This is a genomic window from Agrobacterium sp. DSM 25558 (genome assembly GCF_900100825.1).
GTDB lineage: Bacteria > Pseudomonadota > Alphaproteobacteria > Rhizobiales > Rhizobiaceae > Agrobacterium.
In genome coordinates, this window is the sequence record NZ_FMUD01000019.1 from 56,976 (window position 1) to 110,586 (window position 53,611).

48 protein-coding genes and 1 riboswitch (1 of these 49 running past the window's edge) are annotated in these 53,611 nt (G+C 57.4%); of the genes, 26 read left to right on the top strand and 22 right to left on the bottom strand.

The features are described from left to right. Positions 1-169, bottom strand: the 5' portion of a protein-coding gene (locus DSM25558_RS16720) for a saccharopine dehydrogenase family protein (protein WP_077105824.1). It extends 1,070 nt beyond the left edge of the window; only the first 169 of its 1,239 coding nucleotides appear in the window; it begins with the start codon at positions 167-169; its stop codon lies beyond the left edge, outside the window. Positions 170-219: 50 nt separating this feature from the next. Then, a complete protein-coding gene (gene nspC, locus DSM25558_RS16725) occupies positions 220-1,317 on the bottom strand; it encodes a carboxynorspermidine decarboxylase (protein ID WP_077105825.1) in 1,098 nt (365 codons plus the stop codon). A gap of 224 nt (positions 1,318-1,541) precedes the next feature. Here nspC and DSM25558_RS16730 point away from each other — a divergent pair, with 224 nt between their 5' ends. From DSM25558_RS16730 to galE, 3 genes are all read left to right on the top strand, one after another. Continuing rightward, on the top strand, positions 1,542-1,883 hold the full coding sequence (locus tag DSM25558_RS16730; protein ID WP_077105826.1) for an ElaB/YgaM/YqjD family protein: 342 nt from the start codon (positions 1,542-1,544) through the stop codon (positions 1,881-1,883). Positions 1,884-1,892: 9 nt separating this feature from the next. Further along, the gene (locus DSM25558_RS16735; protein WP_077105827.1) at positions 1,893-2,312 is read left to right on the top strand and encodes a hypothetical protein; all 420 of its coding nucleotides are present in this window, start codon (positions 1,893-1,895) and stop codon (positions 2,310-2,312) included. A 128-nt stretch (positions 2,313-2,440) separates the two neighbouring features. Beyond that, entirely contained in the window at positions 2,441-3,424 is a 984-nt protein-coding gene (gene galE, locus DSM25558_RS16740; RefSeq protein ID WP_077105828.1) for a UDP-glucose 4-epimerase GalE, read from the top strand. A 78-nt stretch (positions 3,425-3,502) separates the two neighbouring features. Here the strand turns inward: galE and DSM25558_RS16745 are convergent, their stop codons facing one another. Beyond that, positions 3,503-4,051, bottom strand: a complete 549-nt coding sequence (locus DSM25558_RS16745; protein WP_077105829.1) for a PRC-barrel domain-containing protein — start codon at positions 4,049-4,051, stop codon at positions 3,503-3,505. Positions 4,052-4,300: 249 nt separating this feature from the next. Here DSM25558_RS16745 and DSM25558_RS16750 point away from each other — a divergent pair, with 249 nt between their 5' ends. Continuing rightward, positions 4,301-6,004, top strand: coding sequence for a sensor histidine kinase (locus tag DSM25558_RS16750; RefSeq protein WP_077105830.1), 1,704 nt, complete (start codon positions 4,301-4,303; stop codon positions 6,002-6,004). Positions 6,005-6,257: 253 nt separating this feature from the next. Here the strand turns inward: DSM25558_RS16750 and DSM25558_RS16755 are convergent, their stop codons facing one another. Both DSM25558_RS16755 and DSM25558_RS16760 read right to left on the bottom strand, forming a co-directional pair. Then, entirely contained in the window at positions 6,258-7,253 is a 996-nt protein-coding gene (locus DSM25558_RS16755) for a sensor histidine kinase (protein ID WP_077105831.1), read from the bottom strand. 111 nt (positions 7,254-7,364) lie between these two features. Next, positions 7,365-8,159: a response regulator gene (locus tag DSM25558_RS16760; protein WP_077105832.1), complete on the bottom strand. Its 795-nt coding sequence runs from the start codon at positions 8,157-8,159 to the stop codon at positions 7,365-7,367. A 140-nt stretch (positions 8,160-8,299) separates the two neighbouring features. Here DSM25558_RS16760 and DSM25558_RS16765 point away from each other — a divergent pair, with 140 nt between their 5' ends. Next, entirely contained in the window at positions 8,300-8,500 is a 201-nt protein-coding gene (locus DSM25558_RS16765; RefSeq protein ID WP_077105833.1) for a NepR family anti-sigma factor, read from the top strand. Then, positions 8,500-9,066, top strand: coding sequence for a sigma-70 family RNA polymerase sigma factor (locus DSM25558_RS16770; protein ID WP_077105873.1), 567 nt, complete (start codon positions 8,500-8,502; stop codon positions 9,064-9,066). Before DSM25558_RS16765 ends, DSM25558_RS16770 begins: the two co-directional genes overlap by 1 nt. A 48-nt stretch (positions 9,067-9,114) precedes the next feature. Here the strand turns inward: DSM25558_RS16770 and DSM25558_RS16775 are convergent, their stop codons facing one another. Then, on the bottom strand, positions 9,115-9,585 hold the full coding sequence (locus DSM25558_RS16775; RefSeq protein ID WP_077105834.1) for an Lrp/AsnC family transcriptional regulator: 471 nt from the start codon (positions 9,583-9,585) through the stop codon (positions 9,115-9,117). Between the two features lie 154 nt (positions 9,586-9,739). Here DSM25558_RS16775 and putA point away from each other — a divergent pair, with 154 nt between their 5' ends. Together putA and DSM25558_RS16785 are read left to right on the top strand one after the other, a co-directional pair. Next, a complete protein-coding gene (putA, locus tag DSM25558_RS16780; protein WP_077105835.1) occupies positions 9,740-13,423 on the top strand; it encodes a trifunctional transcriptional regulator/proline dehydrogenase/L-glutamate gamma-semialdehyde dehydrogenase in 3,684 nt (1,227 codons plus the stop codon). A 111-nt stretch (positions 13,424-13,534) separates the two neighbouring features. Then, positions 13,535-14,437, top strand: coding sequence for a LysR family transcriptional regulator (locus DSM25558_RS16785; protein ID WP_077105836.1), 903 nt, complete (start codon positions 13,535-13,537; stop codon positions 14,435-14,437). A 1-nt stretch (position 14,438) separates the two neighbouring features. Here the strand turns inward: DSM25558_RS16785 and DSM25558_RS16790 are convergent, their stop codons facing one another. Then, positions 14,439-15,326 carry a DMT family transporter gene (locus DSM25558_RS16790; protein ID WP_077105837.1) on the bottom strand — a complete coding sequence of 296 codons (888 nt, stop codon included), beginning with the start codon at positions 15,324-15,326 and terminating at the stop codon, positions 14,439-14,441. Between the two features lie 162 nt (positions 15,327-15,488). Then, positions 15,489-16,703 carry an adenylate/guanylate cyclase domain-containing protein gene (locus tag DSM25558_RS16795; RefSeq protein ID WP_077105838.1) on the bottom strand — a complete coding sequence of 405 codons (1,215 nt, stop codon included), beginning with the start codon at positions 16,701-16,703 and terminating at the stop codon, positions 15,489-15,491. Positions 16,704-16,938: 235 nt separating this feature from the next. Between DSM25558_RS16795 and DSM25558_RS16800 the strand changes: the two genes are divergently transcribed. Then, positions 16,939-18,246, top strand: a complete 1,308-nt coding sequence (locus DSM25558_RS16800) for a UDP-glucose dehydrogenase family protein (protein WP_077105839.1) — start codon at positions 16,939-16,941, stop codon at positions 18,244-18,246. A 13-nt stretch (positions 18,247-18,259) separates the two neighbouring features. Continuing rightward, on the top strand, positions 18,260-19,276 hold the full coding sequence (locus DSM25558_RS16805; RefSeq protein ID WP_077105840.1) for an NAD-dependent epimerase: 1,017 nt from the start codon (positions 18,260-18,262) through the stop codon (positions 19,274-19,276). A 30-nt stretch (positions 19,277-19,306) separates the two neighbouring features. Here the strand turns inward: DSM25558_RS16805 and DSM25558_RS16810 are convergent, their stop codons facing one another. From DSM25558_RS16810 to DSM25558_RS16845, 8 genes are all read right to left on the bottom strand, one after another. Continuing rightward, positions 19,307-19,666 carry a hypothetical protein gene (locus tag DSM25558_RS16810; protein WP_244554232.1) on the bottom strand — a complete coding sequence of 120 codons (360 nt, stop codon included), beginning with the start codon at positions 19,664-19,666 and terminating at the stop codon, positions 19,307-19,309. Positions 19,667-19,800: 134 nt separating this feature from the next. Beyond that, positions 19,801-20,247, bottom strand: a complete 447-nt coding sequence (locus tag DSM25558_RS16815; protein WP_077105841.1) for a pseudoazurin — start codon at positions 20,245-20,247, stop codon at positions 19,801-19,803. Beyond that, complete coding sequence (locus tag DSM25558_RS16820; RefSeq protein WP_077105842.1) at positions 20,244-21,041, bottom strand: ABC transporter ATP-binding protein; 798 nt, start codon at positions 21,039-21,041, stop codon at positions 20,244-20,246. The genes DSM25558_RS16815 and DSM25558_RS16820 overlap by 4 nt, the downstream gene beginning before the upstream one ends. Next, on the bottom strand, positions 21,038-22,057 hold the full coding sequence (locus tag DSM25558_RS16825; protein WP_077105843.1) for a FecCD family ABC transporter permease: 1,020 nt from the start codon (positions 22,055-22,057) through the stop codon (positions 21,038-21,040). The genes DSM25558_RS16820 and DSM25558_RS16825 overlap by 4 nt, the downstream gene beginning before the upstream one ends. Positions 22,058-22,059: 2 nt before the next feature. Then, complete coding sequence (locus tag DSM25558_RS16830) at positions 22,060-23,091, bottom strand: ABC transporter substrate-binding protein (RefSeq protein ID WP_083716536.1); 1,032 nt, start codon at positions 23,089-23,091, stop codon at positions 22,060-22,062. Between the two features lie 187 nt (positions 23,092-23,278). After that, a riboswitch (cobalamin riboswitch) is annotated at positions 23,279-23,505 on the bottom strand. Between the two features lie 145 nt (positions 23,506-23,650). Then, positions 23,651-25,990 carry a glucose/quinate/shikimate family membrane-bound PQQ-dependent dehydrogenase gene (locus tag DSM25558_RS16835; protein ID WP_077105844.1) on the bottom strand — a complete coding sequence of 780 codons (2,340 nt, stop codon included), beginning with the start codon at positions 25,988-25,990 and terminating at the stop codon, positions 23,651-23,653. 64 nt (positions 25,991-26,054) lie between these two features. Continuing rightward, positions 26,055-27,011, bottom strand: a complete 957-nt coding sequence (locus tag DSM25558_RS16840; protein WP_077105845.1) for an asparaginase — start codon at positions 27,009-27,011, stop codon at positions 26,055-26,057. Positions 27,012-27,013: 2 nt separating this feature from the next. After that, positions 27,014-28,489: an amino acid permease gene (locus DSM25558_RS16845; RefSeq protein WP_077105846.1), complete on the bottom strand. Its 1,476-nt coding sequence runs from the start codon at positions 28,487-28,489 to the stop codon at positions 27,014-27,016. 293 nt (positions 28,490-28,782) lie between these two features. Here DSM25558_RS16845 and DSM25558_RS16850 point away from each other — a divergent pair, with 293 nt between their 5' ends. After that, complete coding sequence (locus tag DSM25558_RS16850; protein WP_244554235.1) at positions 28,783-30,204, top strand: aspartate ammonia-lyase; 1,422 nt, start codon at positions 28,783-28,785, stop codon at positions 30,202-30,204. Here DSM25558_RS16850 and DSM25558_RS16855 read toward each other — a convergent pair. Beyond that, the gene (locus DSM25558_RS16855; protein WP_077105848.1) at positions 30,201-30,914 is read right to left on the bottom strand and encodes a FadR/GntR family transcriptional regulator; all 714 of its coding nucleotides are present in this window, start codon (positions 30,912-30,914) and stop codon (positions 30,201-30,203) included. The two genes, DSM25558_RS16850 and DSM25558_RS16855, sit on opposite strands and share 4 nt — an antisense overlap. Positions 30,915-31,065: 151 nt before the next feature. Between DSM25558_RS16855 and DSM25558_RS16860 the strand changes: the two genes are divergently transcribed. The 12 genes from DSM25558_RS16860 to DSM25558_RS16910 all read left to right on the top strand — a co-directional run bounded on the left by DSM25558_RS16860 (position 31,066) and on the right by DSM25558_RS16910 (position 47,441). Then, positions 31,066-31,653, top strand: a complete 588-nt coding sequence (locus tag DSM25558_RS16860; RefSeq protein WP_045228282.1) for an ANTAR domain-containing response regulator — start codon at positions 31,066-31,068, stop codon at positions 31,651-31,653. A 31-nt stretch (positions 31,654-31,684) separates the two neighbouring features. After that, complete coding sequence (locus DSM25558_RS16865; protein WP_077105849.1) at positions 31,685-32,971, top strand: CmpA/NrtA family ABC transporter substrate-binding protein; 1,287 nt, start codon at positions 31,685-31,687, stop codon at positions 32,969-32,971. 367 nt (positions 32,972-33,338) lie between these two features. Further along, a complete protein-coding gene (locus DSM25558_RS16870; RefSeq protein WP_077105876.1) occupies positions 33,339-34,637 on the top strand; it encodes a CmpA/NrtA family ABC transporter substrate-binding protein in 1,299 nt (432 codons plus the stop codon). 19 nt (positions 34,638-34,656) lie between these two features. Then, a complete protein-coding gene (ntrB, locus tag DSM25558_RS16875; RefSeq protein WP_077105850.1) occupies positions 34,657-35,553 on the top strand; it encodes a nitrate ABC transporter permease in 897 nt (298 codons plus the stop codon). Between the two features lie 11 nt (positions 35,554-35,564). Beyond that, complete coding sequence (locus tag DSM25558_RS16880; protein ID WP_077105851.1) at positions 35,565-36,362, top strand: ABC transporter ATP-binding protein; 798 nt, start codon at positions 35,565-35,567, stop codon at positions 36,360-36,362. Between the two features lie 5 nt (positions 36,363-36,367). Beyond that, positions 36,368-38,818: a nitrite reductase large subunit NirB gene (gene nirB, locus DSM25558_RS16885; protein ID WP_077105877.1), complete on the top strand. Its 2,451-nt coding sequence runs from the start codon at positions 36,368-36,370 to the stop codon at positions 38,816-38,818. A 103-nt stretch (positions 38,819-38,921) separates the two neighbouring features. Beyond that, complete coding sequence (gene nirD, locus DSM25558_RS16890; protein ID WP_077105852.1) at positions 38,922-39,251, top strand: nitrite reductase small subunit NirD; 330 nt, start codon at positions 38,922-38,924, stop codon at positions 39,249-39,251. A 206-nt stretch (positions 39,252-39,457) separates the two neighbouring features. Then, on the top strand, positions 39,458-42,115 hold the full coding sequence (locus DSM25558_RS16900; protein WP_077105854.1) for a nitrate reductase: 2,658 nt from the start codon (positions 39,458-39,460) through the stop codon (positions 42,113-42,115). A gap of 87 nt (positions 42,116-42,202) precedes the next feature. After that, positions 42,203-44,014: a DNA helicase RecQ gene (gene recQ / locus DSM25558_RS16905; RefSeq protein WP_077105878.1), complete on the top strand. Its 1,812-nt coding sequence runs from the start codon at positions 42,203-42,205 to the stop codon at positions 44,012-44,014. A gap of 68 nt (positions 44,015-44,082) precedes the next feature. Beyond that, positions 44,083-44,550, top strand: coding sequence for a hypothetical protein (locus tag DSM25558_RS29830; protein ID WP_371480103.1), 468 nt, complete (start codon positions 44,083-44,085; stop codon positions 44,548-44,550). Positions 44,551-44,562: 12 nt separating this feature from the next. Then, positions 44,563-45,066 carry a hypothetical protein gene (locus DSM25558_RS29835; RefSeq protein ID WP_371480105.1) on the top strand — a complete coding sequence of 168 codons (504 nt, stop codon included), beginning with the start codon at positions 44,563-44,565 and terminating at the stop codon, positions 45,064-45,066. Beyond that, positions 45,063-47,441: a DEAD/DEAH box helicase gene (locus tag DSM25558_RS16910; protein ID WP_371480107.1), complete on the top strand. Its 2,379-nt coding sequence runs from the start codon at positions 45,063-45,065 to the stop codon at positions 47,439-47,441. The genes DSM25558_RS29835 and DSM25558_RS16910 overlap by 4 nt, the downstream gene beginning before the upstream one ends. Before the next feature lie 95 nt (positions 47,442-47,536). Here the strand turns inward: DSM25558_RS16910 and DSM25558_RS16915 are convergent, their stop codons facing one another. Continuing rightward, on the bottom strand, positions 47,537-48,439 hold the full coding sequence (locus tag DSM25558_RS16915) for an AraC family transcriptional regulator (RefSeq protein WP_077105855.1): 903 nt from the start codon (positions 48,437-48,439) through the stop codon (positions 47,537-47,539). A 61-nt stretch (positions 48,440-48,500) separates the two neighbouring features. Here DSM25558_RS16915 and DSM25558_RS16920 point away from each other — a divergent pair, with 61 nt between their 5' ends. Further along, positions 48,501-49,235 carry an SDR family oxidoreductase gene (locus tag DSM25558_RS16920; RefSeq protein ID WP_077105856.1) on the top strand — a complete coding sequence of 245 codons (735 nt, stop codon included), beginning with the start codon at positions 48,501-48,503 and terminating at the stop codon, positions 49,233-49,235. Between the two features lie 106 nt (positions 49,236-49,341). Here DSM25558_RS16920 and DSM25558_RS16925 read toward each other — a convergent pair whose 3' ends face one another. The 4 genes from DSM25558_RS16925 to DSM25558_RS16940 are packed head-to-tail and all read right to left on the bottom strand — an operon-like array spanning position 49,342 to position 52,262. Then, complete coding sequence (locus DSM25558_RS16925; protein ID WP_244554233.1) at positions 49,342-49,956, bottom strand: NAD(P)-dependent oxidoreductase; 615 nt, start codon at positions 49,954-49,956, stop codon at positions 49,342-49,344. A 15-nt stretch (positions 49,957-49,971) separates the two neighbouring features. Further along, positions 49,972-50,385 carry a hypothetical protein gene (locus DSM25558_RS16930; protein WP_077105858.1) on the bottom strand — a complete coding sequence of 138 codons (414 nt, stop codon included), beginning with the start codon at positions 50,383-50,385 and terminating at the stop codon, positions 49,972-49,974. A gap of 2 nt (positions 50,386-50,387) precedes the next feature. Continuing rightward, positions 50,388-51,344, bottom strand: a complete 957-nt coding sequence (locus tag DSM25558_RS16935) for an alpha/beta hydrolase (RefSeq protein WP_244554234.1) — start codon at positions 51,342-51,344, stop codon at positions 50,388-50,390. Between the two features lie 39 nt (positions 51,345-51,383). Beyond that, complete coding sequence (locus tag DSM25558_RS16940) at positions 51,384-52,262, bottom strand: NmrA/HSCARG family protein (RefSeq protein WP_077105860.1); 879 nt, start codon at positions 52,260-52,262, stop codon at positions 51,384-51,386. Positions 52,263-52,379: 117 nt separating this feature from the next. Here DSM25558_RS16940 and DSM25558_RS16945 point away from each other — a divergent pair, with 117 nt between their 5' ends. Beyond that, a complete protein-coding gene (locus tag DSM25558_RS16945) occupies positions 52,380-53,279 on the top strand; it encodes a LysR family transcriptional regulator (protein ID WP_077105861.1) in 900 nt (299 codons plus the stop codon). Positions 53,280-53,425: 146 nt separating this feature from the next. After that, the coding region (locus DSM25558_RS16950; protein ID WP_143240115.1) for a transposase at positions 53,426-53,611 on the top strand (186 nt) is incomplete at its 3' end.

Genomic DNA, 53,611 nt, shown 5'->3' on the forward strand with positions numbered 1-53,611 from the left:
CTGTCTTGAGGCTCTTCTTTTCGCGTACGGACTCGACAATCTTGCGGCACTTATCAACTGTGCGTGACGCAATATGAATGTCTCCCAATACATCGCTGTTCTGGGCGCACTTATGCGCCACGACCTGTGCCACGCCACCGGCGCCGATGATGAGAACGTTCTTCTTCATTTCAGGTGATGCCCCCTTTATCCCCGCAGGGATGAGTGTGTTTGAGTGCTTTAAGAAAGGCTTTGCTCGAAATCGGCAAAGCCAAATTCACGGACGGCACGGATTGAACCGTCCAGTTCCCTGATGGCAATGGTCGGCATTTTGACGCCATTGAACCAGTTTTTCTTGACCATGGTGTAACCGGCCGTGTCCTGGAAGGAGACGCGGTCACCCACCTTCAATTCGTTTTCGAAACGAAACTCGCCAAACACGTCGCCGGCAAGGCAAGACTTGCCGCAGACCATGTAGGAATGGTCGCCCTCATTGGGCGATACCTTGGCGGTTTCGCGGTAAATCAGCAAATCCAGCAGGTGCGCCTCGATAGAGCTGTCGACAATGGCAAGGTTCTTGCCGTTGAACAGCGTGTCGAGAACCGTCGTTTCCAACGTCGTGCTCTTGGTAATCGAGGCTTCACCGGGTTCCAGATAGACCTGAACGCCGTATTTTTCCGAAAATTCCTTGAGACGATCACAGAACTGGTCGAGCGGATAATTTTCGCCTGTAAAGTGAATGCCACCACCGAGGCTGACCCAGTCCACACGCGCCAGAAGCGTGCCGAACTTGTTCTCGATCTGTGACAACATGCTGTCGAACAGATCGAAATCGCCATTTTCACAGTTGTTGTGGATCATGAAGCCGGAAATGCGGTCCATGACCTTTTCAACCTTTGCAACATCCCACTCGCCCAGACGGCTGAACGGACGCGCCGGGTCGGCGATATCGAAGGTGGAGGAGGAAACCTGCGGGTTGAGGCGCAGACCACGTGTGATGCCAGACGCCTTGTCGGCAAAACGCTCCAGCTGACCGATGGAATTGAAGATGATCTTGTCGGCGTTCGATATGACCTCGTCGATCTCGTAATCGGCATAGGCGACGCTATAGGCATGCGTTTCGCCGCCGAATTTCTCGCGACCCAAGCGCACTTCGTAGAGCGAAGACGATGTCGTGCCATCCATATATTGCGACATGAAATCGAACACAGACCATGTTGCAAAACACTTCAGCGCCAAAAGAGCCTTGGCACCGGATTTTTCGCGCACATAGGCAATCTTCTCCATATTGCGGAGAAGCTTCGTCTTGTCGATCAGGTAATATGGCGTTTGCAGCATTTGTTGGTCACATCTTATCGTGGATGGGAGAAGGTCGCGTCTTGAGACGGGCCTTATATGATGCTTGTGACAGGAAAACAAACCCGCAGCACAGATTCTGCAATGAGGCTGTTTTTTATGTCTGGCTGCTCAAAACGCGGAACCAAACCCCGTGCAGCGCGTTTTGAACTTACGCGTGAGCCGTAGACACGGCGTTTGGACATCATTTCAGCAAAGGAAACATCATGGCGACGGTTCGTAACGTGGAAGACAAAGTGCGCGAAACTCTTGAAAGCGGCGATGCGGCAGAAGTATCTGCGCAGCTTGCGCAATTGCGTGAAGACCTGGCAAATCTTGCTGGTAGCGTAAAGGCACTGGGAGCTGGCGTTTCGCATGAGGTGAAGGCCCGTGCTTCACGAGTTGCAGATGACGCTTACGCCGCTGGCGAAGAGACCGTCGAAACCGTGCGCAATGAAATTCAGTCCATCAACGACAACCTCACCTATCAGGTACAGAAGAACCCGCTTCAGTCTTTGGGCATCGCTGTAGCCGCAGGTTTCCTTCTCGCTCTCGTCACCCGTAAATAAGGCAGCAACATGCTTCAAACGCTGCTGCTTTATCTTGGTGACACCCAGCGCGAAGGCCAGTTGGTGACCCGCCGTATCAAGTCCACTCTATTATTGTGGACGCTGGCTGGCATCTTCTTTGCCATCGCTTTCATCGCAGCCATCATTGGGGGCTCGATCTATCTGGCAAAAGAACTGGGTGCCGGCCCCGCGGCTCTGGTGATTGCAGGGATCGCGTTTCTGCTCGGCGTTATCATGCTCGTTAGCCTTGCGATTGCTCGCAGACCAAGACGGTATGCAGTGAGACCTGTGTTGCCGTTGTCTGCTGCACCGATTGCCGCGCAGACCATGGCTTCGAGTGTTCTTCAAACGCGGCCATACGTGACATTGCTGTCGGCGATTGCGCTGGGGTATGTCGCCACGCGAACGACGATCCTGAAAAAGAAGTAACCCGATACCGAAAGCCGCCTCAACCAGAAGGCGGCTTTCTTTTTCATCCGCAACAAATTCCCGCTGCCCTTCTGCCGACAAAATGTTAGGCAGTTTGCCAACACGTCTTTTAACGGAGAGAATGTTGGATGCGGAAGAAAGTCCTTGTTGTCGGCGGTGCCGGATATATCGGTTCCCATACCTGCCTGTTATTGGCCGAACGCGGATATGAACCCGTCGTTTTCGACAATCTTTCCAATGGCCACGAAGAATTTGTGCGTTGGGGGCCCTTCGAGCAGGGTGACATTCGCGACCGTCAGCGGCTGGACGAAGTTTTTGCGAAACATCAGCCGGAAGCCGTCCTGCATTTTGCAGCGCTGATCGAAGTCGGCGAATCGGTCAAAAATCCCGTCGCTTTTTACGATAACAATGTCACCGGCGCGCTGACACTCTTGTCTGCGACCATGGATGCTGGCGTCAAAGCCTTTGTTTTCTCCTCCACTTGCGCAACCTACGGCCTGCCGGAACGCGTGCCTCTGGACGAAACCCACCCCCAGGCTCCCATCAATCCCTATGGCCGCACCAAATGGGTGGTGGAGCAGGCGTTGAAGGATTACAGCACCTATAAGGGTCTGAAATCCGTAATGCTGCGTTACTTCAACGCGGCCGGCGCTGACTTCGAAGGGCGCATCGGTGAGTGGCACAAGCCTGAAACCCACGCCATTCCGCTTGCGATCGAAGCGGCTCTCGGACGTCGCGAAGGCTTCAAGGTGTTCGGTACGGATTACGACACGCGAGACGGCACCTGTGTGCGTGACTACATCCACATTCTGGATCTCGCCGACGCCCATGTTCGCGCCGTCGACTATCTACTGAAGGGTGGCGAAACGGTCGAACTCAATCTTGGTACCGGCACGGGAACGACCGTCAAGGAATTGCTCGACACGATTTCCGAAGTCTCTGGCCGCCCTTTCCCTGTGGAATATGCGGACCGCCGTGAAGGCGATTCCACCACTCTCGTTGCCAACAACGACAAGGCGCGGGAAGTGCTGGGTTGGGAGCCGCAATATACGCTGACGGACATCATCCGCTCAGCCTGGCGCTGGCACTCTTCACGCAATGCCAGCATCTAGACAAAAAAACACCGGTCCAAATGGACCGGTGTTTCCGCTATGAGACCACTCTCATAGCTCCTCTCCCAGGTAACCGTATTATGGCTTGGGCGCAGTGGTCGTTGCGCCACCGGTCGTGGAATTTGTTGCTGGTGCGGCAGAACCCTCAGCAGCCTTCTTATCCTTCATCGTCACGAATTCAGGAGCGGCCTTGAGAGACTCGGCTGTCTCAGTTGTCGTCAGACGCACGGTGCCATTTGCCGCATCGCGTGTAACAGTCAGCTTATCCATGGGAACGGCCACGTCCTTGGCACCGATGCCGAGGAACCCGCCAACGCCCACAACGGCTGCGACGATGCCGCCATTTTCCTCGAGAATGAGGTTGGTCACGCTGCCGATGCTTTCATCGGTCGAGGTGTAAACGGCATTGCCGATATAATCATTGGCGCTGATCTGCGTTGCAGCCTGCTCTGTCAGATATGCACCACCCGTGGATGCAGAGGGAGCTGGCGATGCTGTCGTTGCCGGGGCAGTCGCACTTGGAGCCGCGGGTGCAGGTTGCGCTGTGGCCTGTGCCATAGCAATTGGTGCGAATGTTGTGGAACCCAAGAGAGCGGCTGTGGCGATCATGGTGAGTGTCTTTTTCATTTCGTACCTTCCTTGTGATATCAATTTTAACTGGCTCCCGACGGTAAATCCGTTTCTGTGTGAGCCTGTTGATTTGCAAACGGCGCAGGAAGGAAATTGGTTCCGATGTTTTTTTAGGCACCCGACGGCGCAAATGCCTATCAGAAGTGGCGGATAAACGGGCACATTATGGGATTGCGAAGGACCGATGCTTAAGCCATTCTGTGGTATGCCAATATGATTTGAGCACCGGTAAAAACCCGCGAGACAATGCAGAACAATATCATATCGAGACTACGACAGCGCCTTGCCGGTTTTTTTCCAACCGCGCCTATTAGTGTCTATCTCGTTGTTATGACAACGGTTATTACGCTGCCGTTGATTATATTCGTCGGCTATTTGATGCTGAAGCTGGAAGCAGACGAACGGGGAGACCTTCAAGGGGAGGCCATGGAAGATGCGCGTGCGGTCAGCCGCAACATCGACCGCCGTCTACAGGAAATGGCAACCTCCCTCAACCTGCTCTCACAGTTTCCAGAGCTGGAGGATGGAGACCTCGCAGCGTTTCACAAGCGTGTGAGTGATAGCCTCCAAAAGCAGGGTCTATACGTCATCATCGCTACCGCCGACGGCAAACAGCGATTGAACAGCCGCGTGCCGCTCGACCAGCCCCTTGGGAAGGTGCCGCCCGAAATCAAGCTTTCAGACGTCATTGGCGGACGCAGGACCGTTGTTTCCAACATCTTTTATGGCAACACCAGCAAGGAATGGGTCTTTAACGTCATGCGCCCATTGCCATCAGCACTCTCGGCTGCGGGTGACGCGCTGATCATGACGCAGAATGCTCGCGATTTGATGGGGCTGATCTCGACGGAAAGCCTCCCGCCGGGCTGGACGATAGCGATATTGGATGGAGACAATCGCGTCGTGGCATCCAGCACGCCGCAAACAATCGCAGCCGGAGCCACATTCTCCCAAACGCTGGCAAGCGATCAAATCCGAGCGTTCAGCGGCAGCTTTGAAGATGACGACGGTACTATATATGCCTACTCGCAGCTGCCCGGGTGGTCGTGGAAAGCCATCATCTGGGGACCAGCCGACAACAGCCAGTCTGCATTGGCAAGCACCTGGCGCAAGATGATAACCGGCAGCTTTGCCCTGGTTCTCATCGCTATTGCCGGCGCTTATCTGGTCGGCAGACAGATGCGCGGCTCGATACGCGAACTGGTTGAGATGGCCAAACGGATTGGTGAGGGCGAAATCGTGTCGCCAATCGACACGAAGATAAAGGAAGCCAACCAGGTCGCCATCGCGCTTTCCAACGCGTCCTTCGATCGCAGCCAGGCGGAAGACCGCACCCACCTCATCCTACACGAACTTGTCCACCGCTCCAAGAACATGCTGACGCTGGTTCAGGCGATGATGCGCCAGTTGGCGCGCGAAAACACCAGCGTTGCTGATTTTCAAAAGGAGGTGGAACACCGCCTCCGTGGCTTGGGGATGTCGATCAGCGCACTGTCAGAGGTTCAATGGCAGGGCCTGCCGATACGCAAATTGCTGGAAACGCATTTGAAGGTTTTCGGAAGCGCCATGGATCAGGTCAAGCTCGCCGGACAGGACTTCATGCTGTCGCCGGAAGCTGCACAAAATCTGGGTCTCATCATTCACGAGCTGGCGACCAACTCGATCAAATACGGCGCGCTATCAGCGGCCACGGGCACTGTTGAACTCTTCTGGGATCGTGAGATCGACGGTGATCGTGACCAGCTGACCATCGGCTGGAAAGATGTCGGCGGGCCGCCCGCCGTTCCTCCGACCAGAAGCGGTTTCGGCACCACCATTACGAAACGTCATGCAGAAAGTGCATTTTCCGCAACCATTTCAACGGATTATACGGTCCATGGATTCCGTTGGACCCTGACAGGACCGACGCATCATTTTCTTGCTCGAAAAAAATCGGCTCACCCGAATTAAAATTGAAACCACTTGGAACCAAGTTTCGAGACTTGCGTTTTTAAAACAAGCCAAGCCACTCCCCGTCCCCGCCTGAGGCTTGGCGCACGCAGGTTTTGCCCCTGAAAACCTGCCATAGATAGCACGGCTCTACGGAGCCGTGCTTTTTTGTTGGGTTTATCACGTTCTCTCATCTCAACTATGCATAAGCAGAGAAAGCCGCATGTCTATGCGGCTGCGCAATTTGCTGAACGGCTTTACGAGGTAGGGATATTCAGGTCGGCAGGGGCGCGGGAAATCTTAGAAAGTAATCGATGCTATCGGCAGAGACTTTGTATGTTGCCTCACCACCCAATGCAGCGGGCACGACCTTTTCCAAAACCACACTTCCAAAATTGCTTCTTTTGTCCGCATCCGCAGGCATCTGAGATGCACCACTTCCGCCCAGCGGTTCGGCCCACCGCACTTCGAAGAACTCACCGTCTTTGCGACAATCGAGCGTCAATGGCAGGTGCTGTGACAGATTTCCACCATGACTGATCGTATTGACGACCAGTTCGTGGAAGGCCAGCCCCACATATAAAGCACCGTTGGGATTGAGAAGAAGGTTCTCGCCCTTCATCTGGATCAGATGCGGATATTCTGGAAGATAGAGATCACCCTGCTGTTTCAGCAAATCGAAAATCTCTGCACCGCGCCAATCGGAATCCGTTATCAAATCCTGGGATTGCGCCAAGGCATGCAGCCGCCCCCTGAATTTGCGCAGAAAGTCGTCCTTCGTCAGGCTGAACCGCGCCGTTTGGGACGAGAGACTTTGGATAATGGCGAGGAGGTTTTTGGAGCGATGACTGACTTCGCGCAGCAGTGAACGAAGCAACTGCTCTCGCCGTCGCTCAACCGTTATCTCTCTGATCGTCGTTTTCAGAACGCGTTGCCCGGACATGTTGACGGTGGAGTAGACGTGAAACTGAAAGACGCGGTCCTTGCCAGCGCTCACCTCCAGCATGCCCCTGCTTCCTGCCGATGTCAGATCTTTCTTCAAATCCGACAGGCGAGTAGCGAGGTCCTTACCGAACATCGTCACATCGTTCGGTTCCTCGTCGGTCTCAGTCGGCAGACTCCATACATCTGGCAGGTTTGCGATAAAGATATATTCCTTATCGCGGTCCTGAAGCATGACCGTCTCATCAGAGTCCAACAGGGCAAGCACGAGTGAATCGTGAAGGTCGCCCTCATCTCGCCCTGCATTATGCCACGCCAGCCGATGCAATATGGTCTCCTAACGGGGAACGACGATCAAGGTCGCTGTATTCGAGCAAACATGCAGACCTGAACGCCGGGTAAGAACCCGGGTTCCAAAATCTCTTCAATTCAGAATCACTTAAGCTGCGACACGTGAACTTTCATTAAAGAACAGAGCCTGACTTATGAGGGCTTTTACCATGTCAGGGTTGAATGGTTTAGTGACGAGGAAGGTCGGCTCAGGACGCTCGCCTGTGAGAAGGCGTTCAGGGAAAGCCGTGATGAAGATGACAGGCAGCGTGGTCATCTGAAGAATTTCTTTCATTGCTTCCAGGCCAGAGCTTCCGTCTGCAAGCTGAATATCTGCAAGGATCATCTTCGGCTGTGTCCGGTGGAACAGCTCGAGCGCTTCCTTGTGGGTGCGTGCAATGCCGGTCACGTTATGGCCGAGATCGGTTACCATCTGCTCGATATCCATCGCGATCAGAGGTTCGTCCTCGATGATCATGATGTCGGTCGCAACCTGGCGGGCGATTTCAGATGCGGCCTCATCGATCAGCTTTCCGACCTGCGGTTCGGGTACACGCAGAATTTCGGCAACTTCGGCGATGGAGAATTCTTCGACGGTCGTCAGCAAAAATGCCTGACGTGGAACCGCGGGGACGGCAGAAAGATTGGCGGATGCGCGCTTTTCCCAGCCAGTCAGGTTTTCGTCGCTCTTGATGTTGATCGTTACGGAACTAAAGATCGAGACAAACAATTGGTAAAGTGAAACGCGATCGCTGCTCGTCTGCGGAAAAATGCTCACATCTGCGATCAAGGCTTCAAGGCTGGCGGCAACATATGCGTCACCTGTCGATTGTGAACCGCAAACGGCACGGGCGAACCTGCGCAGGTAAGGCAGATGCGGTGCGATGCGTGTAGAAACTGACATGGAATTCTCCCCTGTATCATGCGGCTTGCAACGCAAACCTAATGGAAAAAACGCGGCGTTCAAAAAATAGTTCCAGCGGGTTGGAACTATTTTTTTAGTCGTGCATTACTACGGGCATAACCTAACGAATACCGGAAATCATGAATATGTTTCAATCGGATCAGGATCCATCTGACAAGGGAACGTCGCCGACGGTTTCCGACTCGGGTAGAGCCGTCATCTCGCGTAAATTACGAGAACTGTATGATGCGGTTCAGGACGAGGGCATTCCAGACAAATTTCTCGATCTGCTCGAAAAGCTCGACGAAGCTGAAAATAACGCAAAAGCTTCGAGGGGATGATGGAAACAGATTCGAGCAAGAACGAACACAATTTCAAGCGCGAAATGCTGGCCGCCCTTCCCAATCTACGAGCATTCGCCATCTCCCTCATTCGCTCTCGAGACCGCGCCGATGACCTCGTACAGGATACGATCATGAAGGCTTGGGCTAAGCAGGAAAGCTACCAACCAGGCACCAATATGCGGGCATGGTTGGTTACGATCCTTCGCAATGAGTTCTACAGCCAGATCAGAAAATCCGGCCGTGAGGTTCAGGATACGGACGGTGTTTACACGTCTCGCCTGTCCGTGCCGCCGGAACAGCATGGCTCTGTCGATTTGCAGGACTTCAAGACGGCTCTTGCAAAGCTTCCGGAAGATCAGCGCGAAGCAATTCTTCTGATCGGGGCCTCCGGTTTTGCTTATGAGGAAGCTGCAGAGATTTGCGGTTGCCCAGTTGGTACGATAAAAAGCCGTGTGAGCCGTGCGCGTCTTCGTTTGCAGGAACTGCTCGGTATCCAGGACGAGAACGAGTTTGGGCCTGATGCCCAGGTTGCCGCTGTCACTGCTGCCGCCGCAATTCGCTAAACACTTTGCTCAGATTTAAAACGGCGTTGCCTCACGGCAGCGCCGTTTTCATATTCCGACATCTTTGACCGATTGCATGACGACAAACGTCGATGTGTTGGCCACGCATGGCAGGCTGGAGATTTTTTCGCCCAGCACCAGCCGGTATTTCCGAATGTCTGTCGTGCGTACCTTCAGCAGATAATCGAAAGCGCCCGCAATCATGTGGCACTCCTCCACTTCCTTGATCTTGCGTACGGCCGTATTGAAATCTTCCAGCGCCTTTTCCCGCGTGTCCGATAGTTTGACTTCCGTAAACGCAATATGCTCCAGCCCCAGCTTGGCCGGGTTCAGCATCGCGCGAAAGCCGAGAATATAGCCCTCATCCACCAAGCGTTTCAGCCGTGTCTGGCACGGCGTCTTCGATAGCCCGACTTGCCTGGAGAGTTGCAGGATGGACATACGCCCATCCTCGCTCATTGCTTGCAGTATCTTCAGATCGAAGTGATCCAGATCGCCTGATTCCGATGGTTTCACCATCCAATTGACCTTTATTGATGCTAATTATAAGTCATTTTGTCCTGATATATCGCTAAAATAGGAGCGTAGCAATTTTACCAGCAATGATATTCTGATCTGCGAAAAAGAGCGCTGAAATAGAGAGCGCTCGTGACCGATATCAGGGACCGGACCGATGGCCGAAAATCTAGCTGGGCTTGCCACGACACACGCAAACGAAACGGACGGCGTTTTCGCCCATTTCGCGCCGCCGGTGCGACCGCAAAGCGCTTTGCGTAAAGCCATAACGGCCGCCTACCGCCTTGCCGAGCCCGATTGCGTTGCGACACTGCTGGGGGCGGCAACGGTTTCCCCTGAACAAGGCGAGACAATTCGCAACACTGCCCGCAAGCTGGTCAAAGCCCTGCGCTCCAAGGCAAAAGGCACCGGCGTCGAGGGGCTGGTACAGGAATATTCGCTTTCCAGCCAGGAAGGCGTGGCGCTGATGTGCCTTGCCGAAGCATTGCTGCGTATTCCCGATGCCGCCACACGCGACGCGTTGATCCGCGACAAGATTGCCACCGGCGACTGGCGGTCCCACCTCGGCGGCGGTCGCTCGCTGTTCGTCAACGCTGCGACCTGGGGACTGGTCATCACCGGCAAGCTGACGTCTACCGTCAACGACAAGGGTCTTTCCTCCGCCCTGACAAAACTCATTTCCCGCGCCGGAGAGCCGGTCATCCGCCGCGGCGTCGATATGGCCATGCGGATGATGGGCGAACAATTCGTCACCGGCCAGACCATCGGCGAAGCCATCAGCCGCTCCAAAGCACTGGAAGCGAAGGGCTTTCAATATTCCTACGACATGCTGGGCGAAGCGGCGACCACGGCCAAGGATGCCGAGCGCTATTACCGCGACTATGAGCAGGCGATCCATGCCATCGGCAAGGCCTCCGCCGGTCGCGGCGTCTATGGCGGCCCCGGCATTTCCATCAAGCTTTCCGCCCTTCACCCTCGCTACGCCCGCGCGCAGGCACAGCGCGTGATGTATGAGCTGCTGCCGCGCGTGAAATCCCTGATGTTGCTGGCCAAAAGCTACGATATCGGCCTCAACATCGATGCCGAGGAAGCCGACCGGTTGGAGCTGTCGCTGGATCTTTTAGAAGCCATCGCGCTGGACCCGGAGCTGGGCAACTGGCAGGGCCTTGGCTTCGTCGTGCAGGCTTACAGCCGCCGCTGCCCCTTCGTGCTGGATTATATCATCGATCTCGCCCACAGATCCAACCGCCGCATCATGGTGCGCCTCGTCAAGGGTGCCTATTGGGACGCGGAAATCAAACGGGCGCAATTGGATGGCTTGGAAGACTTCCCCGTCTTCACCCGCAAGGTCCATACGGATGTCTCCTACATCGCCTGCGCCGTCAAACTTCTCGCTAATAGAGACGTCATTTTCCCGCAATTTGCGACCCACAACGCGCAATCTCTGGCAACGATCTATCATTTGGCCGGTTCAGAGTTCAAAGTCGGTGATTATGAGTTTCAGTGCCTGCATGGCATGGGCGAACCGCTCTACAGCGAGGTCGTCGGCAAACACAATCTCGACCGCCCCTGCCGCTTTTACGCGCCGGTGGGAACGCATGAAACGCTGCTGGCCTATCTTGTGCGCCGCCTGCTGGAAAACGGCGCGAACTCCTCTTTCGTCAACCGCATCGCGGACCCGAATGTTGCTATCGACTCCCTCTTGGAAGACCCGGTCGCCGTGGTGAAAGCCATGCCGGCACCGGGTGCACAGCACGACAAGATTTCCAAACCCGCCAATCTCTATGGCGCACGCGTGAATTCGTCAGGTCTCGATCTCGCCAACGAAGAGACGCTCGCCGCGCTCAGCAAGTCTCTTTCGGCAAGCGCGGAATTGGAATGGAAGGCCGCATCACCACATGCCACGGGTTCTACGCGACCCGTTCTCAACCCGGGTGACCGCAATGATGTCGTCGGCTTCGTTACCGAACCGACCGAGGACGATGTCACCAAGGCACTGGAAGCCGCCGCGGCATCCACCTGGCCACAGACCAGCGTGGACAATCGCGCCGCTTGCCTCGAAAAAGCTGCCGATCTGATGCAGGCGAAATTGCCGACTCTGCTCGGACTGATTATGCGCGAAGCCGGGAAATCCGCGCCCAACGCCATTGCCGAAGTCCGCGAAGCTATCGATTTTCTGCGCTATTATGCAGCCGAGGCACGCAATACGTTTGGCACACAGCAACAGGCCCTCGGCCCCGTCGTCTGCATCAGCCCGTGGAATTTCCCGCTGGCGATTTTCATCGGACAGGTGGCCGCAGCGCTCGTTGCCGGTAACCCGGTTCTGGCAAAGCCTGCCGAGGAAACGCCGTTGATTGCCGCAGAAGGCATTCGCCTGCTGCATGAGGCTGGCGTTCCCGCAGATGCCGTTCAGCTTCTGCCGGGCGATGGCAAAACCGGCGCGCAGATGGTGGGTGCATCACAAACCGCAGGCGTGATGTTTACCGGTTCCACCGAGGTCGCCCGCCTCATCCAGAAACAACTGACCGCGCGCGTCTCGAGCGATGGCCGTCCTATTCCGCTGATTGCCGAAACCGGTGGCCAGAACGCGATGATCGTCGATTCCTCGGCACTGGCCGAACAGGTGGTGGCTGATGTCATCGCATCGGCCTTCGACAGCGCCGGTCAGCGCTGCTCGGCACTGCGCGTTCTGTGCCTTCAGGACGATGTGGCTGAGCGAACGCTGACCATGCTGAAAGGTGCCTTGCACGAATTGCGCATCGGCAGAACGGACCAGCTATCGGTGGATGTCGGCCCGGTCATTACCCTGGAAGCCAAGGAGAACATCGAAAAGCATATCGAATCCATGCGTGCGCTGGGCAACCGCATAGAGCAGATCACGCCCTCCGGTGAGACGGACAAGGGAACCTTCGTGCCGCCGACGATCATCGAGCTGACGTCACTGTCTGATCTAAAACGCGAAGTCTTCGGTCCTGTCCTCCACGTCATCCGCTTCAGGCGCGAGAAGCTCGACCGTTTGATCGATGACATCAATGCCACGGGTTATGGTCTAACGTTCGGTCTGCATACGCGTCTCGATACGACGATTGCGCATGTGCTTTCCCGTATCAAAGCGGGCAATCTTTACGTCAACCGCAACATCATCGGCGCTGTCGTCGGCGTCCAGCCCTTTGGCGGGCGCGGCCTTTCCGGCACCGGCCCCAAGGCTGGTGGTCCGCTCTATCTTGGACGCTTGACGAAAAATGCGCCAACTGTCGAGCGCAAGGGCCAGCAGAACGACACTGCTGTCAACGACTTCGCCAACTGGCTGGAATCCAAGAGCGACAAGGCAGCGGCAGAAATGGCTCGCCTCTCGTCCCAAGTCTCCGGCCTTGGTTTCGAAACGGAACTGGCAGGCCCGGTGGGCGAGCGCAACCTTTATGCTTTGCATCCACGTGGTCACATCATCTTGGCTCCACTGACCACACAGGGATTGTTCCGTCAGCTGGCAGCAGCGCTGGCGACCGGAAATACGGTTGCGATCGACAAGCAGACAGGTCTGGAAGTGGAACTCGGCGGCCTGCCATCCAGCGTCACGGCGCACATCACGTGGTCGGACGACTGGGGCAAATCCGGTCCATATGCCGGTGCGCTGGTGGAAGGTGATGCGGAACGCGTGAAACAGGTAAACGCTGAGATCGCGCAGCTTGCCGGGCCGCTTGTCCTGGTTCAGGCCGCCTTCAGCGACGCATTGCGGGGAAGTGACCAGCCCTACAATCTGAACTGGCTGCTGGAAGAAGTCTCCGTGAGTGTCAACACGACGGCGGCTGGCGGCAATGCCAGCCTGATGTCGATCGGCTGATGGCAGCTTCCTATCCGCGTTGGAATTTCCGTTTCATTCTCTTTCCCGATCATGTACGGGTTTGAGAGCTGCTTTCAACCGAGAAAGCGCGTAGGTTGATGCGAGACGGGAATGGACACACGCAGACGGCTGGTTCCTGATATCGTGACCTTGCAGGCTTTCGAATGCGCTGCAAGGCACGGAAATTTTACGCGCGCCGCGGAAGAACTCAACCTGACACAGAGCGCCGTCAGCCGTCAGATCAGTGATCTGGAAGCGCAGACCGGCATGCTGTTGTTCGAGCGCATTCGCCGCCGTGTCGTGCTATCCGATGCGGGGCGCAAGTTCCTGCCTGACGTACAGAAGCTGCTGCATCAATCCGAACAACTGATGGTGCGAGCCGTCACCGCTGGCTCGTCGAGCGCGTTGCTGTCCGTTGCGACCCTTCCCACCTTCGGCAGCCGCTGGTTAACACCGCGGCTGCACGACTTCATGGCAAGGAACCCGAACACGGTGCTGACGGTGGGCTCTCGCGCGCAGCCTTTCGACTTCGATGAGGAAGGCTTCGATATCGCCATCCATTATGGTCAGCCAGTCTGGGCGCACGGCACCTGCACATTTCTGTGCAATGAGGTGATCGTGCCCGTGGCAAGTCCACAACTTTTGGCGTCCAAAGTCCTGGAAAAACACGCCGATATGCTGGACGGACCGCTCCTGCACCTGACCACACGCCCCAAGCTGTGGACGGAATGGTTCGAGATGAACAAGCTGACCTCGGACAGTGCCTATCGCGGCAGCAGGTTCGACCAGTTTTCCATGCTGATCGAAGCTGCCGTCAGCGGTCTTGGTTTCGCGCTTTTACCGCGTTATCTGATCGAAGCCGAACTGAAATCGGGCCTGTTGAACGTTGTCTTCGACGTGCCGTTGACCACCGAAAACAGCTATTACATCGCGTTGCCCGAGGGACGTCAGGACAATGTCCTGGCGCGAGCGTTTCAAAACTGGCTGCTGGAGCAGGTCGGCCAGACTCTGTAGCTCACAACCTGTTGCGAAAAAACGGGTTCCAGCGCACGAAGCCGAGACGGATTTTTTCGCGCATCATCGTCAGCAATCCGGCAGAGGCGATAACCACCAGACCGCAAATCGCAAGCCTATCCGGATATTCACCAAAGAAGGACGCACCGATGGCGACCGCCCATAATATCTGGGAGTAGTGAGATGGCGCGATCTGGCTCGCAGGCGCAATCTTCGTCGCCGTCAGCAGTGTGATCTGGCCGATAGCGGTGCACATTCCGATGACGATAAAGGCACCGATCTGGTTGAGCGTCGGAACCTGAAAATCCGGTATCATCAAGATGCCATTGAACGTCAGGCCATAGGTGATCAGCACGCCCATGATCGAGGTGCGTTTTTCCCGCCCCGCAAGCGACCGAAGAAGAACGATGGTAAGCCCTGCCAGAAAGGCCACGCAAAGCGCTGCGAAATGCCCGAGTTCCAGCGTTTTGAAGCCGGGTCGCACCACCAGCAACACCCCGACGATGCCTGCCATGACCGCAGACCAACGCCAAAGCCCGATATCTTCCTTCAGCACCAGCGCCGACAGGATGGTGACGAAAAGCGGTGACAGGAAAATCAGCGCATAGGCCTCGGCCAATGGCACGCTGGTAAACGCATAGATGCCAAGAATGCCGGCAAAGAGGCCTGAAATCGCGCGCCCATGCACGGCCCAAGGTCTGCTCATGCGCCAGAAATGGCGCCAGCGTTCTTCCTTCGGCTTCAGAAAGAAAATGAGAGATGCCGATGAGAGGATGCTGAAAAAGCCGATCTCGAAGACGCTGACCTGAGAGCCCAGCGACTTGATGGTGGCGTCTCCACAGGAAAAGCTGGCATAAGCGAGCAACCCCAGTAGAAAACCTTTTTGCATGGCAACCGATCCTGAACGGAGAACAGGCAACCGTCCGACATCGAAAAGATGCGTGCAAGACGGTGATGTGACGATAGCCCCCACCTTTGGCTACGCCTTACATCAAAGTGGCACAAGGTATGAAAACGGAAAAACCGTTCGATTTCGCTTCGTTGTCGACCTTCAGCACATTTCCGGGTCGATGGTGTAAAGCTCATGCGCCCTGGCAAAGCCACGCAGAGCATAACGTCCTATGGACACCATGAAGCCGCGCATGCTTTCTGGACACATAGCCATGAACTCGCGGGACATCACCGTGTCCCGATCGACCGAACTGCACAGGCTGCCGATGCGGCTAACCATGTTGACCGCAGGTCCGACCACGGTAAAATCAAGCCGGTTGCGGCTGCCGATATTGCCGTAGAAAACCTCCCCCACATGCAGGCCGAGATAGACATCCGTTGTCGGCAGCCCCTCCTGCTCTCGCCGGTTGTTCAGCACGGTCAGGTTGGTGCGCATGGTAATTTCCGACGCAAGCGCTGCGGCACATCCCGAACTCTGATCGGCATCGCGAAAGATGGCCAGCACCCCGTCACCGATCAGTTTCAGCACGCTGCCGCCATGGGCGTGGATCGCATCGATGACCAGACCGGCATAGTCGTTGAGGAACGGAATGATCTGGTCCGGTTCGGCCCGGTCGGAAATGCCGGTGAAATCCCGCAGATCGGAAAACCACAAGACAGCATCGATCCGTTCGACTTCGCCACGGGTAATCGTGCCGCTCATGACCTTGCGACCGGCGTCGCGGCCCAGATAGACATCGCTGATCGTGCCGATGATGCGCATGCAGGATGCGGCCTTGAAGGCAAGGGCAAGCGTCGGCAAAAGCAGACGCAGGGCGGCAAGCTCATCGTCATGAAAGCCTTCCGGGTGGCGGGTCAGCCAGTGCGAATAGAAAGCATTCATTTCACCGATGCTTCCGCGATCCGTAAAACGATGGATCGCCGCCAGATAATCCGTATGTCCAGCTTGCTTCAGTTCGGACAGCTTTGGAAATTTCGTGTCTTCACCGAGATAAAACCGATGCCGCGCCTCATCGGCATTCTCTTTGATGAGATGGAAAAACACCGAGCTTTCCCAAGCCTCGCGCGCCGTTCCATCGTCGGTAAAATCGTAGACGCTGGACGATTCGAAAACGTCGTGGCTGTCCCAGCGAAAAGCGTGACCCTCGAAATCCGGGTGCAGCGTATCCATCAGGATCAACGCCGAGGAAATGCTGATGCCCGCCGAATTGCAACGCTCGCAAAAACCGGACAGCAGCGTTTCTTCAGCGACACCTTCATAGCCTTGCTGCGAAAGCCAGAGCGAAATTTCCGAAAGGCTGGATTGCTGGATCATGGATGCCGATGTTCCCTGGAATAAACAGCAGAAGATATGTTGGGTGAACGCTTCACAAGCCCTGCGGTGCCTTGATATCAGCTTCATTTACAACAATTTCGTGAAATCGTCCGTTGAAAACCGGCTCTACGCTTGGCCCCGGCAGCGAAGGCGGATAAACACCTAGCCAAAATGCTGTTTGGCGCACGTGCGGTCGGCGAGTTTGTCGCCAGCTTTGATCCCGAAAGGTCTTTTGATGCGTATTGTAATGATTGGCTCTGGGTATGTAGGGCTTGTTTCCGGTGCCTGTTTTGCCGATTTCGGTCATGACGTCATTTGCGTCGACAAGATGCCTGAAAAGATCGAAGCCCTGAAAAACGGTCAGATCCCGATTTTCGAGCCGGGTCTGGATGCGATCGTTGCCAGCAATGCCAAGGCTGGCCGCCTGTGCTTCACCACCGACCTGAAAAGCGCCGTCGCAGATGCCGATGCCGTCTTCATCGCGGTCGGCACACCATCGCGCCGTGGCGATGGCCATGCCGATCTCGCTTACGTCTATGCCGCCGCCCGTGAGATTGCCGCAGCCGTCACCGGTTTTACCGTCATCGTCACCAAGTCGACAGTGCCGGTCGGCACCGGCGACGAGGTGGAGCGCATCATCCGCGAGGAAAACCCTGGCGCTGATATCGCCGTTGTTTCCAACCCGGAATTCCTGCGCGAAGGCGCTGCCATCGATGACTTCAAGCGCCCGGACCGCATCGTCGTCGGCCTGTCCGATGAGCGCGCCCGCCCCGTCATGACGGAAGTTTATCGCCCGCTGTACCTGAACCAGTCGCCGTTGCTGTTCACCACGCGCCGTACATCCGAGCTGATCAAATATGCCGCCAATGCTTTCCTGGCCATGAAGATCACGTTCATCAACGAGATGGCAGACCTTTGCGAAAAGGTCGGTGCCGACGTTCAGGACGTTTCGCGCGGCATTGGCCTCGATGGCCGCATCGGCGCGAAATTTCTGCATGCCGGTCCCGGCTATGGCGGTTCGTGTTTTCCGAAAGATACGCTGGCATTGGCCAAGACGGCACAGGATTTCGATAGCCCGGTTCGCCTGATCGAGACGACGATTGCCGTCAACGATACCCGCAAACGCGCCATGGGTCGCAAGGTCATCGCCGCCGTGGGTGGTGATATCAGAGGCAAGAAGATTGCCGTGCTGGGCCTGACCTTCAAGCCAAACACAGACGACATGCGCGACAGCCCAGCGATTGCCGTCGTCCAGACCTTGCAGGACGCAGGCGCAAAGGTAACGGGTTATGATCCGGAAGGCATGGTCAATGCGCGCCCGCTGATGGAAGGCATCGAATATGCGACCGGCCCATACGAGGCCGCGCAGGATGCCGACGCGGTGGTGATCGTGACCGAATGGAACCAGTTCCGCGCGCTCGACCTCGACCGGCTGAAATCGATCATGGCGTCACCCGTGCTGGTGGACTTACGCAATATCTATCGTCCGGACGAAGTCACGGCCCACGGCTTTACCTATGCCGGCATTGGCCGCTCATTATAAGCTAGGCGAAAACATGCGATATCTGATCACCGGCACAGCAGGTTTCATCGGCTTTCATCTGGCAAAAAGACTGCTGGATGATGGTCATTTCGTCGTCGGTTTCGACGGAATGACGCAATATTACGATATTGCGCTCAAAGAAAAACGCCACGCCATTCTAGCCCGATCCAACGGTTTCAAAGCCCAGATCGGAATGCTGGAAGATGCCGATGCGCTGAACCGCGCCGCAGACCTTGCCGAGCCGGAAGTGATCATCCATCTCGCAGCTCAGGCGGGTGTCCGCTATAGCATCGATTGCCCGAAGGACTACGTGAACTCGAACCTGATCGGCTCGTGGAACATCCTGGAACTGGCAAAGAACCTTCAACCCAAGCACCTGCTGCTCGCCTCAACCTCGTCCATCTACGGCTCCAATGAAAAAGTGCCTTTCGCGGAGAGCGACAAGGCCGACGAGCCGATGACGATCTATGCGGCGACCAAGAAGTCCATGGAGCTGATGGCGCATAGCTATGCGCATCTCCACAAGGTGCCGACAACGGCCTTCCGTTTCTTCACGGTGTATGGCCCGTGGGGACGCCCTGATATGGCGCTGTTCAAATTCGTGGATGCGATCTTGAAGGGCCAGCCCATCGACATCTACGGCGAAGGCAAGATGAGCCGTGACTTCACCTATATCGATGATCTGGTCGAAGGCATCGTGCGGCTCAGCCACATTGCGCCATCGGAAGACAACCGTGTGACCGAAGAGGGCGTGACCGACACTCTGTCGAAACACGCGCCGTTCCGCGTCGTCAATATCGGCGGTGGCCAGCCGGTGGAGCTGATGCGCTTTGTGGAAACGGTGGAAGACGTTCTTGGCCAGAAGGCCATCCGCAATATGCTGCCGATGCAGCAGGGCGATGTGCCGCGCACCTTCGCCTCGCCGGATTTGCTGCGAGCACTGACCGGCTATGCACCTGATATCACTATCGAAACCGGCGTTGCCGCCTTCGTGGAATGGTATCGCAACTGGCAATCCGGCAAGGCCTGATCTCTCAGGCTGCCGGATTTCCGATAGAACTTAGCTATTGGCCTCTTCGCCCTCACCGGCCTGCAACAGACGGGTGAGTTCGGCACAATTCGGATCACTCGTATCCAGCAATTGCACGGGTGAAGTCCAGCCGAGCGTATAGCCCGCCGCAGTCGCGATTGCCCATGACGGGTCTTCGCCAGCACGCTGAAGCAGCTTTGGCCCCTGCGCTGAAATACATTGCTGGGACTGCTGGATGGATTGGGTGGACGCATTGGCACCCTGAAGGCGGTCCTGCACCTCGGCCTGAATGGGGTTCAGGACAAAAAGCGTGATGAACCACGCGGCAATATCGGAAATCATGCGGTGACCTCTAAAAAACTCGGCGAAGATGTCGGAAAGGTCCGACATCGTGAAAGCGCCGAGACTTTCACCAGAGGGGCCCGGACCAGCGGGTTGATCCAGATGTGGGAGGCCGCCTGCTCAATTCAAGAGAAGCGCAACCGAAAACGGATGCGCCAACTCATTAAGGCCAAATCCGAGGATCAGGGCTTGCCCTCGGCCGCGGCAATCAGCGCATCGAAACGCGGTTTTGCGCGGGCGGGATGATTGACCGATTTGTAGCTTTCCGGGAGCATCGCTTCGCCGACCTTAATCAGCATCACCATGCCCATACCGTAATGCGGCGAGCATTTGATGCCATAAAAGCCGGGATGATCAAACGAGACCTCGATTTCTTCATTGATCTTGCCTTTGAAGCCGGTCGCCCCCTCCGGCACCATACCATCGATGGTCGCGGCATTGTGGCTCTTGTTGGTGGCGATGAATTTGACCGTGTCACCCGGCTTCAATGCCAGAAAATCCGGCTCGAACACCATCGAGCCTTTTTCGCCCTGATTGAGCATCTTCACCTCGAATGTTTCCGCAAGCGCCGGAGAGATGGCGAGGCAGGTGAGAAACACGGCGGCGGAAAGCGTTCGAACAAAGCTCATTTTGTCGTCCTGTATGTTGATAAGGTCTCATCACGTGGCGGCCGATAGCGGATGTGGCAGATGTCGCCATCCTCCTGCTCCACATCCACCTCGACACCGAAGACATCACCGATCAGATCGACGGTGAACACGGTGGATGGCTTGCCAAGGGCAACGAGTTTGCCGCCTTTCATGACGGCGACACGGTCGCAGAACATGGCCGCGTGGTTGAGATCGTGAAGGGCAGCGGCAACAGTCAGTCGCTGTTTGCGCACAAGGTGCAGAAGCGCGATCTGGTGGCCGATATCGAGATGGTTCGTCGGCTCGTCCAGAAGCAGAATGTCAGGCTTTTGCGCAAGCGCCCGGGCGATATGCAGGCGCTGCCGCTCCCCGCCCGACAGCGTATGCCACATGCGCTTGGCGAGATGATCGGCATCAACATCCCGCAGCGCCTGATCCACGATGGCATCGTCCTGCGCCGACCATGGCGACAAGGCCCCAAGATGCGGAGTGCGGCCAAGTTCCACAGCCTGACGCGCGTTGCTCCGCTCCTGCGTTTCCGCCTGTTGTTCCACGAATGCAATATGTCGCGCGACGTCGCGCCTGTTCAGGCTCTGCATTGCCTTGCCATCGAGACTGACTTCGCCCGAGCCCACTTTTCTGAGACCGCACAGAAGGGACATAAGGCTTGTCTTGCCGGAACCATTCGGCCCGACAATACCGAGAAACTCGCCCGGCTTGATTTCGAGGCTGACATTCTTGACGATGTCGACGCCACCGGCAGACCAGCACAGATCTTTAGCGACAAGTATCATATCGCCCTCCTGCGCTGGCTAAGAATGAGCGCAAAGGCGGGTGCGCCGAACAAGGCGGTAATGACGCCAATGGGCAGAACCTGCCCGGCGATAATGGTGCGCGACAGGATGTCGGCAGCGATCATGAACATTGCACCCGTCAGCGCAGCGACGGGCAGCAAACGACCATGGCGGATGCCCACGATCATGCGCGCCGCATGGGGAATGACGAGGCCGATAAAGCCGATCGAGCCGACGATGCTGACCATGATACCGGTCATCAGCGCGGATACGCCAGTGAGGACGACGTAAACGCGACGCACCGGTACGCCGAGAGACCCGGCTGATTGCGCGCCGAACGTGAACGCATCCAGTGCGCGCGCATGCCAGAGACAGACAGCAAAGCCGATGATGGTAACCGGCAGAGCCAGCCACACATCCGGCCAGCGCACTCCTGACAAATTGCCGAGCAGCCAGAACATGATGCCACGCGCCTGCTCTGCATTGGCCGCCTTGGTGACGATGAAAGACGTGACCGCATTGAACAACTGTGAGCCCGCGACGCCAGCCAGAATGATCGCACTGTTTCCGCGACCTGCGCGCAGGGCAAGCAGACTGACCAAGGCAAATGCCACAAGCGCACCCAGAAATGCACCGAGTGGCATGGTCAGCATGCCGGCACCGAACCCCAGAATCGCAACACTAACCGCCCCGGTGGATGCACCCGCCGAAATGCCGAGAATGTAAGGATCAGCCAATGGATTGCGCAGCAGCGCCTGAAGGACGACGCCTGACAACGCCAGTGCGGCACCGCAACAGGCAGCGACCACCGCCCGGCTGAGGCGGTAATTCCAGATGATGCCTTCATCGATGGCATCCAGCGGATAACCCGCATGGAACACACGGTTTGCCACCGTCTTGGCGACGACATCCATGGGAATGGATGTCTCGCCGATTGCCGCTCCAAACCAGAGCGCCAGGGCCAGACACCCGGCCGCCAGCAAAGCGGCACGGGTGAAAATGAAACAAGCACGCATGGCTACTTGGAAAGCCCGAGCTGGACGACGGCGTCGGCCAGAACTTCAATGCCTTCGATGGTGCGGATCGTCGGGTTCATGGCCTGCGCATCCATGGCAACGACGTGGCCCTGTTTAACAGCAGGCATGAGGCTTGTGACCGGGTCTTCCTTGAGGAACTTTTCCTTGACGACAACGTCGTCTGCCGGAAAGCGCCGACGATCCATCTTACCCGCCACAATCAAAGTCGGTTCGGACTTGGCGATGGTTTCCCAACCGACCGTTGGCCATTCCTCGTCGCTGTCGATGACATTCTTGATGCCGAGCGCCGACATGATGTAGCCGGGTGCGCCGTTCTTGCCAGCAACATAGGGATCGATATCAAGCTCTGCACTGGAGAACCAGAAGACGGCAGACAGCTTTCCATCCGCAGACGCGATCTTCTTGCGCGCCACGTCCTCACGGGTTTTGAGATCGGCAACCAGCTTTTCACCCTTGTCCTGAACGTTGAATATTTGCGCGAGTTCAGTGATTTCCTGATAGATCAGATCCATCGTGAACACGGAATGACGCACGCCATCGCCACCACCGGTATTGTCCTTGCCGGTGCAATCGGCGGGCGAGGTGTAAACGGGGATGTTCAGCTCTTCGAACTGCTCCGGCTTGGCAACGATGCCTTCGGGGCCGACATGCCACTGAAACTGCGCCGTGACGAGATCAGGCTTGGTGGCCAGAACACTTTCGAAACTGGGGTCGTTATCGGCAAGGCGCTTGACCTTGGCATTGGCGTCTTCATATCCCTTGATGACGGGGCCAATCCATACGGCGGTGCCAACAACCTTGTCGGCGAGACCAAGCAGATACAAAATTTCCGTGGTGCTCTGGCCAAGCGATGCGGTGCGCTGCGGCGCATGCGGATAGGTTACGTCCCGACCACAATTCTTGATCGTCAGAGGATAGGTTGTTTCAGCCGCTTGCGCTGAAAGCATCGATGCGCCCATTGTCGCGACAACAAAAGCCGCAGCACACATCGTCTTTTTGAAATGGAATGTCATTGTTTCGATAGTCCCCGATCGTCATGGGCGGCACAAAGGCAGCCTTGTATGAACATGTTTAGACCTTCAGTCCGCAACACGCAGCACTGGGACGATCTGAAACCGGGACATGGCAGATGGAATAAGGCGCTGAGGTGCGCAAGATGCAATCACGACGTCTCCTGCTCCGGGCATCCCCGCCCGTGAATTGGAATGAACTTATGACGGCAGGTCTCCTGGCTCACGGATTTGCGTCTTCACCCACCTTCCCGCAATATCGATTCGCAGTGGCATGACGCTTGTAAAAGCGCCAAAGGGTTGGACAATCCGTTTACAGTTGCGGGGGCAGCTGCGGCATTAAACCCGAAGGCTCGCACCGCATTCCCTATTATTCCTTGCGATCACTCGCTCGAAACCGTCACAACCAGATAGACGTATTGGAAACGAGTCGTCAAGCATTGCTTTTGTAATGTTATTACATTTTATCGCAAGCTCTAAATTGGCGTCGCTGGCAGTCACAACGAAAAATGGCCGGGAAGTTTTTCCCCGGCCATTCCGAAATCGACTTTTCGATAGATTTTTAAGGCAGCGTGTAGGCGATGACGTAATCACCAGGCTTGGTGCCGACCGAACCATGTCCGCCCGCAACCATCACCACATATTGTTTGCCATTGTCCATGGCATAGGTCATCGGCGTTGCCTGACCGCCAGCAGGAAGACGTGCTTCCCAAAGCTGTTTTCCGGATGTCAGGTCATAGGCGCGCAGATAATTATCGACCGCAGCCCCCAGGAACGCAACGCCACCCTTGGTGATCATCGGTCCGCCGATACCGGGAACACCCACTTTGAACGGCAGCGGCAGCGGCGTCATGTCATAGACGGTGCCGTTCTTGTGTTTGTAGGCGACATCACCGGTGCGCAGATCAGCACCTGCGACATAGCCCCATGGCGGAGCCTGGCAAGGAACACCCAATGGCCCCAAGAATGGCCCCATAAAGACACCATAGGGCGCACCATCATTCCGGTTCAGGCCTTGCTCGCTGCCCTTTTCATCCTGACCGCGTGGCGGAATCTGAGAGCGCGGAACGAGCTGCGACGTGAAGGCCAGATAGGTCGGCATGCCGAACATGACCTGGCGCTCTGGATCAACAGCCACGCTGCCCCAGTTGAATGTGCCGAAATTGCCGGGATAAATCAGAGACCCATTCAGCGACGGCGGCGTGTAGCGGCCCTCATAATTTAGCTGATGGAACTTGATGCGGCAGGCCAGCTGGTCGAACATGGAGACGCCCCACATGTTCTTTTCAACCAGCGGATCAGGCTTGAACGACAAAGCGGATGTCGGCTGCGTCGGCGCGCTGAAATCTTCCGGGATCGCGCCACCGGGAGCCTTTTCTTCCGTGACGGCCAGGATCGGCTCGCCACTGCGACGGTCCAGAACGTAGATATCACCCTGCTTGGTTGGCCCAACCAGTGCCGGAACCGTCTGACCGTCCTTCTTGGTAATGTCGAGCAACACAGGCTGCGCCGGAACATCCATGTCCCAGAGGTCGTGATGCACGAACTGGCGTACCCACTTGTCCTGCCCAGTGTTTACATCCAGTGCGACGATGGACGATGAATATTTCTCGACATTCTCGCTCCGACCCATACCGAGTTGGTCCGGAACCTGATTTCCCAAAGGAATGTAGACAAGCCCAAGCGCTTCATCGACGCTGAATACCGACCAGCTGTTGGGAGAGTTGGTCGTATAGGTCTGACCCGATTGAAGCGGTTGGGTCTGGGTAGGGTTTCCCGAATCCCAATTCCAGATCAAAGCACCAGTGGCAACATCAAACGCACGGATGACGCCGGACTGTTCCTGCGTCGAGTAGTTATCGTTGACGGCACCGCCGATGATGATCTTGTTGCCCGCAATGGCGGGCGGGGATGTTGAGTAGTAATAACCAGCCGGATTGTGCTCCATGCCGGTCGTCAGGCGAAGAGTGCCCTTATCGGCAAATGTCGTGCAGACCTGACCGGTCGCAGCGTCGAGTGCGATGAGACGGGCATCCGAGGTCGGCAGATAAACGCGGGCTGCACAGAAGGAACCGCTTTCAGCGGCCGGATCGGCATAATATGTCACGCCGCGGCAGGTCTGGTGCTGGCGGTCCGGGTTCATTCCGGCGTTAGGATCGTATTTCCACTTTTCCTTGCCGGTCGCAGCATCCACTGCGATGGCCCAATTGTGTGGTGTGCAGAGGTAAAGCGAATTGTCGACTTTTAAGGGAGTCACCTGATAGGTCGTCTCGCCCACGTCATCGGGCAACTTGACGTCGCCCGTTTGATAGCGCCACGCTTCTTTCAATCCGCCGACATTCGTCGCGTTGATCTGCGTCAGCGGCGAATAGCGTTGACCGTAGGATGTCCGGCCATATTGATGCCAGTCACCATCAGGAACGTCGTTTCCATAGGATGGAGCCGCCGTGACGATCTCGCTGGGAAGATTGCCTTCCATATCATGCGGATCCTGCGTCATGGCAAACGCTGCCGCACCCACGGAAACCAGCACTGCCGTCAGCAACGGAACCGCATTCGCACCGTAAGACGTGCCTGTCGGGCTGGTAAAGCCGAGCGGCTTTCTGATCCATGGCATCAAAAGCCACATGCCAATCAGGATGATGAAACCGCCACGAGGGCCGAGTTGCCACCAGTCGAAGCCGACTTCCCACAGGGCCCACAACAATGTCGCGACCACGAAAGCGGCATAAAAGTGTAGTGCCGCTTTGTTTCTCTTAAACAGAAGAACGGCAGTGATCACAAATGCGATGCCCGCCAATGCATAATAAAAGCTTCCGCCCAGCATCACGAGCTGAGATCCAAAGCCAAAAATTGCCAGTCCAATAAGCGTCAGGATGACTGCAGTTGATGTCACTGCCATAAAAAGCCCCCGGTGGTCTCCCAGCCGGTGAAACGGGATCAGATCACAATGGTTCCCAAAAAAATCACGTTTTCGCCATTTTTTGAAAATCGTTGAATGCGTCTGTCATATCGGCCCTGCTTTTCGAAGATGCCATCATCGCGGCCAAGAGAATTCTCGCCTGCCCTGCCCGCAACGTCCGGGAGTGGATAGCCCCCTCTGCCCCCATATCGTGACCGCCGCCGCCGCCGCCATAACCGGCAACGAGGTCACCAACAGACACCCGGCTGGACACGACCACCGGCACGTTGTTTTCCGTACAGCGGCGGACCGCCTCGACGATAGACGCATTGGCATTGCCTGAACCCAGTGCAGACAGGACGACCCCCCTGGCACCTGCCTTCAAGCTGGCATCGATATGAACGGCATCGCAGCCCGGATAAATGGCAACGATATCAACTCGCATGTTTTTAACGTCTGCGGTGAAACCGGGGCTCTCCGCACAGGTCGCCTGTCCGGAGAGATCGAACGCATCGGGCTCGTCGGCAGAGCGCTTATAGAGGCCCCATGCAGGCAGCAACCTGCCGCAGAAACAGAGCAAAACGCCTTTGTCCGCATTTGACGGATCGGTCGATGCGGTGATCGCCGCAGAAAGATTGCCCGGACCATCAGCTTGTGGATGGTCCGCGGTAAACTGTGCTCCGGTAAAAATGACCGGTTTGGTCAGACGATGCTGGAGATGCACCAGAAGCACGCTTTCTTCCATGGCATCCGTACCATGAAGAACGACAATGCCTGACACCGCCGGGTCGGCAAGCTCCCTGCCCACCGCATCGCTGATATTCTGCATGTCGGAAATGGTGAGACTGGACGAATCCTTCGCCATAAGCTCCACCGGCTTGACCAGAACATGGGCACCGGACAGGCCGGAAATCAGATCTTCTCCCGAAAGCGCGGGCTTGGCCGTACCGGTTTCATCACGCGTGCTGGCAATGGTGCCGCCGGTGGCAATGACCGCCACCAGCAATTTCGATTCCGTCATTCTCAATTTTTACTCCGCGCACCTGCGCTACTCGATGCATCTGCTTTCGCCAGTTCGTGAATGCGATTGCGCAACAGATACCACCCCGCCACCAGAGCTGGGACGATGATGATGAGCGAACCTACAGTCCAAGTCCCAGCCGGATAATCCATCGCCATCAGTACCAAGACACCGCAGAGGAAGACAAGCGTCAGGACGCCGGTATAAGGCGCGCCAAACATTCTGAAATCAGGACGGTTCATTTTCCCCTGCCGGGACAGATGCCACAGCTTGAGTTGGCATAACACGATGGCACCCCACGCGCAAATGATGCCCAAGGCTGCGACATTGAGCGCAATTTCGAACGCGGCAGCAGGCACGATGGCGTTGAGAATGACGCCGATGACGGTGACGACGGCGGTTACCGCAATGCCGCCATAGGGCACGCCCGCCTTGTTCATTTTCGCCAACGCCGCCGGTGCGGAGCCGGAAACCGCCATGGAATGCAGGATGCGTCCGGTGGAATAAAGTCCCGCATTGAGGGATGACAGAACAGCCGTCAGCACGACAAGGTTCATGATGATATCGGCACCTTCAATGCCGATTGAGCCGAAGAAAGTCACGAACGGGCTCTCGCCAGCCTTGTAAGCCGTATAGGGCAAAAGCAGCGACAGAAGCAGCACGGAACCGACATAAAACACCAGCAGACGGAAGACCACGGTGCGGATCGCGCCCGGAATGACCTTGCGCGGATCTTCCGTCTCACCCGCCGTCGTGCCGATCAGTTCGATGGAGGCATAGGCGAACAGCACCCCTTGGACGATGATGAAGGCCGGCAGAATACCATTGGGGAAAAAGCCGCCATTATCCGTAATCAGGCTGAAGCCGGTGACATGGCCTTCGATGGGCGTGCCGAAAATGACGAAGTAGATGCCAACCACGAGGAACGTGGCGAGGGCAATGACCTTGATGAGGCTGAACCAGAATTCCAGCTCACCGAAAACCTTGACGGACAGCATGTTCATGGCTAGCACGATGATCAACGCGCCAAGGGCAAAGACCCATTGGTCGATGCCCTGCATCCAGGGGACGTAATGCTTGAAGAAATTCATGTAGATCGCCACGGCCGTCACATCGGCGACAGAGGTCATGGCCCAGTTCAGCCAATACATCCAGCCGACCGCAAAGGCCATTTTCTCACCGTAGAACTCGCGGGCATATGAAACGAAGGAACCCGATGTCGGGCGGTGCATGATGAGTTCGCCAAGGGCGCGCAGCACTAGAAAGGCGAAGAAGCCGCAAATGGCATAGACGAATATCAGCGCCGGTCCGGCAACGGCGAGACGACCACCTGCGCCGAGAAAAAGCCCGGTCCCGATGGCACCCCCAATGGCGATCATCTGAATCTGGCGCGGTTTCAGCGCCTTGTGATAGCCCAGTTCTTCCCGGGCTTCCAATTGCGGTTCATGGTTGGCTTGGTTCAACTTGTCCACTGACATCGCCCCTCCCTGAGAGCTTTCGTCGCCAGCAAATCCCACTCCACCCGGATGGCCCATCCGGTATCGTGGGATCAGCGACTTCAATGTTGCTTAGATCACTACAAAATATGCTAAAACAACGGTTTCTGTAATGCTGTAAGACAGATTATTTTCAGATACTGACCCTTTTCTTGGGCGTCAACCCTCGATCCACCCCCGTTGACGCTGCCCTGTAGTAGGCGTACAAAACAAAAATCTGTCAAGCAGCTTTACAGATTATAATGATTTTCCATGTGGAGGAAGCCGTGGTGACAATGCGTAAGGAATACGATCTGCTCGGTCAAAAAGACATTCCGAACGAAGCCTATTGGGGTGTGCATACGGCGCGGGCTGCCGAAAATTTCCAGATTACCGGCATCTCCATCGGCCGCTATACCTATCTCATCCGTGGACTGGCCTTCGTGAAAGAAGCTGCCGCAAGGGCAAACCATGAGTTAGGCTTGTTGGACAGCGAAAAACTCGACGCTATCTCACAGGCTTGCCGCGAAATCCGTGATGGCGCGCTGCACGACCAGTTCATCATCGACGTTATCCAAGGTGGAGCCGGAACCTCCACCAACATGAATGCCAATGAGGTCATCGCCAATCGTGCGCTGGAAATTCTCGGCCACGCCAAGGGCGACTACGCGCATCTGCACCCCAACGACCACGTCAATCTCAGCCAGTCAACCAACGACGCCTACCCGACCGCCATCAATGTCGCCCTGATCGAAGCCATAGATGATCTTGCCACCTCCATGCTGATCTTGCAGGACGCTTTCGAGCGCAAGGCCAAGGAATTCGACGGCATTCTCAAGGTAGGCCGCACACAGTTGCAGGACGCCGTGCCGATGACGTTAGGTCAGGAATTTCGCACCTTTGCCGTCATGCTCGGTGAAGATCGCCTCCGCCTGATCGAATCCGCAGCCCTGCTCCATGAAATCAATCTGGGTGCGACGGCCATCGGCACGCGGCTGAACGCACCTGCTGGTTATGCCGAGGTCGCCTGCAAACATCTGATCGAACTGACGGGCCGTCCGCTAGTGACCGCCGCAGATTTGATCGAGGCCACGCAGGACCCCGGCGCATTCGTGCACCTGTCCGGCGTTTTGAAACGTGTCGCCGTCAAACTGTCGAAGACCTGCAACGACCTGCGCCTGCTGTCCTCCGGGCCCCGCGCAGGCATTGGCGAAATCAACCTGCCACCGGTCCAGGCTGGTTCCAGCATCATGCCGGGCAAGGTCAATCCGGTTATTCCGGAAGTGGTCAATCAGGTCGCCTTTGCCGTTATTGGCAACGACATCACCATCACCATGGCCGCCGAAGGCGGACAGCTTCAACTCAACGCCTTCGAGCCGATCATCATGCGCTCGCTATCCGACAGCATTTCACAGCTGAGCGCTGCCTGCCGCACACTTGCAGAGCGTTGTGTCGACGGCATTACCGCCAATGTCGAGATCATGGCACGCAGACTGGAGGAATCGCTGGGGCTTGCGACGGCACTCAACCCGCTGATCGGCTATTATGCCGCAACGCAGGTGGCGCAAGAGGCACTGGCCTCCGGGCGCACGGTTGCACAGGTGGTTCTGGAAAGAGGTTACATGACTGCCGAACAGCTGGAGCAGGCACTAAGGCCGGAATTGCTGGCGAACCTGCCATTGCTGAGCCTTCAGCCAAAGAGCAGCGACGTGCTTTAACGCAGCGCTTTTTCATCGCCCAGAATGGCGGTCACGATCTGCTTGACCTGCCCCAGATGCGTTTCCATCGCGCTTCGGGCAGTCTCATCCGACCCGGCAGCAATAGCTTCCGCAATCAGGCGATGCTCCACATTCGAAGCGATGCGGCGCGGTGCCATGATGTTGAGCAGTTCCGATTGCTGGCTCAGCGAATCGCGTGCATCTGCAACGACCTTGGCGAACACGGAGTTACCGGACGCCTCGGCGATGGTGCTGTGAAACTCCGAGTCCAGCTTGACCCATTTGTGCGGATCTTCCTGCACGTCCATCGCGTCGCACAGTTTCAAAATACGAGAAAGCTGCTCACCGGTGCGACGCACCGCGGCCCAACCTGCGGCAGGAACCTCGATGAAGGGTCTGGCCTCGATCAGATCGCGGGCGGAATAGCCACCATAGCTCAGTTCCGGGCTGGGTCTGTCGGTCAGAACGAAGGTGCCGCTGCCGGTGCGGGTCTGCGTCATGCCCAGCGTTTGCAAGGACCGCAAAGCCTCGCGAACGATAGGACGACTGACGCCATACCTGACTGCGAGATGCGTTTCGGCAGGCAACCGCGTGCCCACGGTCAAACGCCCGGAGACGATTGCCAGACGCAAATCCTCAAATACCGATTCCGCCGCGCTTTTACGGCTGATCGGGCTTGTTTCTGATAACCAGTCCACCCCTGCACTCATGCGGCTAACTTTTTATAAACATAAGATACTTGTCAAGCCGCCACCGATGAAGAGAAATGTTTTGGTACAAAAGAGATCAGACCAAACGCCTATTTTTTAATCGCGCTGAAAAAGATTGCAAATGATTGTGCGCTGCGTCATCTATGCGCACATGACGCTGCGCGACCTGACCATTCTGGTGATCGATGAAAATGCCATTCGCGCCTCCATTATCGAGGAAGGCCTGCGAGAGGCGGGGCATGACCGTGTCACCGTGATCCACGAAGTCCACGGCGTGGCGCGCATCATCGACACGCTCTGTCCAGACGTCATCGTCATCGATATCGAAAATCCCAACCGGGACATGATGGAGCATTTGTTTCAACTGACCCGCACCGTGGGACGACCCATTGCCATGTTCGTGGACCGATCGGATACGGCCTCCATCGAAGCAGCGGTCGAGGCAGGTGTCTCCGCCTATATCGTTGATGGCCTGAAGAAAGAGCGCGTCAAACCCATTCTCGATATGGCCGTCAGCCGCTTCAACGCCTTCAGCCGCCTGAAACGGGAGTTGGCCGACGCCAAATCAGCACTCGAAGACCGCAAGATCGTGGAGCGCGCAAAGGGCATTCTGATGAAGATGCGCGGCCTGTCCGAAGAGGAAGCCTTCGCACTTTTGCGCCAGACGGCGATGAATGAGAAGAAAAAACTGTCCGAGATCGCGCAAAGCGTGGTCACGGCCGCCGGTTTGCTGATGTGAGCGGCGCAAGGACAGGAGAGGAAGCACAGAGATGACGCCCATCGTCAAGGAGACAACGAAAAGCGGCAGCGCAGACAGCGCGCCAGCCCTTATCGGCAATGACCGCCAGCGCACCTTGCGAGCTGGCTTCATTCCGCTGGTCGATGCCTCCGTCCTGATCGCCGCTGCAGAATTCGGCTTTGCTGAACGGGAAGGCTTGCAACTCGACCTGGTAAAAGACGTATCCTGGGCCAATGTGCGCGACCGCTTGGCGTTCCGACAGTTCGATATCGCCCACATGCTGTCTCCCATGCCGGTCGCTTCGATGCTCGATCTCGGCTCGAACCCCTCCCCCACCATCACGCCGTTTTCGCTCGGGCGTGGCGGCAATGCGATTACGCTATCGACGCGGTTGTTTGCCCGCATGCGCGACGTGGCGGGAATTTCAGAGACCGCAAGCGCGCTCGATAATGCAAAGGCGTTGAAAACGCTTCTGGATGAGATGCGCACACGCGGCGAACCCGCACCGACCTTCGGCGTCACCTACCCTTTCTCGTCGCACAATTACGAATTCCGCTATTGGCTGGCAGCTGGCGGCATTCACCCTGACAAGGACGTCAAACTCGTCGTCGTGCCGCCACCGCTGACATCCGATGCCCTTGCCGCTGGTGCTATCGACGGATTCTGCGTGGGCGCGCCGTGGAACATGGTGGCGAGCGAACGTGGCATCGGCCGCATCGTAGCCGCCAAACAGGATATCTGGCCATCGGCACCGGAAAAGGTCGTCGGCATGCGCCCGGAATGGGCGCAGGCACAGCCAGAAGCCGTCTCCCGCCTGCTGGTAGCGCTGGATGCCGCGGCCCGGTGGTGCGACCGTCCCGAAAATCACAGCGCTCTGGCCGAGACACTGGCGGATGCGAAATACATCTCCGCACCCGTCGAAATCATTCGCCAAGTGCTGGCCGGACGCTTCAGTGTCGATGCACAGGGCAACCAGCGCGTCATCGAGCGCTATTTCACCTTCCACGATAATTTCGCCAATTATCCGCGCAAAAGTCAGGCGCTGTGGATTTACAGTCAGATGATCCGCTGGGGACAGGCGCAATTTACGCCGCAAGCCGCCGAAGCTGCGGCATCGGCCTATCGTAGCGATCTCTATCGCAACGCTCTGGGCGCAGGTAACGCACCGCAGGATGCCGATACACGGATCGAAGGTGACAGAGATGGTGATCGTTTCATGGATGGCAACGTCTTCGATCCGGGCGCGATTGTGGACTACGTGAATGGCTTTGCAGTGAGTGCGCATGCCGAAAATCACACTGGCATCGAAGAAGCCTAAGCGTCGTATCTGCACAAAAGCTGCGCATTAAACACATTGAGCCACAATCAGCTGCGCAAATTATAATCCGAAAACGCAGCGACCAAAATATAGCCGCGGACCTGCGCATCTACAAATACCCATGTCATTTCAGCCACATGGAAGCTTTTGAGCAAAGTGGCATAGCGTTTGCTTTGTAGAAAATACTCGGTCAATGGCGATCGAGGATAAAAGCGCTTCACTGCTGCTTACCAACGACATCGACGTCGCAAGGTTTTTGCTGACCGGGACCTCCCTCCCGGCAAACGCAATCTCCGAGCGGCGTTTTTTTATTTTTACTTTTCGCAAACAGCGCCGGAACGGCGGACCAAAAATGGGGAACATGCGCATGAAACCGACATTCACCGGCACCATAAGCCGCCGCAGCATGCTGAAGACCACTGCCACCGCAGCCCTGATCACGGCCATGAAATCCGCTTTCCCATCCGGCGCCTTTGCCGCGACCGCTGCTCCAGAAGTCACCGGCGCCAAGCTCGGCTACATCGCGCTGACGGATGCCGCCCCGCTCATCGTCGCGTCGGAAAAAGGTCTGTTCGCCAAGCATGGCATGCCGGATGTGGAAGTCGCCAAGCAGGCCTCCTGGGGTGCAACGCGCGACAACCTCGTTCTGGGCGGCGCATCCAATGGTATCGATGGCGCGCATATTCTGACCCCCATGCCCTACCTCATGCACACCGGCAAGGTGACGCAGAACAATGTGCCCGTGCCGATGGCCATTCTCGCCCGCCTCAACCTCGACAGCCAGGGCATTTCGGTTGCCAAGGAATATGCCGAGACCGGCGTGCAGCTGGATGCGTCCAAGCTGAGAGCGGCTTTCGAGAAGAAGAAGGCCGAGGGCAAGGAAATCAAGGCGGCCATGACCTTCCCCGGCGGCACGCATGATTTGTGGATTCGCTACTGGCTGGCGGCTGGCGGCATCAACCCGGACAAGGATGTCTCCACAATCGTCGTTCCGCCCCCGCAGATGGTTGCCAATATGAAGGTTGGCAACATGGATGTGTTCTGTGTGGGCGAGCCGTGGAACGAGCAACTGGTCAATCAGGGCATCGGCTTTACCGCCTGTACCACCGGCGAGCTTTGGAAGGGTCACCCCGAAAAGGCGCTCGGCATGCGCGCCGACTGGGTGGAAAAGAACCCGAATGCCGCAAAAGCCATCCTCATGGCCGTGATGGAAGCCCAGCAATGGTGCGACAGCATGGACAACAAGGACGAGATGTCGGCCATTCTGGGCAAGCGTCAGTGGTTCAACGTTCCGCCAAAGGACGTGCTGGGTCGCCTGAAGGGTGACATCAACTATGGCAATGGCCGCGTGGCCCACGGCACCGATCTACAGATGAAATTCTGGAAGGACGGCGCATCCTATCCGTTCCAGAGCCATGACAGCTGGTTCATCGCCGAGAATGTCCGATGGGGCAAGTTCGCGCCCGATACCGACATCAAGGCGCTGGTATCCCAGGTCAACCGTGAAGACCTGTGGCGCGAAGCCGCCAAGGAACTGGGTGTGGCAGCAAGCGATATCCCGACCTCCAAATCCCGCGGCAAAGAGACTTTCTTCGACGGCAAGACCTTCGACCCGGAAAACCCATCCGCCTATCTCGACAGCCTTTCGATCAAAGCCGCCTCTTAAAAAGCAACAGGATAAGATCATGACCGCAACCGCCCGCAAAACAGACAGCATGGCAACGGCCACCGCCATCCCGAAAAGCGGCACCGTGATTGCCATCGACCGCCGCAAGGCACCGGCGTTGAATGCCAAAAAGATTGCCGCCGCCATAACCCGCAACGTCGTTCCGCCGCTGGTCGTGCTGGTGTTGATGCTTGGCATCTGGCAGATGCTCTGTTCCTCCCCCGGCGCGACACTGCCACCGCCAAGCCAGGTGTTTCAGGAAAGCTATGACCTGATCGCCTATCCGTTCTTCGTCTATGGCTCGCAGGATATCGGGCTCGGCTGGCGGGTTCTGATTTCGTTGGAGCGCGTGGCTTACGGCTTTGGCCTTGCTGCCGTGGCTGGCGTCGTCCTCGGTGCCATCGTCGGTCAGTCCATCTGGGCGATGCGCGGTCTCGACCCGATCTTTCAGGTGCTGCGCACCGTACCGCCGCTGGCATGGCTGCCGCTGTCGTTGGCTGCCTTTCAGGACAGCAATCCATCCGCCATTTTCGTGATCTTCATCACCTCCATTTGGCCCGTCATCATCAACACTGCCGTTGGCGTGCGCAACATTCCGCAGGATTACCGCAACGTAGCGCAGGTGCTGCGGCTGAACCAGCTGGAGTTGTTCTACAAGATCATGCTGCCATCGGCTGCGCCCTACATCTTCACCGGCCTTCGCATCGGTGTCGGCCTGTCATGGTTGGCGATCGTCGCCGCTGAAATGCTGACCGGTGGCGTCGGCATCGGCTTCTTCATCTGGGATGCGTGGAATTCCTCGCGCCTGCCCGACATCATCGTCGCACTCGCTTACATCGGCGTCGTCGGCTTCGTGCTCGACAAGCTGGTGGCAGCCCTCGGCAATGTCATCACCCGCGGCGCAGCGGCCAATTGAGGAGGACAAAAATGAACGCCTATCTCAAGCTCGATAACATCGACAAATATTTCGACAAGGGCGGCAGCCGCGCCGAGGTGCTGAAGGGCATCAACCTCACCATCGGCAAGGGTGAATTCGTCTCGGTCATCGGCCATTCCGGCTGCGGCAAGTCCACCATGTTGAACCTCATCGCGGGCCTCACCAAGGTTTCCTCCGGCGTCGTTCTCCTGGAAAACCGGGAGGTGAACGAACCCGGCCCGGAACGCGCCGTGGTATTCCAGAATCACAGCCTGCTGCCGTGGCTGAGCGTTTACGAGAACGTCAATCTCGGCGTGGAAAAGGTCTTCCGCTATTCCAAGACCAAGGCTGAGCGCCACGATTGGGTGATGCGCAATCTCGATCTCGTGCAGATGGCCCATGCCAAGGACAAGAAGCCATCGGAAATTTCCGGCGGCATGAAGCAGCGCGTCGGCATTGCCCGTGCGCTGGCGATGGAGCCGAAAATCCTGCTGCTGGATGAGCCCTTCGGCGCATTGGATGCGCTGACCCGCGCCCATTTGCAGGATGCGGTGATGGAAATCCATTCACGTCTTGGCAACACCATGGTCATGATCACCCATGACGTGGATGAGGCCGTGCTGCTCTCCGACCGCATCGTCATGATGACCAACGGTCCCGCCGCCCATATTGGCGAAATTCTCGATGTGCCGCTGCCAAGGCCGCGCCACCGCATCGAGCTTGCATCCGACCGAACCTACCTCAAATGCCGCGAAGCCGTGTTGAAGTTCCTCTATGAACGTCATCGCTTCGTCGAAGCTGCGGAGTAATGTCCATGACAGAAAAACTTGTCATCATCGGAAACGGCATGGCCCCCGGGCGCATGCTGGAAGAACTCTTCGAGAAAGCACCGGGCCAACATCAGGTCACGATTTTCAACGCCGAGCCTCGCGTCAATTACGACCGCATCATGCTTTCGCCAGTGCTATCGGGTGAGAAGTCCTACGAGGACATCATCATCCATGGCGATGGCTGGTACATCCAGCACGGCATCACGCTCTACAAGGGCCACCGCATCATCAATATCGACCGCGCGGCGAAGACGGTCACATCCGACCATGGCGTGACGGAAAGTTACGACAAACTGGTCATCGCCACAGGCTCCGTCCCCTTCATCATCCCCGTTCCCGGCAAGGATCTGCCCGGCGTCATCACCTATCGCGATCTGGATGATGTGGATGCGATGCTGCTGGCAGCGCAATCCCGTGCCAAGGCCGTTGTTATCGGCGGCGGGTTGCTGGGGCTGGAGGCCGCAGCCGGTCTATCCATGCGCGGCATGGACGTGACGGTGCTACATGTAATGCCCACACTGATGGAGCGGCAGCTCGACCCGGCAGCGGGTTACCTGCTGCAAAAAGCGATGGAAGATCGCGGCATCAAGGTCATTACCAAGGCCAACACCAAGCAGATCGTCGGCACCGACAAGGTGGAGGGCATCGAGCTCGACAATGGCACCATCATTCCGGCCACGCTGGTGGTGATGGCGGTGGGCATCAGGCCCAATGCGGGTCTGGCGAAGGACGCAGGTCTTGCCGTCAACCGCGGCATCGTCGTGGATGCGGGCATGCAGACATCGGACGGCGATATTCTGTCGGTCGGTGAATGCGCCGAGGTGGATGGCATGGTCTATGGCCTTGTCGCGCCGCTTTATGAAATGGCACGTGTTGCCGCCTCGCATCTGGCAGGCGATACGACACCGGCTTTCGTGCATGCCGATACGCCGACGAAGCTCAAGGTCACCGGCATCAATCTCTTCTCGATCGGCGACTTTGCCGATCGCGATGACCGCGAGGAAATCGTGCTGCGCGACGCTACCGCAGGCGTCTACAAGCGCGTGATTCTCAAAGACAACCGCATTATCGGCACCGTCCTTTACGGTGAAACCTCTGACGGAGCCTGGTTCAACGACCTGAAGAAAAAGGGCGTCGATATCTCCGCCATGCGCGACACTCTCATTTTCGGCCAGTCCTATCAGGGAGGGTCCCCACTGGACCCTATGGCGGCCGTTGCAGCCTTGCCGGATGATGCGGAAATCTGTGGCTGTAACGGCGTTTGCAAGAGCAAGATCACCTCGACCATCACGTCGAAGGGCCTGACATCACTGGATGATGTGCGCGCCCATACCAAGGCCTCGGCATCCTGCGGTTCCTGCACCGGCCTTGTCGAACAACTGATGACACTGACGCTTGGCGACAGCTACAACCCGGCAGCCGTGCAGCCCATGTGCAACTGCACGGAGCTTGGACACGACGATGTGCGCCGCCTGATCAAGGCCAAGGGTCTAAAGACCATTCCTGCCGTCATGCAGGAACTGGAGTGGAAAACCTCCTGCGGCTGCGCCAAATGCCGCCCGGCGCTGAACTACTACCTCGTTTCCGACTGGCCGGATGAATATGCCGACGATTACCAGTCGCGCTACATCAATGAGCGTGTTCACGCCAATATCCAGAAGGACGGCACCTATTCCGTCGTGCCGCGCATGTGGGGCGGCGTGACCAACGCCAACGAGTTGCGTGCCATCGCCGACGTTGTCGACAAGTTCGAGATACCCATGGTGAAGGTCACCGGTGGCCAGCGTATCGACCTTCTCGGCATCGAAAAGGAAGACCTGCCCGCCGTCTGGGCCGATCTCGGCAAAGCCGGGTTCATCTCCGGTCAGGCCTACGCCAAGGGTCTTCGCACCGTCAAAACCTGCGTTGGTTCGGACTGGTGCCGCTTCGGCACGCAGGATTCGACCGGCTTCGGCATCCGCGTCGAGAAATTCATGTGGGGTTCCTGGACACCGGCCAAGCTGAAGCTGGCCGTCTCAGGCTGTCCGCGCAACTGCGCCGAAGCCACCTGCAAGGATATCGGCGTGATCTGCGTGGACAGTGGCTATGAAATCCACTTCGCGGGTGCAGCCGGTCTCGACATCAAGGGCACGGAAGTTCTGGGCCTCGTCAAAACCGAGGATGAGGCGCTGGAGCATATCGTGGCGCTGACGCAGATGTACCGCGAACAGGGCCGTTACCTCGAGCGCATCTACAAATGGGCCAAGCGCATCGGCTACGACGAAGTCCGCCGCCAGATCATGGGTGATGCCGAAAAGCGCGAGGCTTACTTCGAGCGCTTCGTCTTCAGCCAGAAATTCGCGCAGGTCGATCCCTGGTCAGAGCGCGTGTCTGGCGAACACAAGCACGAGTTCAGACCGATGGCGACCATCGGCTTCAACCAAGCCGCAGAGTGACCGCCTGTCTTTAAGGCAGGCTGGACGCGTGGGCAGTCGGGTGGGCGGAAAGAGGAGTTTCCGCCCACCCGGAGACATCATCGACAAGGACAGGATGAACGCAATGAATTGGGTCGATATCGGCGACATCTCCGACATTCCTGTGCGCGGCGCGCGCTGCGTGAAAACGCCCGGCGGCAAGATCGCGGTGTTCCGCACGGCAGACAATGATGTCTATGCCATCGAAGACCATTGCCCGCACAAGGGCGGTCCCTTAAGCCAAGGCATCGTCCACGGCGCATCGGTGACTTGCCCGCTGCACAACTGGGTGATTTCGCTGGAAACCGGCAACGCGCTGGGAGCGGATGAAGGTGCGGTGCGCACCATTCCCGTTCGCAACGTGGACGGCAAGCTGTCGATTTCAATCGAAAGCCTACTGATCGCGGCGGAGTGATATTCGGATGCATATGACGCCACCCCCCTCTGTGCTGCCGGACATCTCCCCCTCAAGGGGGGAGATTGGCAAGACGCAAGCTCACTCCCCCGATCGCAACGTCGAAAAAGGGTGCAGCTGTTGTCGCACACCGATCTCCCCCCTTGAGGGGGAGATGTCCGGCAGGACAGAGGGAGGTGAAAGCCGCAGCATGAAAGGGCGACGTTATGCCCACTGAAACCAAAACCACCTGCCCCTATTGCGGTGTCGGCTGCGGCGTGATCGCCAGGATCGAAGAAGATGGCGCGGTTTCCATCAAAGGCGATCCGGATCACCCCGCCAATCTGGGCCGTCTCTGTTCCAAGGGCTCGGCGCTGGCCGAAACCATTGATCTTGAAGGGCGTCTGCTCTATCCGCAGGTGGATGGTCTCAGGGTAGATTGGGACAATGCGCTTGACCTCGTAGCCTCAAAATTTTCACAAGCCATTGCCGAACACGGACCAGACTCCGTTGCCTTCTACGTCTCCGGCCAATTGCTGACCGAAGATTATTACGTCGCCAACAAGCTGATGAAGGGCTTCATCGGTTCGGCCAATATCGACACCAATTCGCGCCTATGCATGTCGTCTTCGGTCGCCGGCCACCGCCGCGCCTTTGGTTCGGATACGGTGCCGGGCCTCTATGAGGATATTTTCGAAGCCGACCTCGTCATCCTCACCGGTTCCAATCTGGCATGGTGCCATCCGGTCATATACCAGCGTCTCGCCGCCGCCAAAGCGGAGCGCCCGGATATGCGCATCGTCGTCATCGACCCGCGCCGCACCATGACCTGCGACATCGCAGACATGCACCTGGCCATCCGTCCCGATGGCGATGTCGCGCTGTTTACCGGCCTTCTGGCACATCTCGCCAACGGCCCTGCTATCGACCAAACCTATGTCGAAAGCTACACGAACGACTTTGGTGCCGCCGTCCAATCCGCTGGGGAGTACAGCCTCCCCGAGATCGCAGAAGCGACTGGACTGACCATTGCCGAACTCATCCAATTCTACGAACTCTATGAGTGCACGGAAAAGACCGTCACCTGCTACAGCCAGGGCGTCAACCAGTCGGCCAGTGGCACGGACAAGGTCAACGCCATCATCAACTGTCATCTGGCAACAGGGCGTATCGGCAGGCCGGGCATGGGACCGTTTTCACTCACCGGCCAGCCCAACGCCATGGGTGGCCGCGAGGTCGGTGGCCTCGCCAATGTGCTCGCCGCGCATATGACAATCGAGAATCTCGATGATCGAGACCGCGTCCAGCGCTTCTGGAACTCACCCAGCATTGCCGACAAACCGGGCCTCAAAGCCGTCGATCTGTTTCAGGCGGTAGGCGATGGTCGCATCAAAGCCCTGTGGATCATGGCAACGAATCCGGTCGTTTCGATGCCCGACGCCAGCGCCGTTGAGGCCGCATTGAAAGCCTGCCCCTTCGTCGTCGTCTCCGACATGTTCGCAACCACCGACACGGCCAAATACGCCCATGTCCTCCTGCCCTCGCTGGGTTGGGGCGAAAAGGACGGGACCGTCACCAATTCGGAGCGTCGCATTTCCCGCCAGCGCGGCTATCTGCCCGCACCTGGAGACGCCACGGCAGACTGGTGGCAATTTGCGCAGGTCGGTCGACGGATGGGGTTTGCCGAGGCGTTTGATTACACCGGCCCAGCCGATATCTTCACCGAACACGCCAACCTGTCCGCATTCGAAAACAACGGATCGCGTGATTTCGATATCGGAGCATATTCTGATCTCACGAAACCAGACTATGACGGCATGTCGCCGTTTAACTGGCCGCAGCCTAGATCAGGCGGGAAAGAAACCACCCGCTTCTTCGCGGATGGCAACTTCTTCCACGCCGATGGCAAGGCCCGCTTCGTCACCACTACCCTGCCGCAAACCTCCCGCATCTACGCTGATTATCAGCTAACCCTCAACACCGGCCGCATTCGCGACCAGTGGCACACCATGACACGCACTGGCAGAAGTGCCCGCCTGTCATCTCACCTCGCTGAACCCTTCGTCGAACTGCATCCGCGCGATGCCATGGATGCAGGCATCGAAAGCGCCGATCTCGTGGAAATCGAAAGCCCGCTCGGCAAGATCATCGTGCGCGCACTGGTGACGGAGCGACAGGCGCGCGGAAACCTCTTCGTACCCATGCACTGGAACGACCAATTCGCCGCCAAGGCGCGTGTCGATACACTGATACCGCCGGTGACAGACCCCTATTCAGGCCAGCCCGCATCGAAAAACATCGCAGTGAAGATGCAGCGCTTTCAGGCCAAAGCTTTTGCTTTTGCCGTCACACAGGAAAAGCCGCAGTATCTCGATTGTCCCTATTGGGCGCTGGCGAAAGCCGAGGGCGGTTATCGGTTGGAGCTTGCCTTTGAGGATGCCCCGGAAGACTGGATGAGTTGGGGCCGTGCCGTCTTCGGCATCGATCCACACATAGAACCCATCGGCTATGCCGATAGCAGCACCAGTCAGATACGGCTCGCCTTCTTCGATGGCGACACATTGCTGGCCGCATTTTACGTCGCCGACAAGCCTGTCGCCGTTGCCCGCAACTGGGCAATCTCCCAGCTCTCCATCCGCCACGAGGATTTGCGAACCCGCTTTTCCCTCGTTGCAGGTCGCCCCGGTGCTGGCAAATCGGACCCCGGCGCAACGGTCTGCTCCTGCTTCAATGTCGGCGTCAACCAGATTACCGCAGCCATCCGGGACGGATGCCATACCGTCGAAGCCATCGGCAAGACCCTAAGCGCGGGAACCAACTGCGGCTCCTGCCGTGCAGAAATCCGAGGGATCATAGAGGGCTGCCTCAAAACCGCGGCGGAGTGATTGCCTGTGTTTCCCGCTCTAAAGGGGTTGTGATTATCATGAATATGGAATGAGGTGCCGGACAACCGAATCTCAAAGAAGACCCCCTTGAATACTGATCCATTCCATATTCTCAAGACCATCTACGGCTACGACACATTTCGCGGGCAGCAGGCAGACATCGTTCAGCACGTGATTGCCGGCAATAACGCCTTCGTGCTGATGCCGACAGGTGGTGGAAAATCGCTCTGCTACCAGATCCCGGCCCTTTCCCGCCCCGGCATGGGGCTTGTCGTCTCGCCGCTGATCGCGCTGATGGTCGATCAGGTCGCGGCTCTTCGCCAGGCGGGCGTGAGAGCAGAAGCGCTCAATTCCAACTTGCTACCGGATGAGCGACGCGCATTATGGGCCGATATTCGCGCCGGTAAAGTCAGCCTTCTCTATGCCGCACCGGAAACCCTGTTGAAACCGGACGTTCTGGATTCTCTGCAGAGCGTGCCGCTATCAATCATCGCCATAGATGAAGCTCACTGCCTGTCGCAATGGGGGCATGACTTCCGGCCTCCGTACCGCCAACTCGACATGTTGATCGAGCGGTTTCCCGATACGCCCCGCATGGCGCTGACGGCGACGGCGGACGAGCCGACGCGAGCGGAAATATTGGAGCACATGCGCATTGAAGGCAGTGACGCCTTCATCGCTGGTTTCGACCGTCCCAACATTCGCTATGCCATTATGGAGAAGGACAATCCGCGCGCTCAGGTTAAACGCTTTCTGAGAGATCATCAGGATGAAAGCGGCATCATCTATTGTCTCTCCAAAAGAAAGACCGAGGAAACGGCAGAGTGGCTGCGGTCTGAAGGTTATGACGCCCTGTCCTATCATGCCGGTATGGCACGAGAGGACCGTGAGGCAAACCAGACCCGTTTCCAGCACGGCGAAGCTATCATCATGGTCGCCACCATCGCGTTTGGCATGGGCATCGATAAGCCGGATGTGCGCTTCGTCGTCCACATCGATCTGCCAAGCAGCATCGAGGCCTATTATCAGGAGACGGGTCGCGCGGGTCGTGACGGACTGCCGTCCGATGTGCTGATGCTGTACGGCTCCGAAGACATCGCGCTGCGCAATCGCTTCATCGAAACCTCCGATGCGCCGGACCAGCGCAAACATATGGAACGGCAAAAGCTGGATGCGCTGTTGGGTCTGGCTGAAACGGCAGGATGCCGAAGACAGGCGCTTCTGTCCTATTTCGGCGATGGTTGCGAACCCTGTGGCAATTGCGATACCTGCGCCGAGCCTCCGGAACTCTTCGATGGCACCATAGCCGCTCAAAAAATCCTGTCCTGCATCTATAGAACAGGCGAACGTTTCGGCCAGGCCTATATTATCAGCGTTTTACTGGGTGCAGAAGACGAACGCATCACCCGCTTCGGCCACGACCAGATCACCACCTATGGCATCGGCAAGGAACACGATAACCGCACCTGGCGCGCCATCCTGCGCCAATTGATCGCGTCACGCCTGATCGAGGTCGATCTGGAAGGTCACGGCGGCCTTTCCATTTCCGAAACCGGGCGACAGTTCCTGCGCGAAAAGCCGGCCTTGCTGCTGCGAAAGCCCCAGGCACCGCGAAAAGCAAGCAGAGATCGCAATTCGCGTGGCCAAGTCGCGACAAATCTTCCAGAGAGCGATGCAGCACTATTCCAGGCCCTGCGGGAACGGCGCATGGAAATCGCCCGCACCCAGAACCTTCCGCCATATGTCATCTTCCATGACAAAACGCTGATCGAACTCGCTGGTGCCAGACCCACATCCCGCGCCGAAATGGCCAAGGTCCCCGGCATCGGCGAAGCGAAACTCGACCGCTATGGCCCGGCCTTTCTGGAAGTGATCGCAGAGTTTTTATCTGCGGCATGACAACGGCTGGAGCAGCGGTTTGACTGATGCTACAACCAAGGCCTGAAAAATCCGAAAGACGGACAGGCATGACGATCGTAAAGAGTGAGCGAGAAAGACTTCAGGCTATTCTCGAATTCTGGCACCGGATCGAATTTTTCATCCCCTTCGACGTGTCCGCTCGTGCTGAAAGCCGCGAAAACCGGATGAGTTTCTGGCTACATGCACAATCTCTCGAAGACGATACGGACAAAGCGCGCAGGCTTGTCATTCCTGAAGAGAAAGAGGTCTCTGGCTTCACGATATTTTTTGGCATCTTCGACAAGTCGGAGACAACGCAGACAACGGCAAAATTCTGCCTGCCGCCGGAAGAGCTTGGTTCGTATGAAGATACGGAACGGTCGGAAATGGAAGGCGACACCTGCTTTGCAAGTCTTGACCTCAATGCCGCCGGGCATCCCCTCTTCGAGACATTTGCCATTTCTACCCTGCCTTGGGCGCTTGGGCAGGCACAAAAGGGTGATCTTGCAGCACTCTCGACATCGGCTTTTGCGTAGAGCATGCAGCATTTGACGGAACTGCTCTTCAATTTCAAGGAGCAGCGTCGGCTTGACGACCCAGAGGGAAAGGCTGAGCACGCGCTGACGCCAAATGAAATCCTGGCATTGAACACGCTTTTGCAAGATTGGGCCGAATTTACACCAAAGGGCGACAGACCTGTTGCTCTGGTCGAACTTCGCTTGCGCGACAAAAGAAACCGTCAACTTGCGCTGCCCGAACAATTGCCAGAGAATGCCGACGGCCCTAAAGAGGGAGGCGACGATGATGATGACAGCGAAGCCGAGCAGGACATTGGTATTCTGAACAGCTTCTATCTGGAAGATTTGGAGCGGGCGATCGCCACCGTTCAGGAAGGGAATATTCCAGACGCTTTAAAGCAATATCTGACGCCACTTTCCCTGAGAAACGTGTCGATCTCTATACAGATGCCGGACATCGCACCCTTCTCGATATGCTTCATCCGCGCAATCTCAATCATGGTCGTTGGTCTTCGGAGCCACATCGTGCCATGAGCCTGATGCAGCAGTTTGCCATCAATCGCGCAGCCCAGATTGCCGAGAGTGGTGGCCTGTTTTCGGTCAACGGCCCACCTGGGACGGGAAAGACGACCCTGTTGAGAGATATAATCTCTGACAACATCGTCAAGCGCGCCCGCATCCTCTCAACTTTGCCAAGTGCAGGCAAAGCTTTTCAAGGGAAAAGCAGGAGCATCAGCTTCCAGCGCGGCAAGCCCGCGCATGTTTCGACATTGATACCCGCGTTGACCGGCTTCGAAATGGTCGTGGCCTCCTCCAACAACGCTGCAGTGGAAAATATTTCACGTGACTTGCCCAAGCGAGAATCCGTTGCACGGGGTTCGACAATCGAATATCTCCAAACCGTCGCACACAAGGTCGCGGCGCAAACCTCAAAAGGCTCGTTTGCGCAGCTTGAAGACAAGAATGTGCCTTGGGGTTTGATTTCCTGCGTGCTGGGTAACGCGAGAAATAGGAGGCAATTTGCCGACCGTTTTAATTTTGAGGCCGAGGATAATAAAAACGCAAAGTTGAAGGCAGACGAAAAACCCTTCCAAACCGTCTGGGGCTGGATAAAAAGCTATCAGGGCCCATCCTTTGCGCAGGCCGCCAACGACTTCAAGAAAGTCGACGCCGCCCTAAAGGCTGCGCTGGAACGACATGTCAAACTTGCCGATCTTTTCGCAGAGATTGGACACATATCTCTCGAAGATTTTTGTATCGACATCGCACGGACCATCCGTGACGCGGAAGATGATCGACAAAAGGCGGAGCTTACCCAAAATACCCTAACCACCGAGATGAATGATTTGGAGGCTCAGCTTCTAGAGCTGAAGGAACACGAACGCCTGCTTGATCGCACAGCGCCAGCATGGTGGCACGCTCTTTTACCGACCCACACAGGCCGGTCCTACAGGGCGTCAAAAGCGAAAAATGCCAGAGAACAGATCGTCATAACGGATCATCTTGTCCGTTTGCGACGCTCGCTGAAGGAGGCAAGATCAACCTCCGACGAAGCGTCTCAGCAGCTGCAACAGCACAAAATCCAGCATGCGGCACGTGTAAAACTTTGGAATAACAAAAGAGATGAACTGGCGCAGTTGCGACAAGCGCTGGGTGATCCCGATATTCCAGCAGAACTATCGGATCTTGAAAAAGACCATTTCCAAATCGCTGGACTCTGGCACTCCGACGACCTAGCCCAGCAACGGACTTTGCTGTTTGAATCCGCGTTGAGGCTTCAGGCCGCCTGGCTTGCCGAGGTCGGGCGCAGCAAGGGAGGCTTTGGTGGAAACATCGTTGCAATAAACAGGCTACTTTCAGGCAACTTGCCCATGGACCTGAAGATGATAGCCGTTCTTTGGCAGAGCTTTTTCATGATCGTGCCTGTCGTCTCGACAACATTCGCGTCATTCGCGCGCCAATTTCGGGGACTGGCACCGGGTGATCTCGGCTGGCTTTTCATTGATGAAGCAGGACAAGCCGTACCTCAAGCAGCGGCTGGAGCTCTCTTGAGAGCCCGGCGGGCGGTGATCATCGGTGATCCGCTGCAGATAGAGCCGGTATTTACACTACCTACGACATTCATTCGTACACTTGCTGCGCTTTCGCCTTTCACGTCAAATGAAGACTACGCGCCAACGCGTGTCTCCGTGCAAACATTGGCAGATCGATCCAACAGATTTGGCACCGTTGTGGCCCGCGATGGTGAAGATGATCTCTGGATCGGCAGTCCGTTGCGCGTTCACAGGCGGTGTGTAGACCCGATGTTCAGTCTCGCAAACGACATTGCATATGATGGAAAAATGGTATTTGGCCTTGCCGACCGCTTCTCCTCAGATGACATAGCACCGCGTTTTGGTAGCAGCGCATGGATCGACGTCAAAGGCTTGGTCGCCGGAAAACAGAACGTGCCGGAACAGGTCAATTTCATCGTGGACGTCTTGATCGAAAGCGTGCGACGGGATGGCAATCTGCCGATGATCTACATCATCACACCCTTCAAAGAGATAAAATACGCATTGATCACGGCCATTGAGCAAGCCGTCTGGATCAGCCCCGATGGTCAGAGGATACCACGTCCCCGCAAACTCAAAGCTTGGATGAAAGAAAGCGTCGGAACCTTTCACACCTTTCAGGGGAAGGAAGAAAACGCGGTGTTCATGGTACTTGGCACCGATGCGACACGACAAGGTGCCACCAAATGGGCTGCCTCCAAACCCAATCTCCTGAACGTCGCCGTCACCCGCGCCCGGCATAGAATATTCGTCGTTGGCGACTATGATATCTGGCGCTCCCATCCCTATTTCGACACGGCTGCGACGATGTTGCCATCAATATCGCAATCAGGGTTCCTTACCCGGATAAGGTAAATGTGTGTTGACAATGCTACGAGATGAGCAAGGCGAACAGCCAAGCAGGTTTTCAGACCCGAAAGCCCAACGACTGGCAAAGTCATAAGGGATTTTCAGCGCCTCGGAGACTCTCCGAATGTTTGACGATAAGCATGACCAAATGCGCTTTGCGATGTGTAGCCGACACTCTGAGCGACGTCGAAAACCCGTGAATGACCTTCAGACAGCGCGACGCGGGCGCGTGTCATGCGCCAGTTGCGCATATATGCGAACGGTGCCAGTCCTACACGACGGGTGAAACTCAACGAGAATGCCGCTCGTGACATACCGGCCTCAGCGGCCAGATCGGCAACGGTCCATGGTCGTGCAATATTGTTATGGAAGCATTGGATGGCGCGCCCGATACGGACATCCGCCAGTGCACCAAGCCAGCCGCTGGTCATGCCTGATGCCGACGCGAAGGTACGGATTGCGTGGATGATGAGAACTTCAGCCAACTTGGCTGTGACAATCTCGTGCCCCAGATCAGACTGCTCTGACTCCCCTTCCAACAGATTTAGAACTGCCGTAATCGCCGCGGCCTCCGGCGACGCTCCTGAGACAGGTATGAGCGCTGGAATCATGTCGAGGAAAAAGGCTGCGGTACCGGGTGCAAAGGAAATGCCGCCACCGAGAATGACTGTGTCATCACCTCGCAGGCGAACAACGTCATTGCCTTCGGCATAAAGCGGCGTGCCGTCGATAGGGTCCAATGTGGGATCGCTCGCAATCGCGTAAGCTGTACGACCGATTAGACAGCAGTCCCCAGTTTCGATGCGCTGCGGGGAGCTGCCGGGCAGCAGAAGCCAGCCGCCTCCACGCAGCACCGCGACGAACTTCAGACGGTCGAGCGCCGGAAACGACAGTGCCCAGTCCCCTGCCCCTTCAAAGCGGGTTCGCCGTGTTGCCCGCGCATTCAGCACCGTGAGCACGTCTGACAGCGGGTCAAAAAATGAAGACGATTGCGATAAAACCATGGCTCTTCAAGCATAGTACGTCCAGCGCACATCTCCTATAGTCAAATTGAAGGAGAACGACATGACGATAGCAGGCAAAGTAGTGGTGATTACCGGCGCAAGTAGCGGCATTGGCCGCGCAACCGCAATACACCTCGCGAAAGCAGGCGCAGCTGTTGTGCTGGGCGCGCGGCGCGAAGATGTCTTGGCGGAGGTTGGTCGGGACATAGCCGCGAGTGGCGGCAAAGTGTCCTACAAAGCAACCGACGTGCGGGTTCGTGACGATCTCGAAGCACTTGTGGCGCTCGCGGTGGAGCGCTGGGGTCGATTGGATGTCATCGTCAACAACGCCGGAATTAGCCCGCTCTCGCGCTTTGACGCCTTGCAAGTCGAAGACTGGGACGCAATGATCGACGTGAATCTGCGCGGCACGTTGTACGGTATCGCCGCAGCGCTCCCTGTATTTGCTCGCCAGAGCAGTGGGCATATCATCAACGTGGTTTCAACGGCTGGCATCAAGATCGTGCCGACGATGGGCGTTTATGCCGCAACCAAGAATGCCGTCAGAACGATAACTGAAACTCTGCGACAGGAAGCAGGACCCCATCTGCGCGTTACAGAGGTGTCCCCAGGTATGATTGCGACCAACCTTACAGACTCGTTCACCGACAACGCCGTCAGGGATGCAATCGCAGAACGGATTAAGGAAATCGCCATCCCGCCTGAGGCGATTGCTCGTGGCATCGCTTTTGCCATCGACCAACCTGATGACGTGGATGTTGGCAGTATCGTGATACGACCTACCGCGCAGGACTGAGGTTGGGCGTTCCGGTATTCAGTCCTGCTAAGCAACCCGCGGCACCCCGGATCGTAGCCTTGTAAAGAGGAGTTGCAAGACTTCTTTTAATGCCTCGCTCCAGAGACTACCACGTGATCAGCGGCACCTTGCGCAGCCAGGTATCGGTGGCGAGTTGCTGTACGACGAACTCCGCGACATCGGCTCGGGCGATGGTGCCGCCATGGACGCCTGACAGGTCGGTCAGCGCCTTGATACCGCCGCGCGCCGGCTTGTCGTTGAGCACCGTCGGCCGGACGATGGTCCAGTCGAGTGTGCTGGCTCTGATCGCATCTTCCTGGCGATTCTTGTCTTCATAGACCTTGCGCAGCATCAGGGGCAGGAACAGCCGGTCGAAGAAGAAGCCGCCATGGCCGCGGCTATCGCCAGCACCAAGGCCGGTGATGCAGACCAGACGACGGCTGTTCTGCTGCTCCATGACATCGACCAGCGCGCGGGTTGCCGTCGAGAGCAGGGTCACCTCCCTGAACGGGCTCATGGCTGTGCCCAGCGAACTGATGACGGCGTCGCAGCCGGCGATGGCGCGGGTCAGCGCGGCGGGATCGCGGGCGTCGCCTTCGATCAATTCGGCACCGGCGAGGTCCGCAGCTTTTGCCTTGGAGCGAACGAGGGCTGCGACCTCGTATCCTTTTGCGATGGCCGTGCTGACGATCAGTCGTCCGGTGGCACCGGTCGCGCCCAATACCAGAATTTCATGTCAAACCTCCGAGGTTGTGGTGATGGATGGGGAAGCATTACCGATCCACCGCGCTGCGGCCTCTGCCGTATCCTGCGGACGGGTGTTGAATGCGATTGCCGCCTTCGGTGCGCCTTGGTGGATTGTGTTGACGGCCCTCTCGAAGAACTCCAGCCCTTTGGGCGGGAGGCGCAGGCCGCCACCGATCACGACGCAATCATAATCCACACTCGCCAGCTGCGCGGCCAATATCGCGATGCCATTGTCGTCGGGCGCGATCATGCAAATGTCGCCGTCCCAACCACGTTCGGTCATGGTCGTCTCCGCGATATCGATACCCGCCTGGATTTTTTCGGCATCAAACCCCGGAGGCAAGGAGGGATCGGAGAAATCGACGGTGTCCGGCTTCTGTCCTACAAACAATACGCGTGTCATGATCAAGCTCCTTTGAGTGAGTTGGAAGGAACGGTAACGTCAGCCGCGGCATCGAGCCGCTGGCGCAGGAAATCACCGATGGCGTTCACGGACAGTTCGGCCGCGCGAAACTGACTGATCGAAGATTGGAAGACATGCGGCATGCCTTCCCAGACCGACAGCGTGATCTCCACGCCCGCCGCTCGTGCCCGTTCAGCATAGCGGATTGAATCGGAGAGGAGTACTTCGTCGTCTCCGACATCGATGCGAACGGGCGGCAGGTCGTTGAGTTGAGCGTAAAGCGGCGAGGCCTTCGGGTTCGTGGCATCCTGGCCCTGAAGATAGAGATCAGAAAAGGCCTTGAGCACGCCATGCGTGAAGATCGGGTCCGCCTCTGCCCTTGTCTCGAAGCTGTCGCCGGTGAGCGCCAGGTCGGTCCAGGGCGACATCACCGCCGCGCCGACCGGCAGCCCTTTGCCGATGTTTTTATCGGTCGCAAGGATCGACAACAGCGCCAGCGTCAGACCGCCGCCCGCAGAATCGCCCACCACCACGATCCTTTCCGCTCCCTCCGCGACGAGGCCGCGATAGGCGGCGACCGCATCGTCGATTGCGGCTGGGAACGGGTGCTCAGGTGCCAGCCGATAGTCCGGTACGAACACATCGCTGCCAAGACGTGTGGCGATCTGGCCTACGAAACTGCCAAACGCCTGGGCCGAACCGAGCACATAGCCGCCGCCGTGAAGATAGAGGATGCGTGCACCCGGTGGTGCGTTTGGCACCCGGAGCCAGAAGCCCGCAATGCCGCCGACCGTCGCGGCCTCGACCCGGACATTTGCCGCAGCAGGTGTTGCGGCAAACATGGCGTCGAACATCGACCGCGCCTCAGGCCCGAGTGTCTCACCCTTATGGGCCGAGGCGACCTGTCGCATCGCGGCCACCGCTGGCGCGTCTTCGGCCAAAAGGGGCTGGATCGTCATCATGGTAGGGCTCCTTTGTCGGGGTTGTAAGGTGTGGGCTCAGCCCTTCGCCCACTGGGCGGCGGCATCCTTGGCAAAAGCGGCATAGGAACGCGGTGCGCGGCCGAGGAGCGTGGTCAGACGGGCGATGTCGTCAGCACTCGCCACAGCACCTTCTGTCTGATAGCGGCCGAACATCAGGCGCAGGTCGAGTGCATGCCAGGCGGGCAGCATGGTCTTCGTGCGCTGCTCCATGGCGACGAGATCGTCGCCACCATAACGGATTGCTTTGCCGAGAGCGTCGCTCCAGATGGTGGCGATCCCTTCGCCGGTCAGGCTGTCGGGACCAACTAGGGCATAGGTCTCGCAGCCGAGCGGCGTCGGAGCCTGATCACGGCGAATAAGCTCGATGGCGGCGGCCTCGCCGATATCGCGGATATCGACCATCGAGACGCCTTTCGTGCCGATCGGCGAGCCATAGACTCCAGCCTTCAAAAGCCCGTCCTTCTGACGAAGGTCATTCTGGATAAAGTAGGCGGGACGCAGAACCGTGGCTGGCAAGTCGAGCGCCTCGATCATGCGCTCCACCGTGTATTTGCCGGCAAAATGCGGCACATCGGCATAGGCCTCGCCGCCAAAAACCGAGAGATAGACGATGCCTTTGACACCGGCCTCACGGGCGACTGTCAGGGTCAGCATGGTCTGGGTCAGTTCATCGGCAACATTAGGGGCGAGCACGAACAACGTACTGACACCCACAAGTGCTGCGCGCACTGAATCCGGATCGGCGAGGTCACCACGGACCGCCATCACACCAGCGGGAAGCTGCGCCGTCTCGGGGGAGCGCGTCAAAGCGCGGACATCGACGTCACCAGTTTGAAGATGGGCCAGGACCTGCGCCCCGATGGTTCCTGTGCTGCCTGTTACGAGAATGCTCATGTCAAAATCTCCTTGTGTTTATGGTGTTGCATTTGCTGATGGAGAAGATATCCGTTTCATAATCGCTGAGAAGATGACAATATCGAGATTGAATGTCTCAAATACGGAACACCGCAAATGGATCTTCAGGCCCTGTCCGACTTTGATCTTGTCGCAGCCAATGGCGGGTTCGGCCGCGCCGCCCGCGTCTCCGGCCGCTCGAAAGCAACGCTGTCACGGCGGGTGTCCGAACTGGAAGAGAGCCTCGGCGTGAGGCTGATCGAGCGCGGATCCCAGAACCTGCGACTGACGGATGAAGGACGGGCGCTGCATGAGCGAACACACGGGCTGCTGAGTGAAATCGCGGAGGCCGGTGAGGCTGTCGTGCTGGGCGCATCGACGCCGAAAGGCAGGCTAAGGGTGAGCGCGCCGATGGTCTTCGCGCATGTCGCTCTGCCCCGGATTGCCGCGCGGTTTGCTCTGGCCTACCCGGAGGTCCAACTCGAAATCGTTGCGGAGGATCGCAAGGTTGATCCGGTCGAGGATGGTTACGATCTGATCATCCGCATCGACCCATCTCCGGACGAACGCCTCGTCGGCCGCCGTTTTCTCAACGATGAACGCCTGATCGTGGCACCGCCCGGAATGGTGCGACCTCTTCCGGCTTTGGATGGCGAGGAATCGGTGGTAAAGGCAGTCCTGCTCTCCGCGACGCCACCAGCGACCGTCTGGCGGATCAGCTCCGAAACGGAAGCTGACATCGTCCTGCGACCGGACCCGGTTCTCCGGCTGTCTTCGCTGCTAATGGTCCGCGATGCGGTGCTGGCGGGTGCGGGTGCAGCCATGCTGCCCAAACTCCTCGTTGCCGAAGACGTCGAGGCCGGCAGGCTTACCTATTGGGGTAAACAAGCTGGGCCGCCCGTGGAAATCTGGGCGCTGCAGAGTTCACGCCGTCTGGTCGGTGCCAAGGTGCGCGCATTTCTGGAGGTGGTTGGGAAGGCGTTTCCGGAGAAGGCTTTCGTCGCGCCGGGGATATAAACGGCAAAGAGTGCCGCGGTCTGGGTACCCAGAGCCCGCTCCAATCCGGCGCGGACCTCCGTAAACGTGACTAGGCTCAGGACCCATTAAAGCTCTTGCGATGTGCCCCTTGTTTTGATTCACTAAGATCAAAAGGAGACACTGCCATGAGTGACCTGATGCTTTTGTCGGATGCACAGATGCGCCGGATCGAACCTTTCTTCCCGCTGTCACATGGCGTGCCGCGTGTCGATGACCGCTTGGTATTGAGCGGCATCATCTTCGTCCTGCGCAATGGTTTGCGGTGGCGCGACGTGCCGCGTGAATACGGGCCGCATAAGACCATCTATAAT

What these genes read in the sequence shown, in the direction of transcription:
- nspC (WP_077105825.1), bottom strand. Translation starts at nt 1,317, where the DNA reads ATGCTGCAAACGCCATATTACCTGATCGACAAGACGAAGCTTCTCCGC.
- DSM25558_RS16730 (WP_077105826.1), top strand. Translation starts at nt 1,542, where the DNA reads ATGGCGACGGTTCGTAACGTGGAAGACAAAGTGCGCGAAACTCTTGAA.
- DSM25558_RS16735 (WP_077105827.1), top strand. Translation starts at nt 1,893, where the DNA reads ATGCTTCAAACGCTGCTGCTTTATCTTGGTGACACCCAGCGCGAAGGC.
- galE (WP_077105828.1), top strand. Translation starts at nt 2,441, where the DNA reads ATGCGGAAGAAAGTCCTTGTTGTCGGCGGTGCCGGATATATCGGTTCC.
- DSM25558_RS16745 (WP_077105829.1), bottom strand. Translation starts at nt 4,051, where the DNA reads ATGAAAAAGACACTCACCATGATCGCCACAGCCGCTCTCTTGGGTTCC.
- DSM25558_RS16750 (WP_077105830.1), top strand. Translation starts at nt 4,301, where the DNA reads ATGCAGAACAATATCATATCGAGACTACGACAGCGCCTTGCCGGTTTT.
- DSM25558_RS16760 (WP_077105832.1), bottom strand. Translation starts at nt 8,159, where the DNA reads ATGTCAGTTTCTACACGCATCGCACCGCATCTGCCTTACCTGCGCAGG.
- DSM25558_RS16765 (WP_077105833.1), top strand. Translation starts at nt 8,300, where the DNA reads ATGAATATGTTTCAATCGGATCAGGATCCATCTGACAAGGGAACGTCG.
- DSM25558_RS16770 (WP_077105873.1), top strand. Translation starts at nt 8,500, where the DNA reads ATGGAAACAGATTCGAGCAAGAACGAACACAATTTCAAGCGCGAAATG.
- DSM25558_RS16775 (WP_077105834.1), bottom strand. Translation starts at nt 9,585, where the DNA reads ATGGTGAAACCATCGGAATCAGGCGATCTGGATCACTTCGATCTGAAG.
- putA (WP_077105835.1), top strand. Translation starts at nt 9,740, where the DNA reads ATGGCCGAAAATCTAGCTGGGCTTGCCACGACACACGCAAACGAAACG.
- DSM25558_RS16785 (WP_077105836.1), top strand. Translation starts at nt 13,535, where the DNA reads ATGGACACACGCAGACGGCTGGTTCCTGATATCGTGACCTTGCAGGCT.
- DSM25558_RS16790 (WP_077105837.1), bottom strand. Translation starts at nt 15,326, where the DNA reads ATGCAAAAAGGTTTTCTACTGGGGTTGCTCGCTTATGCCAGCTTTTCC.
- DSM25558_RS16795 (WP_077105838.1), bottom strand. Translation starts at nt 16,703, where the DNA reads ATGATCCAGCAATCCAGCCTTTCGGAAATTTCGCTCTGGCTTTCGCAG.
- DSM25558_RS16800 (WP_077105839.1), top strand. Translation starts at nt 16,939, where the DNA reads ATGCGTATTGTAATGATTGGCTCTGGGTATGTAGGGCTTGTTTCCGGT.
- DSM25558_RS16805 (WP_077105840.1), top strand. Translation starts at nt 18,260, where the DNA reads ATGCGATATCTGATCACCGGCACAGCAGGTTTCATCGGCTTTCATCTG.
- DSM25558_RS16810 (WP_244554232.1), bottom strand. Translation starts at nt 19,666, where the DNA reads ATGTCGGACCTTTCCGACATCTTCGCCGAGTTTTTTAGAGGTCACCGC.
- DSM25558_RS16815 (WP_077105841.1), bottom strand. Translation starts at nt 20,247, where the DNA reads ATGAGCTTTGTTCGAACGCTTTCCGCCGCCGTGTTTCTCACCTGCCTC.
- DSM25558_RS16820 (WP_077105842.1), bottom strand. Translation starts at nt 21,041, where the DNA reads ATGATACTTGTCGCTAAAGATCTGTGCTGGTCTGCCGGTGGCGTCGAC.
- DSM25558_RS16825 (WP_077105843.1), bottom strand. Translation starts at nt 22,057, where the DNA reads ATGCGTGCTTGTTTCATTTTCACCCGTGCCGCTTTGCTGGCGGCCGGG.
- DSM25558_RS16830 (WP_083716536.1), bottom strand. Translation starts at nt 23,091, where the DNA reads ATGACATTCCATTTCAAAAAGACGATGTGTGCTGCGGCTTTTGTTGTC.
- DSM25558_RS16835 (WP_077105844.1), bottom strand. Translation starts at nt 25,990, where the DNA reads ATGGCAGTGACATCAACTGCAGTCATCCTGACGCTTATTGGACTGGCA.
- DSM25558_RS16840 (WP_077105845.1), bottom strand. Translation starts at nt 27,011, where the DNA reads ATGACGGAATCGAAATTGCTGGTGGCGGTCATTGCCACCGGCGGCACC.
- DSM25558_RS16845 (WP_077105846.1), bottom strand. Translation starts at nt 28,489, where the DNA reads ATGTCAGTGGACAAGTTGAACCAAGCCAACCATGAACCGCAATTGGAA.
- DSM25558_RS16850 (WP_244554235.1), top strand. Translation starts at nt 28,783, where the DNA reads ATGCGTAAGGAATACGATCTGCTCGGTCAAAAAGACATTCCGAACGAA.
- DSM25558_RS16855 (WP_077105848.1), bottom strand. Translation starts at nt 30,914, where the DNA reads ATGAGTGCAGGGGTGGACTGGTTATCAGAAACAAGCCCGATCAGCCGT.
- DSM25558_RS16860 (WP_045228282.1), top strand. Translation starts at nt 31,066, where the DNA reads ATGACGCTGCGCGACCTGACCATTCTGGTGATCGATGAAAATGCCATT.
- DSM25558_RS16865 (WP_077105849.1), top strand. Translation starts at nt 31,685, where the DNA reads ATGACGCCCATCGTCAAGGAGACAACGAAAAGCGGCAGCGCAGACAGC.
- DSM25558_RS16870 (WP_077105876.1), top strand. Translation starts at nt 33,339, where the DNA reads ATGAAACCGACATTCACCGGCACCATAAGCCGCCGCAGCATGCTGAAG.
- ntrB (WP_077105850.1), top strand. Translation starts at nt 34,657, where the DNA reads ATGACCGCAACCGCCCGCAAAACAGACAGCATGGCAACGGCCACCGCC.
- DSM25558_RS16880 (WP_077105851.1), top strand. Translation starts at nt 35,565, where the DNA reads ATGAACGCCTATCTCAAGCTCGATAACATCGACAAATATTTCGACAAG.
- nirB (WP_077105877.1), top strand. Translation starts at nt 36,368, where the DNA reads ATGACAGAAAAACTTGTCATCATCGGAAACGGCATGGCCCCCGGGCGC.
- nirD (WP_077105852.1), top strand. Translation starts at nt 38,922, where the DNA reads ATGAATTGGGTCGATATCGGCGACATCTCCGACATTCCTGTGCGCGGC.
- DSM25558_RS16900 (WP_077105854.1), top strand. Translation starts at nt 39,458, where the DNA reads ATGCCCACTGAAACCAAAACCACCTGCCCCTATTGCGGTGTCGGCTGC.
- DSM25558_RS29830 (WP_371480103.1), top strand. Translation starts at nt 44,083, where the DNA reads ATGACGATCGTAAAGAGTGAGCGAGAAAGACTTCAGGCTATTCTCGAA.
- DSM25558_RS16910 (WP_371480107.1), top strand. Translation starts at nt 45,063, where the DNA reads ATGAGCCTGATGCAGCAGTTTGCCATCAATCGCGCAGCCCAGATTGCC.
- DSM25558_RS16915 (WP_077105855.1), bottom strand. Translation starts at nt 48,439, where the DNA reads ATGGTTTTATCGCAATCGTCTTCATTTTTTGACCCGCTGTCAGACGTG.
- DSM25558_RS16920 (WP_077105856.1), top strand. Translation starts at nt 48,501, where the DNA reads ATGACGATAGCAGGCAAAGTAGTGGTGATTACCGGCGCAAGTAGCGGC.
- DSM25558_RS16930 (WP_077105858.1), bottom strand. Translation starts at nt 50,385, where the DNA reads ATGACACGCGTATTGTTTGTAGGACAGAAGCCGGACACCGTCGATTTC.
- DSM25558_RS16935 (WP_244554234.1), bottom strand. Translation starts at nt 51,344, where the DNA reads ATGACGATCCAGCCCCTTTTGGCCGAAGACGCGCCAGCGGTGGCCGCG.
- DSM25558_RS16940 (WP_077105860.1), bottom strand. Translation starts at nt 52,262, where the DNA reads ATGAGCATTCTCGTAACAGGCAGCACAGGAACCATCGGGGCGCAGGTC.
- DSM25558_RS16945 (WP_077105861.1), top strand. Translation starts at nt 52,380, where the DNA reads ATGGATCTTCAGGCCCTGTCCGACTTTGATCTTGTCGCAGCCAATGGC.